A 56,212-nucleotide genomic window follows, 5' to 3' on the forward strand; every position below is an offset into this window, starting at 1 on the left:
CGACTACAACGCCTCGAAGAACATCGGATTGCAGTATCTCCGTCGCAGGCAAAACGCAGGCGACGGAGGCGCACCCGTAGATGTGCGCCTGAATCGCGGGACGCTGAACGTGAGTGGGGAGTACGTATCCCCTGCCCCTATTGAGGCATAGAACGGGAGTCCACGCGAAAGCCTCGGGGCTTGACCCCGAGGCGATTTACAAACGGTGGGGGGCGTGATGAGGGCCGTTCAGAACGTGATTAGAACTTTCGGCCCGTAGTACATTGAGTGCTCTAATGGACTATCTTGGCGAGATTTCCGTCAAGGAACTTCAAGACGCTCTCGACGACGTCCACTCGAGTGGCAGGACAGACCGAAGCAATCTGCGGCGGACAGGTCGAAGTTGTTCTCTCCGCTGGGCGTTCTGTTGAGCGTGTTCTGGACGGCGCAGAGTATCTGATCGCGACGTCACGAAAGACGTACACGCCGCCAGCGAACTACACGTTCGACGACTGGGGTCCGCTCCAATCTGGACGGCTCACGCTTCTGAATGGGCGCCCACAGTTCTCCCCGACGCTGCTCAGACGAGGACTCGAAACCCTCTCACCGAGTTAGAGCTACCATCCCGAGCGGTTCCCGATATTCTATCGCGGCGCCGACGCGCTCTACGTCGAAGGCCCTACCGGGGGAGTCATGATCGCTAAAAGCTCGACCACCGAGCACTAAGGCCTCAACAGAACCGCTGAGACCGACTCCCTATCCAGAAGTACATAGATGTTTAAGTCACCACAGCGGTATTGTGTAGATATGGCCACGGATCTCACCGAGCGGGTACAAGAAATCGCTGAAGCGCGAGGACTACCCGAGTCAGAGATCCTCGAGCTAGCGTTGGAACGCGGTGTGGAAGATCTGTGGGCAGATCTCATCCTCTCACGGTATGTGAACGACGAAATCGACCGAGAGACGGCAATTGATCTTCTCGGGCGAGACCGAGTCAAGCGTGCAGAACGTGAGGTTCAAGCAGTCGAAGATGATGTGCGGTGGGGTCTGAATGCGTGATTGTCGCAGTGGCTGATGCCGGGCCAATCATACACCTCGCCGAAATTGAATCACTTAGTGTCCTCTCTGCGGTTGACCAACTACTGATCCCTCAAACGGTGTATGATGAGCTTGAGGCTGGTACAGTTCCACTTGGGCTTGATGACCTCTTATATGATGTCGTCGAAGCAGACCCTGCTGCCCTCAGTATTGAGTTAGACCCTGGGGAAACAGCCGCTCTGGCGATTGCGACTGATCGGTCGGCGGTACTGTTGACCGATGATCTTGAGGCTAGAGACGCTGCTGTGGATCTCGATATTGAGGTTCATGGATCAATTGGCATCATCGTACTTGCATACACTCGCGATCGAATCAGCAAATCGAGTGCAATCGACTTAATGCGGGCGCTACAGTCTGAGACAAGCCTGTTCATCACGGATGCGGTAGTAGAGCGTGGTGTCGAACTGCTTGAGGACGACGCCTAAGTCTGCTGTGTCCTGATTGAGATTGTCGGACATTCGTCAGAACGGCCTGAGATCCCTCAAGATAGTGTTTTCATCCAGATTTTGTGCACCTCTGGTGGGTGAGGATGTTGCAGAACCAATCACGCCATCGTTGATTCGGTGGAGCACGTCCTGACCACTAGTACGAGATTGTCGAATCAGTCACTGCCGCTGTTCGGGACCAACACTCGTCCGATGGCGATATCGAAGCGCTCGTCCTCGGTGCTGTGGTGAAGCAATCGAACAGCCTAGACACACCGGACATCTTGGAGCTTCGTGCACAGTTGGACGTCGCCGAAGACGTGATATTCGGGCAGGCCCGAACGAAAGAGATGATGACGCCAGCAGAGGTGGTAAACCCCTTCGTGTCCGGCTTTTCCACCCAAGCGAAACATCTCCAGTGTGGCGGTTTACTGTCCGACGGCGGCTACGTCCACACCTATGAGTAAGGATAGCAGTCCGACCCGTGTCGCCATTGCCTGTCAGGGTGGTGGCAGCCATACCGCATTCACAGCAGGCGTTCTCCGAGAGATTCTGGCCCACTGGGACGACGACCGCTACGACCTCGTGGGCATCAGCGGCAGTTCCGGTGGGGCGTTCAACGCACTCGCGATGTGGTACGGCCTGCTGACCGGCGATGCCGACGACGCGGCGGACATCCTCGAGGGCATCTGGTCGGACATGGCCGTCGACGGGCCGAGCGATCGATGGCTCAACACGTGGGTGACCGGTCTCTCTCGGATGGAAAGTGCCGGTTTCGCCATTCCATCGGTGAGTCCTTCACAACTCCCGATGCCAGAACTCGGCAAGCAACGCATACGCACCGTACTGGAGCGCTACATCGACTTCGAAACCATTCCCGAGCTCTGCCAGCGCGACGTACCGGACCTCGTCGTCGGGACAGTCAATATCAACGCCGGCGTGTTCGAGACGTTCACGAACGAGGACGTGTCCGTCGAAGCGGTCCTGGCATCAGCGGCAGTGCCGAACCTCTTCGAGGCCGTCGAAATACACGGCCACTACCACTGGGATGGGCTGTTCTCGCAGAACCCGCCGGTCAGTGACCTGATGGATCAGCCACCCGGCTGCAAGCCCGAGGAACTGTGGGTGATTCAAGTGAATCCACAGACGTTCGAGGGCGAACCGACGACGAGTGAAGTCATCGCCGACAGGCGCAACGAGCTATCAGGGAACATCTCTCTCAATCAGGAACTGAGGTTCATCCAGCGAGTCAACGACTGGGTTGAGGACGGGAAGCTCCCTGACGACGAGTTCACGAAGACCGAGGTTCACCGCATCGAGATGGGGAAACGGTTCCACTGTTCGACCAAGGTGGACCGCGACCCGGTTTTCCTCGAAGAGCTACAGGAATTGGGTCGGGAGCGCGCTCAGGAGTTCCTCGGCCACAGGGACGCAGCGTAAACAGCCTCGGGCGCGGTGGCCCGAGGCTTTTGTTGGTTCCCTCAGCCGTGCGCTAGCACTCCCTGTTCCGCGAGGGAACGGGATGAGGTTGGGCGGCTTCCGCGCCCCGACCCGGACAGACGCACCAACCGAACCTGCGGCTGGGTTTTGTGAGTCCGGTAATTAGTCGTGTTACCGTCGGGTTTCGCCTTCTCGCGCCACGCGATGTTCACCGATGCATTCCGGTCAGCGTGGTCTTGCGCCACGTCACACTCGTCGTTCGTACAGCGGAAACGCCGCCCCTGCCGATCCCCACGCTCACCACAGCACGAACCCGTCTTCGAGTTGTAGTAAGCGTCTACCGTATCCGTAGGAATCTCTCGCCATGTCGCCTTATACCGACCCCAGTGGGTCGGGGAACTCGCCCTCCCAACTAGTTTAGACATAGCCAACGAGGCCAGTGCCATCGTCCTGCCAGCGAGACGCACGCACGCGATCACGATATCGACGTCCTCATCCTTGTCGCTGGCTCTGGTCAGGACGGCGATTCTCTGGCACTATCGGACAAAGCGTCTCTCGCCAGCATGCCGGCGCTAGGGTGGGCCACGTGTGGGGATTCGACGAATGCGAGAGCGTCGTCAAGCCGGACTGTCGTTCGCCGCGGGTCGGCCACGTCCTTCGTAGAACTCGCCGCCCCACTGTCCGATCCAGATGTCCTGGTTCGCGAGGTACAGTGCGCCCGCCGTATCGAACATCCGGTCCGTCACAGACCACTCGCCGGCCCCGGTATCGTACTGGACCGAGGCGTTGTACACGGCGGCCTGTCCGAATTCACCGCCCGCGTCCGCCGGGAGCGGGAGGGGGTACTCGGCGTTCTCGCTCCGGGACTGGGGCCGTTCCGCGCGCTGGAGGCGACCCCGATTGAACGTCTGGTTGAAGTACCGGGCGTATCTGTCCTTGACGTCCATCCCGAGGACTGCGTCGGCCGCGTTGATGCCGCCAGTGACGTCACCGGCGTCCCTCGCCGTGATAGTGTACGTCGAGTCGTCAGTTCCGGAGGCGAACGTCCCGGCGTCGTCGTCCCAGAGTTCGTCGACGAGGTAGCCCAGCACAGACTCGGCCGTCCCGGTGAAGTCGACGCCGTCGATTTCGGACGCCCAGAGGAGCCCTTGGCCCACGACGCCCTGCGTCGCTGCCTGATTCTCCGCACCGTTCTGGACTCTCCCGTCACTCGTCAGGTTGTTTACGACGGCACCTGCGAGACCCTCGGCGTGGGAGGCAGCCTGTGAGGTGAGGTCCTGTGACCCGGCGTGGGTGCCGTACCAGCCGATAGCACCGAGCATCTGACCGAGGTCTCTGGTTGATCCCATGTCGACGATGTTTTGCGGCGAGAACAGCGACATCGTCGTCTTCGCCAGGCCGTCCGTAAGACTCTGAATCTTCTTCGGCGGAATCAACGGCTCCGGGTTCTCGTAGCCGAACCAGCCGCCCTTCGCGAGACTGGTCATGTCCGACATGAACCACAGGAACGCCGAGTGGTGGTTCGGACGTGCCGTCGCGTCGACGACTTCGCCGGCGCCGGGGTTGAACCCGGACACGAGTTCCATACTCTCACCCTTCGTGAGAGCCCCGTTGCCCTCGGGACCGCCCACTATCAACGTCGCATTGATACCGATTTGGGCGAGCGTCGACAACACCATCGACCGGAACTCCGCCGCCAGACTGTCGGGGAGGATTTCGAAGTGATTCTCGAAGTTCTTCGCCCAGGTGACGCCCTTCAGGTGCGTCCACCCCGCCGAGGACGGACTGACCACGCCTGACGCCTTCGATTCGTCCCACGCCAGCGTCGACGCATCGGGACGGTCGTCTTCACCCCTCAAGACCGGTTGTTGGGTAAACGCTGGGTCACCACTCGTGAACGCGGCCATGTTCAGGTTCGCATTCTTCACGGGTGGACGTTCCTGTCCGGCGGCCTCGAGCATCGCGGGGAACCGCTTATCGAACGCCTGTTGTTGCTGTTCGTTGTGCGGGAACAGCACACCGTTACCGCTCATCGAGATGTTGGTACTCATGTTGTACAGCGAGTACCAGTAGGAGTCCCACGTCGCGTCTGTCCAGTCGTACGCCGCCGTCTCATCTCCGTCCGTGTCCTCCCCTTCGGTGTCTTGTCCGGTCTCTGTACTATCACCTGCTGCCTCTGTGTCCGTGGGCGAGGGCGTTCCGCCCTCCTCGTCCTCTGTCCCCGTACAGCCAGCGAGTGACACCAGTGCGGCAGCACTCCCGTACTTTACGACGTCGCGTCTGGTATACCGGTTCATAGAGAGAGATGTCTCGACCAGTCCGATGAATCCTCGCTGTCTGTGTGTGACTCTCTCTCAATTGAGATAGCTATTTATAGGTGATTTGAGAGTTAGCGAGAACTCGTAGGCGGTACCGTATCCCTCCGAAAAGGTGGCTCTCTCGAATCATACGGATACAGCGCGGAAACCCACTCTTCAGGGATGGGAGAAAGCGCATACACTCTGTGAACAGACCGCCAAACAACAGCCCGACCTACTCCCTAGCGCATTTGAATGAGTTCATAAATCCCGATTGTGTCATCAATTGGTCGTATTTAACTCCAGAATAAACGTTTATAGCCACATTCTGAAATTGCGTTCCCATTCTAAATCCGAATACGAATATCTACACCCGATATGTGAAATATGACGACAGATGCGTGAAAAGTACGAAACGGTCCGGACGAAACCGGACCGAATATCCCACGGTAGGTTCGTGACCAAACGGTGGTCGGTAGTTGACGCCCCGTTTCAGTAGTTCCCCGTCGAGACGATAGGTGGTGCGTCGTGAGGACCGTACGGAGCGTCGTCGAGGTACTCACCGGCCGGTTCGAAGTAGTCGGCCAGCGACGCGGCAGCTTCCTTTCGGAGGACCGTCGCCGGGTTCTCGCCCTGAAGGTACTCCAGAGCCTGTCCCGCTGCGTTGAGATTGTACTCGGCAGCTTTCTCCCTGCGTGCGGCGTACAGCTCGACCTCGTCGCGGGCAACGGCGTCGGTCTGGGCACGGTACGCGACGGCGACTGCGGATGCGGCCTCGTCGGCGTCGGCGATACCGGAGTTCATCCCACGTGCGCCGAACGGTGCGAGGAGATGTGCGGCTTCGCCAGCGAGCAATACGCGTCGGTGCTCGTCGACGAACGTGTCGGCCATCACCTGGAGGAATTTGTAACTCGAGACCCACGTCAGGTTGTCTGCGTACTCCTCACCCATCACTGCGGTGACGAACTCGCGCATCTTCTCGTCGGTGACCAGTTCGTCTGGGTCGTCGTCCTCGATGCACTGGATGTCGAGTCGCCACCCACCAGTGAACGGAACGAGCATCACGTTGCGGCCGCCCACGTCAGGGTCGTCGTAGTGGAACAGTCGTTCGAGGGGCCACTGTTCGTCTTCGTCCTCGAGTTCGTCGACGTCGGCGATGATGAAGGAGTTCTTCGACTGGTCACCTTCGAACTCGGCGCCGATTTCGTCTCGGACCGTCGAACCGCCGCCATCGGCACCGACGAGGTACGGCGTCTCCCACTCTTGGCCGTCGGACGTTTCGACGTGGACCCCGTCTGGACTCGACTCGACTGTCTCGACGGCGCAGTCCCAGTGGATGTCGATACCGGCTTCGTCGAGGGCCTCGTGCATGAACTCCTCTGTGCGGACCTGCGGGACGCTGGTGAAGTGTGGGAACTTACCGTCACCTCCGGGGTTGTCGTAGGTCCGCTTGAACACTTCCTTACCTCGCCAGCAGGTTCGTCGGGTCGGCCAGACGAGTCCCTCCTCGACCAGGTTTTCACCGAGTCCCGGATGGACCCGTTCGAGAGTGTGAAGCGTCGTGCCGTGAACGTAAATGGCGCGGCTGCCAGACCGGTCACGGTCCGCAGAGTCCGCTTCCAGAATCGTCGCTGGCACACCGCGTGCGTTCAGTGCGAGCGCTGTCGTCATACCGACTGGGCCCGCACCGGCAATCAACACCGGGCGATCCGCATCAGTGGTGCTCATCGTGTCTGTATGATGCTTGTGACAGGACCCTCATAATTATTGTGGTCGAGAGGGGGTATACGGCCTCGTCAGTCCCTCTAACGTCGAATATCCGCACGGCTATCGACGGGAGAACGTGCTCGAACGGGTCGGCGTTACAGGCCCAGTTGCGTTTCGACCCAGTGGTCGCGCGCGGCGAACACCATCGCTTCCTCGTCTTCGAACGTCGTCGTCTCGGCGACGAACTCGTCCCATGTCCCGTCCGGAACGAGTGCCAGCTCTGCGGCCGAGTCGGCATCTGACGGGCTGGCTACGACCATCTCGTCGAAGTTCTCGAAGTCGGTGTGTTCCTGCACGAACGTCTCGTCGAAGATGTCGGTGATCGGTATCTCCTCGTGTTCACCGACAACGTCGCGCGGGTCTGGGAGGTCATCAGCTTCGGCAGCAGCTTCTGCCAAGTCGCTTTCTCGAACCATACAAACGATGATGACTGATGCCACCTAAACGTTTCTGGTGACCGTTGGTGGACAAGAACGCGCGCTATGAAACCGCCGTCAGATTTGTAAAACGGGGTCGACGGTGTCGTTCTGTAGTCGCCGACGAGAGCCTTACTACGACATTTCGGCGAGTACGGATGCGGCGTAAGCTCCTCGCTCCGGAGTGTCGAACGTCGCGACGCCAAGCTCTTCCATCCGCTCTCGGTCTTCCGTGAGGGCCGCATCCGGTCCGGCGACGGTAAACACGACCGGCTTTTCGATATCGTTCGTGAGTTGTTCGAGTTCTTCGACAGGATACCCCAGCGAGTGCTCGAATATCTCGTAGACGAGGACGATGTCGACGTTGTCGTCTCGGCCGACCGCGTCGATGACCTCGCCGAACTCTGGCATCGGTCGACCCGTGTCGACGGGGTTCTGGTCGTACGTGAACCCGAGGAGGATGTCGTCGAGGCGCGCGCGAGTCTCCTCGGTCAAGGCCGGGAAGTTCACGTTTCGCTCCTGTAAGTAGTCCGCCATCATGATGCCCGGCCCGGCCTGTGCGGTGACGAGACCGACGTTCGGGCCCTCGGGTACCGGGCATTTGGCGAGAACACGACTCGCGTCGAGCAACTCCGTCATCGAGTCGGCCATGATGGCACCTGCGTCGGTAAACTCACGTTCGTAGCGTCCGTACTCCTGGATTGGTGCGGCAGTGTGTGCTTGGACGAACTCCTCCATCCGGTTCCCAGACTTGAGAGCGACGACGGGCGTACTCGCCTCGTGGATAGTCTCGATAGTGGCGTCGATCTCGCTCGTTCCCTCGATGTGTAGCGCTATCGCGTCCGTCTCTGGGTCGGCGTCGAGGACGGGAATGACGTCGTCGAAGTCCGTGTTCACTCGGTTGCCGAGACCGTACATCCCCGCCGTCCCGTAGCCCTCGCGGTCTAGCTGGAACGTAGCGGTCACGCCTACCCCACCGCTCTGGGCGACGATGGCGACGTTACCGGCCTCTATCTCGTCGAATCCCGGTACGAAGGAACTGAAGACGTTTCGGTGTGGCATGATGTGCCCGGCCGTGTTCGGGCCGAGCACAGAGATTCCATACTCCTCTGCTGTGTGATGGATTTGTTCTTGCAGTTGTTTGCCGTCCGAACCGGCTTCGGCGAACCCGCCTGCGAAGACGACTGCGGCGCCGACGCCAGCCTCGCCACACTCTTGCAGGACGTCGGGCGTAGCCGGTGCGGGGACACAGCAGAGTGCGAGGTCTGCGTCGGTCTCGGCCACGGATTCGACGAAGTCGTATCCGTAGACAGACCCCTCACCCGACGGGTTGACGGGATACACGGGGCCATCGAACTCCTTCGCGTTCGCCATCGCGTCGTTACCGAGTTTACCGGGTGTCTTCGACGCGCCGATGACTGCGATGCTGTCCGGGTCGAACAGGTCTGAGAGGCCCATGGGGCCAGTTCTCCGGAGCCTCGAATATAATTTTCGACTGTGTAGTCTAGCGAATCATTCTGGCGAGGCGACGGTGTGGATACGGCACGTTGGATTTTTATTCACTTCCAACATTCACCAGTATATGCGTTTCTACGACGATATCGAGGTCGGCGACGTGCGCCGCTCCGACGAGTACCGAATCTCGAAGTCCGAAATCGTCGAGTTCGCCGAAAAGTACGACCCCCAACCGTTCCACACGGACGAGGCGGCAGCCGAGAACTCCGTCTTCGGCGGCCTCGTCGCTTCGGGCTGGCAAACCGCAGCTATCTGTATGCGCCTCCACGTCGAGAGTAGCGAGGACACGGCGACGCAGGCCGGAGTCGGCGTCGACGACCTCCGGTGGCACCGCCCACTCCGACCGGGTGACTCGCTACGGTTGCGTAACGAGATCGGCGACAAGCGCCCCTCCGAAAGCGACCCGAGCAGAGGGTTCGTGACGACGTACCACGATGGGCTGAATCAGGACGACGAGTTGGTCATCTCCTACGAGGCCACGGCTATGGTCCGGAGACCGAGCGAGGAGTAACCAAGTGATTGGGCGAGAGTCTGGCCGTTACCGGTATGAAATATCTTAACACGGAGATGCTGACAAACTCCATTCATCACGATGCCTGCTACCGATGAGGCGACACTAGGGCCCGAACTATCGGACGATATGGACGAGACTGAGCGCATCCGCGCCGAACGTGACCACTGGCGTCACCTCTTCGATCAACTCGCTGCATGGTTCCCCGAACCCGTTATCGTCGTTGACGACGACGGGAGACTGACACACTGGAACGACGAACAGGCGGAGTTCATCGGAACTCCGGCTGAAGAGGCGCTCGGTAGACCAGCACACGAGGTCGTCGGTACCGACGAAGTGACCGAGACGCTAGCAGAGGAAGTCGCTCGGACCGGCGAACCTGTTCGGGAAACAGATGTCAGGTCGGGCACTCACGACGACGGCAGCGACTGGCACGTCCGGGCGACCGGTGTTCCGTTAGTTTCGACAGAGGGAACTGTGGTAGGCTGCTTCGAATACGTCAGCCGAGTCACCGACCTCGTCGAACAGCGACAGTCGCTGCAACAGGTCCAACGAAAGGTGCAAGAGGAACTGGAGACGTCAGTCACAGATCTCGAATCTGCGGCCGGCCAAGTGGCAGAGAACGCGGCAGAGATTGCCGACATAGCGGAGCAAGAGGCCGACAACGTGGACGACGTCGACGAGGAGATACAGACACTGAGTGCGACGACCGAGGAAGTCGCCTCGAGCGTCGAGACCATCAGTACGCAGAGCGACGAGACGGAGAAACTAGCCGAAGATTCCGAAATCGCCACGCAGGACTTACTGGAGACGGTCGAGGAAGTCTCAGACGCGAGCGAACAGATGGCGACCGACGCGACAGAACTGGCGGACCGGATAGCTGAGATAGACGAGGTAGTCGCTACTATCGACGACCTCGCCGAGCAAATAAACATGTTGGCGCTGAACGCCTCCATCGAGGCCGCCAGGGCGGGTGAGGCCGGTGACGGGTTCGCCGTCGTCGCTGATGAGGTCAAGAACCTCGCCACCGAGTCACAGGACGAGGCCGACCGAATCGAGCAATTGATAGACTCGGTCTCGGAGATAGCGACGGCGACGGTCGATAGCGTCGAGCAGACGACCGAGATGATCGCCGACATTGAGGCGAAGATCCGAGTAGTGAACGACAACCAACAGCAGATACAGGACTCGATTGCAGACATCGCCACGCAACTGAACCAGATAGCCGACGCGACCGACGACCAGGCGACTAGCGCGGAGGAAATCGCGGCACTCTTAGACAGAACTGTCGAGGGTGTCACGCAGGTGGCCGACGAGGTGGGAGAACTCGCGGCCGCGAATCAGCGCCAAACGGCCCAAATCGCGCAGATACGCGCCAGCGTCGAGTCGCTCGAACGGAACCTCGACGAGGCAGTCGATGCGGGCTGAGCGTTACTCGTCCGCGCTCCCACAGACGAGAACCGGGAGGTGAGTCCCGAGAATCACGTCCTGCGTGACGCTCCCGAACAGTGCTTTGCCTGCGGGGGTTCGCTTGCGACCCCCGACACATATCTGGTCGACGTCGTACTCCTCGGCGTGTGCTAGTATCTCGCCAGCTGGGTCGCCACTCGATTCGAGTAGTTCGACAGTGACGCCCACCGCTTCGAGGCGGTCCATCGTCTCTCTCACTGCCTCCACCTGGTGGACGGAGGCTCCTTCTGGATTGTCGTCGAAGACGTGTAGGAGGAACGCTTCCGCGCCGTCCGCTGTCTCGACCATGTCCTCGATGGCGCGTATCTGTGCGTTAGCCTGCGAAAGGTCGTCGTCTAGCGCTACTAGCAGTCGTACCATATCACCCCGTTCGGCACAGTGGCCCTTATATCCACTGCGTATTCTCACCCGTACGTGTTCCCACGACCTGTAAAATAGGTGGAGCAGTTAGTGTGTACCATGGCTCGAGACGACAAGTGGGCATGCGGTGGCTGGGACAACGGGGAGTGCGTGGGGACGCCGTACTGCCCGCCGCGCTGTCCTCGATTCAGCGACCGGGAATCCGTTCAGGGGCTCGTCCGTCCTCACGAGCCCACCGATACAGACGCGCTCGTCGAAATGTACCTCGGGCTCGCCCCTTCGGACAGGACGATGGGTTTGCCGCCGGCAACCGAGAGTAGACTCCGGCGGTGGCTCGGCAGATTCATCGACGAGGGCTGGAGCCTCGTCGCCGAGATAGACTCTACGATCGTCGGGCACACGGGCGCGACGCCGGGTGACGCTGCAGCGCCGCACATGGTCGTCTTCGTCGCTGACGAGGCACAGGGTCGGGGTATCGGGTCGGAACTTGTGCGACATCTCGTTGCTCACGCGTCCGAGCGAAACCACGACGCGCTCACGCTGACCGTCGACGCCGACAACGACGCCGCGGTATCGGTGTACGACAACGTCGGGTTCGATGTCGTCGAACAGATGGACGGCGAGCTCGAAATGCAACTCTCACTCGACCGCCCGCTCGTAGAACGTCTACAGCGGCCGCCAGCGGAGCGGTAACCGCAAGGGAGTAGACGACACACTACCGCACGAGCCGATTTTGTTCGACGACAGCGAACAGTATGTTTTCGGACAGACACCCACGTTTTAGTTACTGCACGGCGGTCGAATCTGTATGCAACGACAATACGAGGGTGCGACCCCACGAATCGCGGACGAAGCGTTCGTCTCGGAGATGGCCTACGCAATCGGCGACGTCGAAGTCGGTTCACGGTCGAGTATCTGGCCCTTCGTCTGTCTGCGCGGCGACGGTAGCCCCGTCACGGTCGGCGAAGAGACCAACGTGCAGGAGTTCACCATGCTTCACGGCGCGACGCTCGGAGACGAGGTGACGGTCGGCCACGGGGCAGTCGTGGACTACGCCGAGGTGCACGACCACTCGTTGGTCGGCATGGGGAGCGCGGTGATGGGTGGCGCGACCGTCGAATCGAACTGTATCGTCGCCGCGAACGCCGTCGTGCGGCAGGGCCAGCGAATACCGGAAGGTCACATGGCCTACGGCGTCCCCGCCGAGACGCGCCCGCTCGGCGACGAGCAGGTGGCCCAGATTGGTGTGACCCACGAGAACTACGTCGAGTTATCGGCCAAATACCGTGGGACGCCGGCGGAAGCGAACCGGAACGGAGACTGACAGATTGAATAACAGGTGTACAGTAGTTAGTTTAACTGCGGGGCCACACCAGAATCTTCATTCGACAACATCGAACGCACGAATTCCTGCATGCACTGACTGGTCGGCCATTCAGCAATGCTTAATTGTGACGTATACGTTATCCACGGTATGGAACGAATCTCGAAAACCGGAAAGGGCATCAAATCCGACGAGACGCTGTTCGCTCTCATCGAAACTCTTCGGGAACTCGACGGTGCAGGCGTGACCGAACTGGCAGATCGGCTCGACGTCGCGAAGAGTACGGTCCACGGCCACTTGACGAGTATGCGTGAACACGGCTTCGTGGTGAAACGTGGGCGGGAGTACCACCTCGGACTGGCGTTCTTCGACTACGGCCAGTACGTCAGGGGGCAGATGGGTATCTTTCGGTCAGGGATGCAGGCCGTCGACGAACTTGAGAAAGCTACCGGTGAGATGGCGTGGCTCATCACCCACGAGAACGGGAAGGCGATGTACATCTACGGCCGCGGCGGACAGAACGACATCGACATCAACACGATTCTCGGGACGTGGGCGTACATGCACTGCAACTCCGGTGGGAAAGCTATCCTCGCGCACCTTCCCGACGAGGAGATACACCAAATCGTCGACGAACACGGCCTGCCGGCTCGGACGGAGAACACTATCACCACGCGCGAGGCCTTGTTCGAGGAACTTGAACAGATTCGAGAGCAGGGGTACGCACTCAATCGCAGTGAAGACCTCAAGGGAGTCCACGCAATCGGTATCCCGTTGATGTTCGAGGGCGAGATACAGGGAGCGCTGAGCATCGCCGGCCCCGCACACCGACTCTCACAGGAACGGTGCGAAGGCGAAGTGCTCGACCAACTCCGAGCCGCTACCGACGAGATAGAGTTGAATCTGGCCTACCGCTGAGGTGCGGACGAGTCTGTTCGCCCACGTCCACCCCGCACAGCGACCCCCACACAACGCGAGGAACAGGGATCCGACGAACACGTAGCTCAGCGCCATCTGTGTCATGACCGCCCACCGGGGCCTTGCGACCAGTGTCGCCACGGCACACCCACCGGCAGCGACGGCCGCGACAGCGGCGAGACGCGGGAAGACACCCACTCCGACGAAGCCGAGGAGAACGAGTGACGAAACGGTGAAACAGCCGACGGCAATTCTCTTGGCGCCGGTCTCCCCCGCGATGACGGGGACGGTCCGTTTCTCGACGGTGCGGTCGAACGCCGCGTCGAGTCGGTCGATGCCCACCTTGATACCAGCCAACAGGATTGCTACGCTGAGGGCTGCCGCGATTACGTCACTCGGGATTCGCCCTGTCTGCGTGGCGAACCCACCAGCGAGCGTGAGAGCGATGCCGACCGGGTAATCGACGGTGACTGGCACCGGATGCTTGTCGAGATACGGGGCGTGCAACAGCGCGAGAGTGAGTAGCGCGAGGACGGACCCGACTGCAAGGACGCCGGCCGTCACCGCCAGTGACGACGCGAGCCCGAGCGTGACGACGACGGCGACGGCCGTCGCCCAACGGTACGTCGACACCGAGAGTGACGGTCGTTCCTCACCGCGCAGGTGGCCGTCCACGAGGCCGTCCCGGAGGTGGGCGACGTACAGCGTCGTTCCGACGGCAGCCGCGTGTTGGGCCCCAAGCCAGATGCTCACGCTCGGGGCTAGTAGTGCCCCGCAGAGCGACGTCGCGACGACGGGCACCATGAACACCGGCCGGACGTGCGCAGCCAGCCCGACGAGCGGTCGTGCCATGGGGTGATTACTCGACGGCCCCCTATAAGCCACACCGTCCCGGTCACGTCGGTGTAACCAGAACTATTAATACTGCAGTTAGTCTGGTACATCGTAACAGAACCACCATGTTACTCAGAGAGGCATTCGCCCGGACAGTTCGGTGTCATCCGGACGTGACGGCCATCATCACGGAGGACGGGCAGTCGTTCACCTACGCGACGCTCGACCGACGGAGCACGCGACTGGCGAACGCACTCCAACAGCGTGTCGGTGACGGGCGGTGTGCCGTCCTCGCCCTCAACGGCCTCCCTGCCGTCGAGTCGATGCTCGCCAACAACAAGCGTGGGGTCGGCAGTGTGCAACTGTCGTACCGGGCGACTGCGGCGGAACTAGAGCGAATGTCGGAGACGGCGTCTGCTCGCGCTCTCGTTTTCGACGACGCCAACGCGGACACGGCGCTGGAATTGCTCGACCGTGGTGGGTTCGAGACGGCGATACACGCCGGCGACAGTGACGTCGACCACGACCTCGTCGAGTCCTACGATGCGGTCATCGACGAGGCGACCCCCGACCTCGACCCCTCGCTCCCGGTGGGTGACGAGTGTGGCGTCCTCTACACCAGTGGGACGACTAGTACGCCGAAGGCAGTCCCCTTCGACCAAGAGCAACTGTGGTACGGGGCCATCCAGGTCGTGATGGAACACGGCATCGACGAGACTGACACGGCCCTGTGCACGACACCGTGGTACCACATGGTGACGACCGACGCGTGGCTGTATCCCCACTTCGTCGCGGGCGCGACGGTCGTCCTCCACACCTCGTTCGACCCCACGGAGGCACTGGAACTCATCGAGGAACACGACGTGAGCGGCCTCCTCGCGGTGCCGACCCAACTCAAGGCGCTCAACGGCGTCCAGCGCGAGGCCGATTTCGACGTCGACGCGCTGGAGTACATCAGGACCGGGGGCTCGATAGTCACGGAAGACCTCGTCGAGGAGACGACGGCGCAACTGACCGACGGCGTCTACAACACCTACGGCATGACCGAGGCTGGACCGGACCTCACGTTCGCCCACCCGAGCGTACAGGACGACCATCCCGGCACCATCGGCAAAGCCTCGTTCTCGTGGGACCTGCGAGTCGTCGAGACGGCACCGCTCGACGAACACCCGGACCCAGAAGCCACCGTCGACGCCGGTGAGCGCGGGGAGATTATCGCGCGCGGTCCGGGGATGTCCGACGGCTACATCGACAACGACGAGGCCGAGTCGAAGACCTACTTCGACGGCTGGCTCCGCACTCGCGACGTGGCGACCGTCGACGAAGACGGCTACCTCTACATCGTCGACCGCGTGGACAACATGATAGTCAGCGGCGGCGAGAACGTCTATCCCGCCGAAGTGGAGGCCACGTTAGAGAGCCACCCCGACATCGAAGAGGTCTGTGTCTTCGGCCTCGACGACGAACAGTGGGGGCAGGTAGTCACCGCAGTCGTCGTCACCGAAAGCGACCTCACGGCCACGGAACTGGACGAGTACTGTCTGGAGACGGAGTCGCTGGCGGACTTCAAGCGACCCCGAGAGTACGCCGTCACCAGCGACCCGCTCGCGCGGACGGACACTGGGACCGTCATCCGGAGCCGACTCGTCGAGGAGCACTTCCCCGACCGATAGTTCAGAACGACAGCGTGAAAATCGCTATCTGGACCGGCACGAGCAAGAGGAGTGTCGCGAGCGAGCAGACGCTCGCCATCTTCGTCAGTTCCATCGAATCGACCACGTCGAGACCGAGAATTGCCACGAGGACCGCCGACTGGTACGGGAAGAAGTAGGCGTTCAGCGCGACGGCCTCTATCATCGCCACTGGAACGAGCGGGATGCCGGCGCTGGTCGCGAAAGAGACCAAGATCGGGGTGAGGACGCTCGCGACGGCGAGGCCCTCCATCACGAGTGTCAGCGCGAGCGCCGCCACGACTACGACGCCGAGTACGAGTGGGAGCGACGGGTCGGCTGGAAGCGTCGACAGGAGGCGGTTCGCGGCAAGGTCCGTGAAGGCCGTCTGTCGGAGTCCCTCGGCGATGGCGAAGATAGCGCCGAGGAAAAAGAGGATGGAGAAATCCGCCTCACCGACGGCTTCGGCCCCGACCACCCCGATTCGCGGAGCGAACGCCAACAGGGTCACCACGACGGCGCCGAACAGCGGGTGCAAGCCGTGGAGGAAGTCCGTCGCCCAGATGGCGACGCCGAGCAGGAGGAAGACTAGCATCCGTCGCTCTCGCGACGTCGTCGAGACGGTGCCGTCCCAGTCTGGTGCGTTCACACCGTCTCGGTCGGATGGCCGATACAGCACGTACGCGATGCCGACGATGAGAGCGACGCGTCCGAGTCCCATCACCGGACCGAGCCACAGCGTCCACTCCGTCCACGTGATGGCCGGACCACCGCTGGACTCGACGAGACCGGTGACGATGATGTTGGCGAGCGACCCGGTGAGGATACCCGACGACCCGTAGAACGTCGCGAACAGCGGGCCGAGGAAGATACCGACCTTCGCCCGTCGCTCGTCGAACAGGTCCCCGAGCGACTGGAGAATCGGCGCGAGGATTAGCACCCGGACCAGCGACGACGGGACCAGTACCGCCAGCGCGAGACTCCCGAACGAGAGGACGACGAGCAGGTACCGATAGGCCGCGACGGCGTCAGTCGCCACGGCCGCAGGCATCCGGTGGAGGGCCAGTCGCTCGACGAGGTCGGCCAGTCCGCTCTGTCGGGCGGCCTCGCCGATGAGGATACCCACGACGACTAGCCACGTCGCCGGCGACTGGAACCCCGTCAGCGCGAGGTCGGTCGAGAAGGCGACGCCGATGAGGCCTACGCCGAGCAGTGCAGTGAACCACGGTTTGACCGGTGCCCCAACCCACAGTGCGATGCAAAAGAGCGTGATGCCGAGCATCCGGGCCGCTCCGGCAGAGAGTGGGGCGAACCGGAGGACGGCGCCCGCCGCGAGCATCCCGACCGGCACGGAGAGCCACGCCGGATCGACACCACGGAGGACGGCCGCGCGACTCGCAGTTTCGTCCGACATTCTGGGTACCGAGTGACACACCACCGACCACTATCAGACTATCGGTGCCGAAAGAGGCTTGCGGGTGCCGGTCCAGTTGTCGAGTGGTATGCCGACAGCAATCGTACCGGACGTGTACGACATCACCGTCAAGACTGCCCCGGACGCCCGCTATAGGGTCTTCCTGTTCGACGGCGAGACGCCGACACTCGTCGACGCCGGGTTCGAAGACACCGTCGACGTCGTCGCCGACGCACTCGACGACCTCGGAATCGTGCCAGAGCGCGTCGTTATCACCCACGGTGACCCCGACCACGTCGGCGGCCTCGCGGGCCTGGTCGAACGCTACGGTCTCGAAACGTGGGTCCCCGAGGGCGTCGAGACGGAGGGCGCTGTCGACCACCGGTACGGCGACGGCGACAGTGTCGGACCGTTCACCGCCGTCCACGTCCCCGGTCACACACCGTCACACCACGCCCTCGTCGACGAAGCACGTGGTATCGCGGTGTTGGGCGACGCCCTGTTCGGGTCCGACGCTCGGGGCCTCCCGCCGGGATACTTCGTTCTCCCGACGGCGTTCTTCTCGATGGACGTGGCCACCGCCGACGAGAACCTCGAACGGTTGGTCGACTACGAGTTCGACGTGGGACTGGTGTATCACGGGTCCAGCGTCACCGAGAACGCGAGTGAGAAGATACAGTCGTTCGTCGACTTCGCCGGGAAGCCCTCGTAAGGGTCAGTGCCGTCAGTCGCCGGTGACGGCGTTCGAGAGGTCCTCGTTGGCGTGTTCGCCGAGGTACGCCTCGATGACCTCGTCGTCGTTCTGTATCTCGTCGGGTGTTCCCTCGGCGATGAGACGGCCGTTGTTCAGCACCATCACTCGCTCGCTGACGGTCATCAGCGCGCGCATCACGTGGTCGATGAGGAAGACGGTCTTCCCCTCGTTCTTGATGTCGCCGATGAGGTCGACGATGTCCTCCGTCTCCTCGGGGTCGAGACCACCAGCCACCTCGTCGAAGAGGACGAGTTCGGGGTCGGTCGCCAGAACCCGAGCGATTTCGAGTCGCTTCAGCTGACCGACACTCAGTTCGTCCGGCTCGCTGTACTGGACGTCGGCGAGGTCCACGAACTCCAGCATCTCGCGGGCCCGCCCGCGCACGTCGTCGAACTCCCGACCGCCGAACTCCGCGCCGACGGCGACGTTCTCCAGCAGCGTCATGCTCTCGAACGGTCGGACAATCTGATGGGTCTTCGCGAGGCCGCGGTGGCAGATTTCGTGCGGAGACTGGCCCGTTATCTCCTCGCCGTCGAAGAAGACTCGGCCTTCGGTCGGTTCGTGGACTCCGGTCACCGTCCGGAACAGTGTCGACTTCCCCGCGCCGTTCGGGCCGATGAGTCCGACGGCTTCGCCACGCTCGACGGAGAAGGAGACGTCGTCGATGGCGACGACGCCGCCGAACTTCTTCGTGAGGTTCTGCCCTTCGAGTAGCGCCATTGCGAGTTCGTACCTTATCCACTCAGATAAACCTACCCCTGTCACTTCGTGGCGAGGGAAAACGCTTTCAGCCAGTTGCGAGAAGGAGGAGGCGTGACTCTGAGACAGATGTTCGACCCGTCGGCCGTGGCCGTTGTCGGCGCCTCGACCACAGAGGGCAAGATTGGCTACGAGGCGATGGCGAACGCCACCGAGTTCGACGGACCGGTGTATCCGGTCAATCCGTCCAGCGACGGACGTCTGTTCGGTGAGGCGTTCGTCGCCTCGGTGACCGACATCGACGACGACGTAGACCTCGCGCTCTGCTGTGTCCCCGCACCGGCTACGCCCGACGTCCTGCAAGAGTGTGGCGAGGCCGGCGTCGGTGCGGCGGTCATCTACGCCGGCGGGTTCGCAGAGGCGGGCGAGGAGGGCGAGCGGTTACAAGCAGCCGTCGTCGAGACGGCCGACCAGTACGACATCTCGTTGCTCGGTCCGAACACGAGCGGGTTCGTCGTCCCCGAGACGGATCTCCTGTGTTCGTTCGCCAGCGGCGCCGAGAAGCTTCCGCCGGGGAACACTGCGGTCGTAGCCCAGAGTGGTGGCGTCGCACACGCACTGGCCTTTCAGTCCCGTAGGCAGGGACGCGGCGTCTCCGCGATGGTCGGCCTCGGAAACCGCGCGAACGTCGGGTTCACCGAGACTATCGAGTACTTCGACGGCGACGAACGGACCGACGCCATCGTCCTCCACGTCGAGGGGACTGATGACGGACGGGCCCTACTAGAGGCCTGTCGTGCCAGCGACACGCCGGTCGTCGCCTACAAGGTTGGCCAGTCGGACGTGGGCGAGTTCGCCGAGTCCCACACTGGCGCGCTCACCGGGGACCACGAACTGTACACCGCCGGGTTCGCTCAGTACGGCGTGCCGACGGTCGACGCGACGGACGCGCTACTGGACGCGGCCGCGGCGCTGGGGAACTCGCCAGCGCCGGACGGTCCGAACGTCGGCGTCGTCACCGCACAAGCCGGCCCAGGCATCATCATCACCGACCGCATCCAGCGCGCCGGCGGATTCCTCCCTGAATTGACCCCCGAGACCAGGGACCGGGTGGACGATATCTTACCGGGGGTCACCTACACCAGCAACCCGGTCGACACCGGCCGTCCGATGCCGGCGTTCGGCGATGTCGTCACGGCCGTCGCCGAGGACGACGCCGTCGACATCGTGTTGGTCTACGAACTGTACGAACAGGCGATGGGCTTCCCCGTCGAGTCGCTGGACGGCCTCGCTGAACGCGTCGACAAGCCGGTCCTGTTCGCCACCGACGGCATCGAGGAGGACATGGCCGAGGACGAATCGGCGCTGGCCGACGTGGGTGTCCCAGTGTTCGAGACGCCTGAGCGGGCCGCCGACGCAGCGGCCGTCCTCGCTCGCTACGCGAGGATGCAGGGCTCTGCCGAGGGCACGGAGGTGGTCGCCGATGACTGATAGACCCATCGCGGCCGCTCGAGCGGACGGGCGACGGACTCTGACCGAGGCCGAGGGAAAACAGCTACTCGCGGACGCGGGCGTGGAGACACCATCATTCGCGGTGTGTGCGACTGTGGACGAGGCCGTCGAGGCGGCCGAAGGCATGGGGTATCCAGTCGTCGTGAAGGTGTCCTCGCCGTCGGTCACCCACAAGAGCGAGTGGGCCTCGGGTGCGGGGGTCACGGTCGGTATCGCCTCCGAAGAGGGTGTACGCACCGCTTCAGAACGCATCTTCGAAGCGGCCACCGAGCAGAACGTCCACGCGGACGTCCTCGTCGAGGAAGCGATGGACGTCGAGGCCGGCACAGAAGTCATCGTCGGCGGACTGCGAGACCCCTCGTTCGGTCCGGTCGTACTGACAGGACTCGGCGGCGTATTCACCGAAGTGTTCGAAGACACGAGCCATCGCATCGCCCCTATCGGCCGAGCCGAGGCACGAGCGGCCATCGAGGAACTGCAAGCCGCGGAACTACTGGAGGGGTATCGGGGGAGCGAACCGGCCGACGTGGACGCACTCGCCGACGTCGTGGCAATCGTGGGCGACCTCGTGACCGAGCACCCGATCGCGGAACTCGATGTCAACCCGGTACTCGCGTCGGCAGACGGTGCCGTAGCGCTTGACGCCCTCGTCGTCCTCGACCCCGAGACCGCTGTGGATCCGGCGAGTGGGACTGAGGCGGGGGTGGACCGATGAGCTACGAACGAACGTGGACGGTGCGGTTCTCCGATGCGGACCCGTTCGGTATCGCTCACTATCCCCGCATCGTCGACGCATTGCACGAGACGTCGGACATGTTCATGGAAGAAATCGAGTATCCGTTCTGGGAGATATCACAGGATCACGGCTTCGGCCTGCCGCTCGTCGAGATAGACTTCGAGTTCGAGTCGCCCGTCGAAGCCGGCGACGAGGTGACAATCGCGCTGACTCCCGACGTGGGGACCCGGAGTGTCAGATTCGACTACACGGCGACCTGTGACGGAACGGTGGCCTTCGAGGGGTACGAACAGCGGGTGTGTGCCGAACACGGCGGCGGTGGTGCCATCGACGTGCCCGAAGGCCTGCGGGAAGCGATGTTGGCCTACGCCGAGCAGTGACCGACGCGGTCGAAAGTATGGTTTCGAGGTAACGAAGCGTTTTTACCGATTCCACAACGTTGTATCGATATGGCGGAATTCGAGAATCCCTACGCGGAGGAAGACCCGTTCGTAGAAGCGCACTTCGACTGCCTGGACTGCGGCGGGAAACTCTGGGAGTACGCCATTCAGAGACAGATGGTCTGCGAGGACTGCCGGTCGGTGTTCGCTTCTGACGACGTCTTCGAGGTGCAGGTGTAGCCTCCGACCCGAGCGACGTGGTTGTGACCGTGACGACTCACCTACGGCCAGAGATAGCTTTGCGGCCCGAAATGCCGTTCTAAGCCATCTCAAGCCCGCTCAGTGGTGTTTGTCCAGTACACTTATGATGGTGGTGTGCTAACGTGTTGGTACACTATGGCCCAGACAGAGCCAGAGGACCAGGAGCTAGAGGAGCAACTCGAGCTGAGCTCCGACACACGGAGCATCCTCGAGAAGCACAACCTCCGCCCGCTGTGGGAGGTGGAGGACGACTTCGGGAACACCATCGACGACTTGGAGGCGGACATCTGGAAGTGGGACGACATCCAGGCGGCCATCGACGGCGTCGAAGACGACGTTCCTATCGCAGACCTGCCGCCGGGCTTCCAGCGACGGGTGGCGGTACCCATCAACGCCTCTTTCGGGAACGCAATCTCGAACACGATATACGTCGGTGTCCAGACAGTCTCGCCCGGTGAGACCGCGCCCTCCCATCGGCACGGTGCGAACGCGCTTCGCTTCACAATCGACGGTAGTGAGGACATGAAGACCGTCGTCGCGGGCGAGGAGTTCCCGATGAAGGACAACGACCTCGTCACGACGCCCCAGTGGGAGTGGCACGACCACGTAAACGACTCCGACGAGACGGCGGCGTGGCTCGACGTCCTCGACCTCCCGCTCGTGCTGGACTCGCTGAACGCCCGCAACACGTTCGAGAACCACGAGCTCGAACGTCAACCAGTCACCAAAACGCAAGGGTACTGGGACTCCCAGTACGGTCGCGGCCGCCCGGAAGACGAGACCAAGGACGGCAGCATCCCTGGCCCGTTCGAGGGCATCCGCGAGGCGACGCCGCCGTACCGCTTCAAGTGGTCCGAGATGGTCCAGTCGCTGCACCAGCGGGCCGAGAACGACGAGCCGGACCCGTACGACGGATACAGCCTCTCGTACGTCAATCCCGCGACCGGGTCGCCACCACTATTCCCGACGATGTCGTTCCGCGCCCAACTGTTGCAGGAGGCGACTGACGCTCACTTCCACAACGCGACGGAAGTCTACTTCGTCGTCGAAGGAGCGGGTGCGACCCACGTCGACGGCGAGGCACTCGAGTGGAGCGAGCGGGACATCTTCGTGGTCCCGCCGGACGCGACCCATCATCACGAACCCGACGACGGGGAGGCCATCCTGCTCGGGATGACCGACCGACCGGTGTTCGAGGCGATGAACTTCTACGCCGAGGCCAGCCCCTCGTCGTAACGCCAGTACCTGTCGACCGGCTGGTCTCCGGACCCGCTCGTACCATCTCCCGGTGTGACACTACCCTCGCAATAACGGGTATCTTTATAATCTATCATCTATATCAGCCTATACGGTATGGTCAACGACGATAGCCCAGTCACACGTCGGTCGTATCTCAAAGGAACTGCCGGTGCTGCTGCGATGGCCGGTCTCGCCGGATGTGCGTTCGGCGGCGGGGGTGGCGGCGGCGACGACACGCTGACGATAGCCGGAACGATTCCCGAGACGGGAGCGTTCTCCTCGCTCGGACAGGACCTCCGGCGCGGGTACGAACTCGGGCAGGCAAGGATGAACGAACAACTCGACCGCGACGTCGAACTCATCCTGCAGGACGACGAGAGTGACGCCCAGACGCTCCGCCAAAACCTGCAGCAGATGACCAGCAACAACGACGTCGACATGATCTGGGGGAGCTTCTCCAGTCTGCTGGTCACCGCGGGGAGCGCCTTCGCCGAGAACCAGAACCTCCCGTTCCTCGGAATCGCCTTCGCGTACGAGGCGCCCCACCGAAACGACAACTACGAGTGGACGTACGCACCCTTCCCGAAGTCCCGTGACGTCGCTCGCTCGACGCTCGGGACACTCGAACTTATCCCGGAGGGCAACCGACCGAACCGGGTCGGCATCTGGGAACCGAACTCAGGGTGGGGCAAAGAGCAGGCCGACTACTGGGAGAACCGACTGGGTGACGCCGGGTACGATATCGTCCTGCGTGAGACGTTCGAAATCGGCTCGCAGGACTTCTCGACACTCATCAGTCAGTCTCAGAGCGCTGACGTCGAAGTCTTGCTGTCGAATCCGACGCCGGGCGGCGGTATCACGGCGGTCAACCAGATGCAGTCGAACAACTGGTCGCCGAAGATGCTCAAGTTCGTCCGCGGGGCCGACCCGTCGGCGTGGTGGTCGGCGCTCAGCGACGCGGGTGCGTACGCGCTGATGTGTCCGGGGTGGGTACCCGGCCTGACGGGCAACGGCAACCAACGCCTTCGCGAGTCCTACATGAGCGAGTACGACACCGAGAGTCAGTACATGCCGGTCAACGTCGGTGGCTCCTACAACCTCACGCAGGTCGCTCTGCAGGCAGTGCAGGCCGCGGGGTCGACCGAGGCCGACGCCATCCAGAGCGCGCTCCGTAGCGAGACGTTCCAGACGGTCATCGGCGAGTTCGGCTTCGAGGACAACGGGCTCCCGGCCGAGGGCGACCTGACCGCACCGACCGGGCAGTGGTGGGACGGTGCGCAGCGACTGGCTTACCCGAACACTGGCTCCCAGCGTGCCCTCGAGTTCAAATACCCCATCCCATCGTGGAGCGAGCGCTGAACCACCAATGGTAGCTGGGGAACTCGTCTCACAGTCGATTGTCAACGGGATACTGCTCGGGGGCATCTACGCCGTCGCAGCGCTTGGCCTGTCGCTCGTGTTCGGTATCATGGACATCGTGAATCTCGCCCACGGCCACATGCTGATGGTGGGTGCCTACGTCGCCATCCTCGTGTTCGCTGCGACTGGCATCACGCCACTCGTGGGGATGTTCATCGCGATGGGGTTGCTGTTCGTCCTCGGAATCGTCCTCCAGAAGGTGCTGTTGAAACACGTCGTCGGCGAGGGCATCGAACAGCCCATCATCGTGTTGTTCGGTCTCGCGCTGATACTCCAGAATATCGGCCAGCTAGTCCTCGGCGGTGATGCGCGGACTGCCGACCTCGGAATCCCCGGCGACGGCATCAACCTCGGGTTCGCCTTCCTCTCCCTACCTCGGACGGTGACGTTCGTCGTCGCCGTCGTCCTCATCGGTGCGACGTGGGCGTTCCTGCAGTACACCAAGACGGGACAGGCAATCCGTGCGACGGCACAGAACCGGACCGCGGCCCGATACATGGGTATCGACACCGACCGTATCTACATCATCACGCTCGGCATCGGGACGGCGCTGGCCGGCGCGGCCGGCGCGCTGCTGTCGATGCTGTTCCCCATCAACCCCTTCGTCGGATGGTCGTACCTACTGAAGGCGTTCGCGGTCGTGGTACTGGGTGGCGTCGGGAGCATCCTCGGGACGCTCGTCGGCGGCGTCATCCTCGGCGTCTCCGAGAACCTCGGGGCGCTGTACCTCGGCGGCGGCTACCGCAACGTGGTGAGCCTGCTCATCTTCCTCGGCGTGTTGCTCCTCAAACCCGAGGGGCTGTTCGGCACCGGAGGTGGTGGTGAGTGAGCTTCCTCGAACGGCATCCCGAGAAACCACTGCTCGCGAACCGTCGCCTCCGAGCCGTCATCGGCGTGGTGGTGCTGGCACTACTGGCGGTACCGTTCGTGACGACGGACGCGCTGACTGGCCTCATCCTCACCGGACTCGTGTTCGTGATGCTCGGCGTCTCGTGGAACCTGCTCGCGGGGTACGCGGGACAGATTTCGCTGGGACACGCCGCGTTCTTCGGCATGGGCGCGTTCGTCGCCGCTTGGCTGACTACACCCTCTGCGGCGGGGTTCCCGGCGTCGATACAGCTACCGATACTGGTCGCGGTGGTCGTCGGCGGTGTGGCCGCCGCGCTCATCGCGCTGATTATCGGCCCCATCATCTTCCGACTGAGTGGTCACTACTTCGCCATCGGGACGCTCGCACTGGCGGCGGTCATCGAACTGGTGATGCTGGACCAGCGTTCGCTCACCGGCGGGTCGACCGGCTACTACGTGCAGGGCGACCTGGCCATCAACGACTTCGTGGGTCACGGGGACGTGATGTTCCTGTTGACGCTCGTCGCGACGGTACTCACTATCGCGGTGACCTACCGTATCGTCCGTGGTGCAGGTGGTCTGGGCATGAAGGCCATCCACGACGACGAGGAGGCCGCAAGTAGCCTCGGCGTCAACCCGCTGAAGTACAAGATGTACGCCTTCGTCGTCTCGTCGTTCTTCGCCGGACTCGCCGGCGGACTCTACGGCCACTACACGCTGTACATCAACCCCGAATCGACGCTCGCGGTGACGTGGACCATCGACTCGCTCGTCATCGTCATCCTCGGTGGGATGGGCACGTTCGCCGGTCCGATACTCGGATCGGCGCTGTTCCTCCTGCTGGACACCGGTCTGGCAGCTATCGTCGGGAGCGTCGCGACCACTATCGAGGGCACACTCATCATCCTGTTCATCATCTTCCTCCCGCAGGGCCTGTACGGTCTCGCGGAGGACTACCTCATTACCGACGTCGGCAGAGGTGGCGCGTCGGCGGCCCCGAAGTCCAGTGACGCGACGCCGGGCACGGACCCGGACGTAGTTTCCGACGAGGACTGACCGACTGCTCGCCCTCTTTAGGTTGCGACACGGCTCAAAAACGAATTGCCGTTCTGTGCTGACTCGGATTCAGGCCCCGAGGTACGATTCTTCGACCCGCTCGTCCTGTGCGAGTTCCGCGGCCGTTCCGGAGAGCGTCATTCGTCCCGTCTTAATGACGTAGCCGCGGTCCGCCACCCGGAGCGCGTTGTAGATGTCTTGTTCGACCAGTAAGACGGTCGTCCCTTGCTCGTTGATGCGCTCGATGGCCTCGAACACGTCGTCAACGAGGACCGGTGCGAGGCCGAGACTCGCCTCGTCGAGTAGGAGCAAGTCGGGGTCGCTCATCAGGCCACGCCCGATGGCGAGCATCTGCTGTTCGCCGCCCGAGAGCGTACCGGCGCGCTGGTCGGCCCGTTCCTCTAGTCGGGGGAAGATATCGTACACTGTCTCCAGCCGTTCGTCCATCTTACTGCGGTCGACGTACGCACCGAGTTCGAGATTCTCACGGATACTGCTGTCCGTGAATATCTCTCGGCCCTCGGGGACGTGTGCGATCCCCTCTTTGACGACGTCTTCGAAGGGCATCGCTCCGATGTCCTCGCCTCGGAACCGGACCTCGCCGGCTGTCGGCGTCAGGTCGCCACAGATGGTCTTGAGCGTAGTCGTCTTGCCCGCGCCGTTCGCACCGAGCAGTGCGACCGTCTCGCCTTTCTCTACGGAGAGACTTACGTCCCACAGCACCTGCACGTTCCCGTACGACACGTCTATCGAGTCGACTTCGAGGAGTGCCATCGATTATCAGCCCTTCGCTGTCCGTTTTCTTAAGCCTACCCCTCTCCATTCTGGGTCGCGGTCAGCAGCACCGCTACGTGAGACTCGGAACCGCGAAGAAGTGGTATGAGCCGACCGCGGTCGTTCGTCTCGGTTACTCCTGGCCGCCCTTCTGGACGTCGGCCTCTGCGTAGCTCACGTCGCGTTCGGTGACGTCGACGGTCATCGAACCGACGGACTCGATTTCGGCCTCGATGGTGTCGCCGTCGGAGAGTTCGCTGACGCCCTCGGGCGTGCCCGTGGTAATCACGTCACCGGTCTCCAGCGTGGCCCCGAGCGAGGCGTACTGCACGACGTCGGCGCAGGTGTACACCATGTCGCCGGTGTTCTCGTACTGGCGGCGTTCGCCGTTGAGTTGCAGTTCCATCTGGAGGTCCTGCGGGTCGTCGATCTCGTCGGCGGTGGTCACGCACGGGCCGATTACCGTGAACGTGTCGTAGGACTTCCGGTTCGAGCGGTCCTGGTCGCCCCGGAGCGAGATGTCGAGCAGGATGGTGTATCCGAAGATGTGGTCCCACGCCTCCTCGGCGGGCACGTCCTTGATGTCGCCCTCCATGACGAATGCCAGTTCTACCTCGTGGTCCGTCCGCCTGTCCGTGAAGGGCAGTTCGATGCCGTGGTCCGGGCCGACGACGCTGGAGGGGGCCTTCAGGAAGTAGCCCTTGTCCTTGATGGAGAACCACTCTTCGGTGGTGATGTCGCGGTCCGACAACGCCTCCTCGATGTGGTTCTCGTAGTTCAGCGGCGCAGCGATGACCTTTCCGGGCCGACCCACGGGTGAGCCGATATCTACGTCGGTGACGGCGTGGTCGGCGTCGGCGTCTTCGTACTCACTGGCGTCGTAGTCGCCCTCGATGTACTCGACGAGAGGTTCGTCGCCGTCGAGGCCGAGGCGGTCGCTCAGTGCGATGACTCCGGTACCGTCGTCTGTGAGCAAGCCTAACTGGTCGTCGTCGTAGCGGACGAATCGCATAGACGAGATATCGACGGAAACCGTGATAAAAGATGCCCTTCTGGCCGACCGATTCCGTGGCGAAGGCGGGGACGTCGCACACTCAAAAGTGCGCGTCCGTCCGGGTCAGGTCGCAGTCCTCGGCCACGTCCTCGCGGAAGTGGTCGGCCAGCGAGTCGACCGTCCAACCGTCCGGCTTGACGCCGACGGCTTCCATGGCCGGGTCCGAGAAGACGCCCACGCGGTCGCCGCCAGCGTAGAGCGTACACCCTGTCACGTCTTCAGCCGCCTCGCTGGCGAGGTACGCGACCATCGGTGCCACTTTCTCGGGCGGCATCTCCTCGCGGGTGTATGGGCGGTGTTCCTCGGGGACCGTCTCGGTCATCCGCGTGTAGCCGTTCGGGACGAGCGCGTTGACACGTACGTCCGAGCGGTGCATCTCCGTCGACACCGAGCGTACCATCCCGAGCACGCCCGCTTTCGCGGCGGCGTAGTTGGCCTGTCCGAGGTTCCCGCGGGCGGCCCCGGCGCTGACAGCCAGGTACGAGCGCTGGCGGTCGAAGCCGTCCTCGCCAGTTTCTCGCCAGTGGCCACACGCTGCACGGAGCGGTGCGAACTGGCCGGTGAGGTTAGTCTCGACGACGGCCGTCCAGTCCTCGGGGTCGAGTTTGTAGCTCATCCCGTCCCGGAGGATGCCAGCGAAGTTCGCGACGAAGTCGAGTCGACCGTGTTCGGCGACCGTCTCCTCGACGAGGCGGTCCGCGTACTCGAAATCGCTCACGTCGCCGTGGTGGGCCGTCGCCTCACCGCCAGCCTCGCGGATGTCGACCGCGACCCGTTCGGCGACGGCCGCGTCGCTCCCCTCACCCGAGACAGAGGTCCCACGGTCGTTCACCACGACGGTCGCGCCGTGGTCGGCGAGTTCGTGGGCCGCCGCCTCGCCGAGGCCGTTCCCCCCGCCGGCGACGATACAGACCGTCTCGTCCAACATCTCAGAACGGGAACTCGCGGTCCTCGTGCTGGAGCGATATCCACTTCTTCTCGGTCGCCTCGTCGAGGAAGTCGTCGGTGTTGTAGCCGCCGACGCCGGACGCGCCGGTCCCGCTGAACGGCACGTGGGCCTCGTCGTTTATCGGTTGGTCGTTGACGTGGACCATGCCGGTCTCCATCCGCTGGGCGATGCGCTTGCCCGCGCCCACGTCGCCGGCGTGAACCGACCCGGAGAGACCGAACTCGGTATCGTTGGCGAGTTCGACCGCCTCGTCGACGTCCGAGAACGGGATGACTGGAACCACCGGGCCGAAGTGCTCGTTGCATGCGGCGGCCATGTCGTTGGTCACGTCCGACAGCACGGTCGGTTCGACGACCAGCGAGTCCTCGACGCCGTCGAGTTCGACCGTCTCGCCGCCGGTCTCGAGCGTCGCTCCGGCGTCGACGGTCCGTTCGACGTAGTCCAGAATCTCGTCTCGCTGTGACTCGTCGATGATGGGGCCGACGACGACGTGGTCGTGGGCGCTCCCGGCCGGCAGGTTCTCTGCTCGCTCGGCTATCTTCTCGACGTACTCGTCGTAGACGTCCTCGTGGACGAGATGGCGGTTGATTGAGATACAGACCTGTCCCTGATGGGCGAACGACCCGAAGACACCGGCGTTTACGGCCTGTTCGAGGTCGGCGTCGTCGGTGACGATGTGAGCGTTGTTGCCGCCGAGTTCCATCGCGGCCTCGGCGAGGTTCTCGCCGGCCGCTGCGGCGACGCGCCGACCGACTTCGGTCGACCCAGTGAACGCGACTACGTCGCTCTGGTCGTGACTGGCGACGGCGTCGCCGATTTCCGACCCGCGGCCGGTGACGACGTTGATGACCCCCTCGGGGAAGCCCGCGTCCTCGAACAGTCGAGCGAACAGGAGACCACCCACGACCGGCGTGTTAGTCGCCGGCTTGACGACGACGGTGTTTCCTGCGGCGACGGCCGGGACGATGGCTCGCGCCGAGAGGTTCAGTGGGAAGTTCCACGGAGAGATGACCGTCACGACGCCCTGTGGCTCTCGCTGGACGACGTTCTCTTTGCCGGGGATGTTCGAGGCGGCGTGTTCACCTTTCATCCGCCGGGGTAGTGTCGCGGCCTCGGCTATCTGGTCCTCGGCGAGGTGGACGGACGTCTCGCCCATCCCCTCTATCTGACCGGCCTCCGTCGCCAGCAGGTCGACGATTTCTTCGCTGTGTTCGTCCATCGTCTGCAGGAGGTTCTGGACGAGTTCTTCGCGGCGTGCCGGCGGCGTCTGTTCCCACTCAGTCTGGGCCTCGGCGGCCGCCTCGTAGGCCGCGTCCACATCGGCGTCGTTGCCACGGGGAACCTCTGTGACCGTCTCACGTGTGGACGGGTCGGTCACGGCTATCGTATCCCCGCTGTCGCTCGCGCGCCACTCCCCACCGATGTAGAGCGAACTCCAGTCGGCGTCGATACTGTACCGGGATAGGCTGTCCTGCGCCATACGCTCACATACGTCGAACAGAGTATGAAGGTTTGGTAACATCGATGTCAGTGGCCGACACTGGCCTCGCCGGTCGGCAGGGACGATCCGTTACTCGAACGGGCGAGGCAGGATGTCGGCTTACCGACCAGCGCCAGATAGTGCTGCGTCTATCGCTTCGATGGGCGTCGGTGGTTCGTCCCGGTCGACCCCGGCGAACGTCCCGTCCGTGTCGACGTCGAGGTCCGCGAGTTGTGTTCGACAGGACGCCCCGGGCGCGACGACGGCTCCCGCCTCGCTGTCACTCACCTGGCCTTCGAGCGTGTCACCGATAGCCATGCTCATCGCGTGGTGTTCGGCCTCGTAGCCGAAACTGCCGGCCATGCCACAGCAGCCCGAATCGAGCGGGTCGACTTCGTAGCCCGCCCGCCGCAGGACACCCACGGCGTGGTGGTCCTTCTTCGTCGCTTTCTGGTGACAATGCCCGTGGTAGGCCATCGAGCGCCCCGGGGCATCGAGCGACAGGTTATCGTCCAGTCGGAAGATATCGAGGTACTCACAGACCCCGTAGCTGTTGACTGCGAGTGTCTCGACGTCCTCGCCCGAGAGCAGATCCAGATAGTCCGACTGGAGCATCACCGCGTCGCTGGGTTCGACCACGACGATGTCCCATCCGTTCGCGACGCGAGGGGTCAGCGCGTCGACAGCCTCGCGTGCCGTCTCGCGGGTGGCGTCGACGAACCCTTTGGAGTACGCCGGCCGCCCGCTGTCGGTCACGTCGGCCAAGTCGACGTGAACGCCGGCCGCTTCGAGGACCCGAACTGCGGCTTTCCCTACTTCGGGGTGGCTGAAGTTCGTGTACGTGTCGGGGAACAACACGGCCTTCCGGTCGGCTTCGGTCTCTGTGACCTGTGGCCCACGGGACTCGAACCAGTCTTGCAAGCTCTCACGTTCGAACGTCGGGAGCGAGCGCTCACGAGCGATACCTAGCGTCTTTTCCATCAACGCCCGTGCACCCGGAAGCTTCGGGCCGAGGTTCGAGAGCGGGGCGAGCGTACTCCCGAGGCGGGCCAACGTGTCGACGTTGGCGAACACCCGTTCGCGGAGGCCCGCACCATGTTCTTGATGATGGGCGTGTTCGACCTCGACTTTCAGTTTTGCCATGTCCACCTCGCTCGGACAATCGTGGGCACACCCCTTACAGCCGATACAGAGGTCCATGACCTCGGAGACGAACTCGTCGTCGGTCGGGTCGTCCGGCAGGTCGCCGCTCATCGCCTGCCGGAGCATGTTGGCTCTGCCCCGGGTCGACGTGACTTCTTCGTCTGCCGCCCGGAAGGTCGGACACATCACGCCCCCCTCGGACTGCTGGGTGCGACAGCCGCCACAGCCGTGACACAGTTCGACCATCCCCTGCATACCGTTCTCGTTGTCCCACTCCAGCGCCGAGTCGAACCCGGCGTCGAACTCGTACTCGGGGTCGAAGCGTAGATTCTCGGTCAGCGAGACGTCGCCACAGACCTGGCCGGGGTTGAGGAGCCAGTCGGGATCGAACGCCGTCTTCAGGTCGCGGAACGCCTCCCAGAGCCGTTCGCCGTACAGTTTTCGGTTCCACTGCGTGCGGGCGCGGCCGTCACCGTGCTCGCCGGAGACGGACCCGCCGAACTCCACCACGAGGTCGGTGACGGCCTCGCCGATGTTCTCCATCGCGTCGAGGTCGGTCTGAGATTTCGTGTTCACGAGCGGCCGGACGTGTAACACGCCCGGGCCCGCGTGGGCGTAGAACGAGGCGAACGTGTCGTTCGCTTCGAGAACGTCCTGAAACTCGCTGACGAACTCTGGGAGGTGTTCCGGCGGGATAGCACAGTCTTCGAGGAAGCTGATGTGCTTGGCGTCGCTCGTCCGCCCGAGCAGGATTGGGAGTCCGGACTTTCGGAGCTTCCAAATCTCTTTGCGCTCGTCGGCGTCGTAGGCCTCCAGAGCGTCGAACGCGTACCGGTCGACCTCGGTGGCTGTTTCGTCACTATCGTCGTCCGGCACCCGATCGGCCAGCAGGTCCGCCACCTGGTCGCGGCCGTGTTCGTCGTCGTCGGCGTAGAACTCCACCAGCAGGGCGGCCCGCGTCCGGTCGGGGAGTTTCGCCGCCACGTCGGCGAACTCCGTCGTGTCGGACGCGAGGTCGATGAGTACGTCGTCGATGAGTTCGACCGCCGCCGGGTCGTGGTCGAGCACGTGTCGGACGTCACTGACCGCCTCGACGACGCTGTCGTAAGTCAACAGGGCGACCGATTTCGTCTCTGGGAGTGGTTCGAGCGAGACGGTCGCCTCGGTGACGACGGCGAGGGTTCCCTCGCTGCCGGCGAGCAGACGGGCGAGGTTGACGGTCCCTGCCTCCCCGTACTCGCCTTCGTACTCGGCGACCAGGCGGTCGAGGTTGTATCCCGAGACGTTACGCTTGAGTTCGGGATAGCGTTCGTCTATCTCGTCGGCGTGGTCGTCGAGTAGCGACAGGACGCCGGCGGCGATACGTGCTTCGAGGTCCTCACCGTCGGGGTCCGCACGGTCTCGGAGGTCTTCGACCGCCACCTCGCCGAACGTGGTGACAGTGCCGTCCGCGAGAACCACCTCGCACTCCTCGACGTAGTGATCGGTCTTCTCGTAGACGAGCGAGTGCGCGCCCGTCGAGTTGTTACCGATGGCGCCACCGATGGCGCTCCGGTTGCCCGCAGCGGGGTCTGGTCCGAAGGTCAGCCCGTACTCGGCCGCCCTGTCGTTGAGGTCGGCGAGTACTGTCCCGGCCTGCACGCGGGCCTGACGGGTATCGGGGTCCATCGATATCACGCCGTCCATGTGTCGTGTGAAGTCCAGTACGACCGCCTCGTTCACGGTCTGGCCCGCGAGACTCGTCCCTCCGCCCCGGGGAAGGACGGGTATGTCACGCTCGGCGCAGTAGGAGACGACGCTGGCCGCCTCCGCCGTCGAGGTAGGGAAGACGACACCGATAGGTGTCACCTCGTAGGCGCTGGCATCTGTCGCGTAGAGTTGCCGAGTGTAGGTGTCGAACCGAACCTCGCCGTCGACTCTCGTTTCGAGGTCGGAGACGAGACCCGGCCGCTCGACAGACCCGCCGACGTAGTCGTAGTCCGCTCGCTCGTCGCTCGCCGTTGGGGCGAGTTGGATACCACCGTCTGTGGCGGCGTCGCTATCGTCGTCGCGCATGTACGTCGAACTGTGAGAACCAGTCACTTAATCCCCCCGTTGTCGCTGTACCGACGACCGCGGCAGTACAGTTTTTACCACGCCCCTCGTCGTACGATATCGTGACTGAGAGAGAGACGACCCCTTCTGACGAGCGGTTACAGACTCTGGTGAATCGCCTTCTCGAGCGAGATGCCGACGCCCACGCTGATGCCGTTGAGGCACTTGGGGACGTGGGTGACCAGCGTGTAGTCCCACATCTCTTCGAAGTCCTCGTCATCGACGCGATAGCGAACGACTGGGCCGAGTTCGGGTTCCCCGCTGCCCTCAGAGAACGCGACCCACCGCGGTACCTCGACCTCCCTGAAGTCCGTTGGCCCGGTGTCCGCGACGCGCTGGCGGCGTTGACGGATCCGGACTTCGACTCCGACCACGCGTGGGTCGAGTGGGAGTCGTGGTACTCCCAACAGGACATCGACCCGTTGGTAGGCTTCGAGGACTGGAAACTCAGGCTCTACCGTTCGTATCTCCCACCGGTTGGCGGACTGCTGGACTGTGGGCCACGAGATTTCGACGTGCAGGACATTCGGTGGGGGAACTGCGACCGGTCGTTCCTCGCTGCGCTGAACGCACCGGACTTCGTCCCGGGCGAGGCCGTCGACGCTACGGGGAGCGGCGGCGATCAGGACAGATATCTGGAAGCGGAAGACACGGTCTTCGGCTTCGAACTCGACGGAACCGCCTATGCCGTACCTCGGTGGGTACTCTTCCCCCACGAACTCCTGAACGCTACTCTGTCCGGCGTCCCGGTCAGTCTCACCTACTGCACACTGTGCAACGCCCCTATCCTCTACGACCGGCGCATCGGAGAGGAGACGCTGACATTCGGAAGTTCCGGTATGTTGCTGTCGGGCAACAAGGTGATGTACGACGAGGAGACCGAGACGCTATGGGACCAGCACAGCGGCACCCCCATCGGAGGCCATTATTTGGAACGTGATTCTGGTCTCTTCCTCGACCAGTTCGCGGTCACGCAAACCACCTGGGCCGACTGGCGGGCCGAGTACCCCGACACCCTCGCGCTAGATATCGACACCGGCTACGACTACGACTACTCTTTCTACGACGGCAACGTCGGCTTCTTCGAACACTATTGGAACAGAGAGGAAATCGTCCAACCGGGCGTCCAGAGAGCCGACGACCGTCTCCCAGAGAAGGCCTCCGTCTACGGCATCACCGGGAGTGATCCGGATGCGGTGTGGGTCGTCTCAGTCGAGGACCTCGACGCTGACGACGTCGTGTCGGGGACCGTCGGCGGGCAGGAGGTGGTCGCGTTCCTCGACGCCACCGGCGACGTGGCCGTCTACGAATCCCCACCGACCCCCGTCGAGCGAACCGCAGACGGCCTCGTCGACGGCGAGGGGACAGAGTGGCTCGTCGAACGGAACGCCCTCCGGGCCGACGGCGCGACCAGAGACCGAATCGCCGGCCGCCACGGTCTGTGGTTCGCGTTCCGGACACACTACGAGACCGCGCACGTCCTCGACTGAGACGCATTCGTGACGCGTATCCCGCTTCCGAATGGCCATCTCACACTTTGGCGACCATAATATCGTGTATATATTTCAAACTACGCCATCTATTTTATAGAGTTCTATTTTCAGTACAAGCAGTGCCTAAATAGTAGTATACGATATCGTAATTTGGAACTTGTCTTTATATGACGGAATATAGGCAGATTTGGTAACAGAGGGTGGTATATGAATCCGAATAATGCCTCAATTTCGAATATGCCATCCTTCAAACCTGAATAATCCAGAAAACTCTCTAAGGCGGGTCGAAATCACGACTACTGACTCTATCTGTGACTGAATTCGGATGTACACACCTATCCATCCACATTCTGGGTCTGATATCTGCTCGGCTAGCGAACGGTTGCCCCCACGAGGAACCAACGGCGTCGCCTGAAGGAGCTTCCAGTATCAACTGATTTGTCACGACGCCTCGTCTTCCAAACAATGGGAACTGACTCGGACGTCGGCAGGCAATCGAAGGTCGAACGGCTGCTAGACGAGTACGATTTGGAGCCGCTCGGCGCGGAACTCGAAGCGGCGTGGCTCGGCGAGGGCCAGGAGCGCCAGAGTCTTCGCTCGCTCGCCGACCGGTTCAATCGGGCGCTCCTCGTCGCCGCGATTCGTGACGCCGGGATGGACGTCGTCGACGGAGAGCCGGCCAATTTTTATCGTCTGTTGACCGACGACGACGACGTCAGCGCTGGTCAACGCGTGGAAGCACGCAACCGCCTCGAACGCGGCGGTGTCGACGTCGCCAGTCTGGAAGACGACTTCGTCACTTATCAGGCGATTCGGCACTATCTCACGAACGTTCGCGGTGCGAGCTACCAGAACGAAAACACGGAACAGGTACAGCGAGAACGCGACAGTATCGACCGATTGCAGTCCAGGGTAGAAACCGTGGTCCGAGACACCGTCGACCGATTGCGCAACAACGAACGGCTAGCCGTCGGTGAGTATCGCGTGTTCGTCAGCGTCGAAATCCTGTGTCAGGACTGCGGTGGGCAGTTCAGCGTCGGTGACCTCCTCCGTCGCGGCGGCTGTCGCTGTGAGCAGGACTAGCCGATGTCGGTCACTCGATGGTAGTCGTCCGGGAGCGCCTCTGCATCTTCGGGGAGTAACGCGACGACGAGGTACGTCGGATACGAGGCGAAGTACTCTACGAGCGCCGCGATGCGCTCTGCGTCGATTGCCTCCAACGAGTCGAGTAACATGAACGGGACTTCCTGATGGACGTCGTGAACGAGGTAGCCGGCGAGGGCGAACACGAGTCCGGTGACCTCACGCTCGCTCTCGCTGAGGTGGGCGATCGTGTCCTCGTAGACGGTCCCGCCTTCGGAACTCCTGACGACGTGTAGTTCGAACGTCGACCCTTCGATGACGTCTTCCGCCGCTATCTGGTCGACGGCGTCGGTGGGCTGGTCGGTCCGTTCCAGCCATATCCGTTCGAGGTTTTCGTACCCGAGGATGTCGAGCAGATCGTCCATCCGCTCGTTGAACTGCTCAGTCGCCTCACTCTCTATCTGGTCGATTCGGGTCCGCAAGTCGATGAGTTCGGCGACGGTATCCTGTCGCTGCGAGACCAACGATTCCTCACGCCTGATTTCGGCCTCTATCTCTTCTATTTCCTCGTTCAACTCGTCGAGTTCCGATTCGAGGCGGTCGAGCTCGAACTCCAGTTCGTTGGCCTCGGTATGTAGGTCGAGTACTTCGTCGAACTCCTCGGAACGTAACGATGACACGCGGTCTTCGAGTTCGGCGACTCGGTTGGATAGATTGTCACGACGCTCCCGAAGGTCGGTGACCGTCGACTGTCGCCGTTCGATTTCGGCGTCGATGTCCGATATCGTCTCGTTCAGGTTCGCGCGTCGTTCGACCGCCGACTCGATGTCGTCACGTTCCTCTCTCAGTTCACCGAGGTCCGCCTCGATATCGTCTATTTCGGAGAGGGTCTCCTCGCGGTGGTTACGCATCGTCTCGAGCGTCGACTCGATTCGTTCGCGCTTCACCCGCGACCCGCAGGTCCAACAGGTCGTCTTCGACCCGCGGTAGAGTTGGTCTGTAATGTCGCCAACGGTCTCCGGTTTCGCGGCTATCGCCTCCGTGATCTGTGTGTGTTCACCTGCGAGCAACTCCTCGTTGAACCTGATGACGTTTTGCAATCTGGTCGTGTACTCGGAGAGGTCGCGTTTGCGCTCGCGAAGCGCGGTAAGTTCGGCTTTCGTCTCTTCGAGCCGTTCTTCCGGCGCGTCCGTCAGACTACTTCGCTCCGCTGCGAGGCTCCCTCGCTCGTCGCGTAAGGCGCTGATACTCTCCTGTTCGGTCTGTATCTCTTCCCGGACGTGTCTGAGTTCGGACCGTGTCGCCTGTAGTTCGTCGAGTGCCGTCTCCAGTTCGTTCTTGTTTTGACGAGTTATTTCGGGGTCCAGCGTCCGGTCGTCGATGTCGGCCTCGACCGACTGAAGTTCGTCCCGAACGTCATCGATTTCCGCCCTGAGTGTCGACCGCCGCTGTTCGAGGTCGGGGAGGTCTTGCTTCAGCGACGCCACCTCGTCGAGTTCGTCGTCGATAGCCGCCTTACGCTGTTCGGCATTCCGAATCTCCCGGCGCAGTTCCGCGAGGTCGACCGGTCGCATGAGTATCTCACGTAAGTCGTCGTCACGTACGACTGCTTGGCGCGCATCGTTGTCCTCGAGGAGGAACGCGAAGAGGTTCGCGAGCGTCGAGTCCGAGAGTACTCCGGAACCGGACCCCACGACGCCGCTCTCCGTTTTGGTAACCGTCCGCGCGTACCTCTCGCCGCCCAGCGACAGTTCGACGCGACCGCGGTCCGCGCTCCCTTTGACGGTCGTCCAGTCGCTCCCGTGGGCAGCCATTATCGCCTGCAGGAACGAGGTTCGGTTCGTCGCGTTCCGGCCCGCCAGTATCGTCACCCCCGGTGATATCTCGACTGTCGCCGATTCGATACCACCGATGTGCTCGACGTCGAACCGTGCGGGGTCACCGGTGGTCTCGGTCGATTTCATGCGCGTACGTGGGCGAGTGAGACGGTTAAAGACCCGGGGCGCGCGGCGAGCGAGGTCCGACCGACGGACCGTCGCTTCAGACAAAGACTAACACCCATATGTGTGTTATTTTGCACTCCCCACATCTTCCGAACCAGTCATAATCGGTCACTGGAACTATTGTGTCGGTCAGACACTCTCACAAACAATCACTAACGCGAATATTTATGTACAACTATTGACGACGCCTGCGATGTAGTTCGCAATGTCCGATAGCAACCAAATCGAAAGCGCGCTCCGCGCTCACGTGACCTCCGTCAAGGAGGACTTGATGACCGGCGTGTCGTTCATGATTCCCTTCGTCACCATCGGAGGCATCTTCCTCGCCGTCGCCTACGCGGTCGGTGACACACAGGCCGTCTTCGAGAACACCGGCTCCGCCGGATGGTTCCTCGCCCAGATCGGCGTCGCAGGCCTGACCATCATGGTGCCCATCCTGGGGGCGTACATCGCGTACGCTATCGCCGACCGCCCCGGGCTGGCGCCCGGGTTCCTGCTGGCGTACATCCTCCAGCAGGGGACGGTCATCGAACAAGCGGCCGGCGTCATCGGCCTCTCGGGCGGCGGTGCGGGGGCCGGCTACCTCGGTGCCATCGTCGCTGGTCTGCTGGCCGGGTACGTCGCACGGTGGTTCAAACAGCTCGACGTACCGGGATTCATTCAGCCGATGATGCCAGTGTTGGTCATTCCGGTCGCGACGATGGCCGTCCTCACACCCATCATGCTCTTCGTGCTGGGCGTACCCGTCGCCCTCGCGAATCAGGGCCTCACCGGGTTCTTAGAGTCGATGCAGGGCGGGCAGGCCGTCGTCGTCGGTCTCATCCTCGGTGGGATGATGGCGTTCGACATGGGCGGCCCCGTCAACAAGGTGGCCTACGTCTTCTCTACGGGCCTCATCACCGAAGGTATCTACGCGCCGATGGCCGCCGTGATGATCGGCGGGATGGTGCCACCTATCGGGTTGGCCGTCTCCAACTTCATCGCCCCGCACAAGTACGCGGCCGAGATGTACGAGAACGCCAAGAGCGGCGTCGTGTTGGGTTCGTCGTTCATCACCGAGGGCGCGATTCCCTACGCGGCGGCCGACCCGCTCCGCGTCATCCCCTCGGTCGTCGCCGGGAGTGCGGTCGGCGGCGCCGCGTCGATGGCGATGGGCGTGACGATGCCCGCCCCGCACGGCGGCATCTTCGTCGTGTTGCTGTCGAACAAGCCCCTGATGTTCCTCGGGTGCATCCTGCTTGGCTCGCTGGTCACCGCGACCATCGCCACGCTCGTCAAACCCGACTTCGAGGACCGAATCGAGGCCGAACAGGAAGCGGCGAACGCGACGCCGAGCGACGACTGAGAACGTACGAACGGTAGCGCGCGGATAGCTGACCCCCCACGAGAGACACAATGACAGACGCAATTCAACAGGACGACATCGACGAACTGCTCCCGGCGAGCCACGTCTCGCTGGCCGAACCACCTGCGCAGAAGGAAGCCTGTATCGAACACCTGCTAGACCTGCTGGTTGACGCCGGCCGTGTCGAGGACCGACAGACGGCCCTCGATGCCCTGCTGGCCCGCGAGGAACAGACGACCACCGGCGTCGGCATGGGTATCGGTATCCCGCACGCGAAGACAGACGCCGTCTCGCGACCCTCGCTGGCGTTCACCCGCTCTGAGGAGGGCGTAGACTTCGGCTCGATGGACGGTGAGCCCGCGACGCTCGTCTTCCTCATCCTCGTCCCGGAGGAAGGCGGCGAGGACCACCTCAGCATCCTCAGTTCGCTCTCGCGCTCTCTGATGCACGACGACGTGCGCGAGCGACTCCACGAGGCCGACGACGAGGCCGCAGTACGAGACACGCTCCGGGAGGCACTCGCATGAGTGTCGAACGCACCGTCACCATCGTTCCCGAGGCGGGACTCCACGCCCGTCCGGCGGCGGCGTTCGTCGAGGCCGTCAACGACTACGAGGCGGAGGTAACTGCTGGGCAACCGGGCGACGACCTCGTGCAGGCGGGGAGTATGATTGCCGTCACCAGTCTCGGCGTCGGCGAGGGTGACGAACTCCGCCTCGTCGCCGACGGTCCCGACGCGGAGGCCGTGCTCGACGAACTCGAAGACATACTGACCACACCCGAGGAGGAGTTGAGCGCCTGACGATGGCAGACCGAACCTTCCACGGAACCGGGGCCACACCGCGCTCCGGCCTCGGTACAGTCGTCTGGTACGACCCAGAAGTCACGCTTCCCGACCCCGAGGACGTGACCGTCGACGGCGACACCGAGAGCGAGCAGTTCGCGGCCGCCGTCGAGACGGCCCGCGCCGAACTCGAAGCCGAACGCGCGGCGACCGCCGACCGCGTCGGCGAGGACGAGGCCGCCGTCTTCGACGCGCACATCCAGTTCCTCGAAGACCCGACGATAGAGGACGCCGTCGAGACGGGCATCGCTGACGGCCTGCCCGCCGCGAACGCCGTCGACGACGCCTTCGGCGAACACATCGAGCAGTTCGAGGGCATGGACGGCCGGATGGCCGAGCGGGCGGACGACCTCCGGGACGTCCGTGACCGACTGCTCCGTGTGTTGACCGACGGCGAGCGGGTCAACCTCGGACAGGTCCCCGAGGGCAGTGTCGTCCTCGCCGAACGACTGACGCCCAGCGACACGGCGCAACTAGACCCCGACACTGTCGCCGGATTCGCGACCGTGACCGGTGGCCGGACCTCCCACGCGGCCATCTTCGCCGGGTCGCTGGCACTGCCGGCCGTCGTCGGCGTCGGTGATGCACTCGACGACGTCGCGGAGGGGACCGAAGTCGTCGTCGACGGTGACGACGGCACGTTACTGGTGGGCCCCGACGAGGACGAGCGCGAGGCTGCCGCCGCGGATACCGGTGTTGCAGTCGTCGACGAAGCCGTCGAGACGACCGACGGGCACCACGTGGAAGTCGCGGCGAACGTCGGTCGACCCGAGGAGTTGTCGGCCGCTGCCGACCGCGGGGCAGACGGCGTCGGCCTGTTCCGAACCGAGTTCCTCTTCCTCGACAGAGAGTCGCCCCCATCGGAAGACGAGCAGTACGAGGCCGTCTGCGAGGCGCTGGACACGTTCTCTGACGGCCGCGTCGTCGTACGGACTCTCGACATCGGCGGCGACAAGCGCATCCCCTACCTCGACCTCCCGGAGGAGGAGAACCCCTTCCTCGGCGAACGGGGCATCCGTCGCTCGCTGGACCCGGACTCGGACCTGTTTGCGACCCAACTCCGGGCGCTCATGCGGGCGGCGGCCGACGGCGCTGGCGAACTGAACGTCATGTTCCCGCTCGTCGCCACCGTCGAGGAGTTGGAGGCGGCGCTCGACGCCGTCGACTCGGCGGCCGCTGATCTCGACGACAGAGGCGTCGCCTACGAGACACCGTCGCTGGGCGTGATGATAGAGACGCCAAGCGCCGTGTTCGTGGCCGACGAACTCGCGGCGCGGGTCGACTTCCTCTCTATCGGGACGAACGACCTCACGCAGTACGTGATGGCGGCCGACCGGGAGAACGAACGGGTCGGGGACTTGCACGACCCCGTCCACCCGGGCGTCCTGCGGGCGATTCGCCACACGGTCGAACGGGCACACGCCGAGGACGCGTGGGTCGGGATGTGTGGTGAGATGGCCGGCGACCCCGATCTGACGGAACTGCTGGTCGGCCTCGGTCTCGACGAACTCAGCATGAGCGCCGTCACTACCCCGGAAGTGAAGACTGAGGTCAGCCAGACCGAGTACAGTACCGCGAGCGAGCGCGCCGACCGCGCTCGCCACGCCGCAACACGCAGTGCAGCGCAGTCAACTATCCGAGACACATGAAATTCGTCGCAGTAACCGCTTGTCCGACAGGCATCGCACACAGCCAGATGGCCGCAGAGAACTTAGAACAGACCGCTGCCGAGCAGGGCCACGATATCGACGTCGAGATACAGGGCGCGATGGGCGCGGAAAACGAACTCTCCGCGGCCGACATCGAGGCGGCCGACGCCGCAATCATCGCGGCCGACACGTCCGTCAGTCGTGACCGGTTCGAGGACGCGGACGTCCCCGTCGTCAAGGGGACGGTCAAGGACGCCGTCAACGACGTCGAAGGCCTGCTAGCCGAGGCAGTCGAGACCGCCGGCGGTGACGCCGAGGTCGACACGTCCGAGACGAGCAAGGCTGACGACACCACCGCGGCCGATGACAGCGAGTCACAGCGTCGCCGCGGTGGCGACCGTTCGAAGAGCCTCGCTAACCGACTGAAGCGACTGTTCACGTAGTCCTCCAACCCGAATGCGGCCAACGCGAGGGCACACAGCCGTGGGCCTACCTCTGCCGAACGGACAGACGGTCCAGAAACGGCCTCAGGCGGCCGCTGTAGCCACTCTCAGCCCCTTATAGACGTGCTGGCTCGCGACCCACACACCGAGGTCGGTGGTATTCGATGCCGACCCGGAGACAGCCTATTGGTTGAGGACTGGTGCTTTCAGCTCCGCGACTTCGGAGAGAATCTGTTCGACCGCCGCGTCGTCGACGCCGTTGGCTCGTAACGCCGACTCAAGATGTTCGGCCACCGCCCGGAAATCACGCTCGTCGAGGTCCAGATGAGCGTGTGCGTCCCGCATATCGTCGCCGGTGTACTCGACCGGGCCGCCAGTAACCGAACTGATGAACTGGATCTGGTGGGCACGTAGCTCCGCCATGTCTTGGTCCTCGAAGTATTCGACGAGCCGTTCGTCGTCGAGTACTGCGTCGTAGAAGTCCGAAACGACCGCTTCGACCGCTTCGCGGCCGCCTATCTCGTCGTATATTGTTCCATCCATTGTCGCGGTGAGGACTTCCGCGAGGAGCGGAAAAAAGCCAGTTCCGAACACGTTCGTTTGCTTTGTGTCAACGCCTCCCATTACAGCCAGTGGGTCACGGTGAGTCTAACGGGCCCTAGCTCAACCCTCAGAATCCTCTCTCGCATCTCGGTAGGCGGTCGCTCATCTCAGTGGAGCACCCACAGTCAACCGAGTTCGAGCGTCTCGAAGTAGTCGAGACAGGTCACCAATGCCGGATTCGGTTCGTAGTAGACGTTCTGGTCGGTTCGGTCGAACTCTACGACGCCGGCATCGCTCAAGCGGGGCAGATGATTGTGGACGAGCGTCTTCCTGAGTTGGTCTCGGGGAGGTACGTCTCGGCCCGGGACTGCCGTCGCCCGCCTGTGCACTTCGTCGACCAACGTGTCGAGTGGAATCGTCCCTGCCTCTCGGTCTTTGAGGTGGTACAGTACCGTTCTCCGTACGGGTGCCGACAGGAGCGCTAGCACCGTGTCGAAGGAGTACCGTAGCGACACGGCGTCGGACTGGTCGGCCGCCACGCCCGTCCGCTCCGCTGGCGGTGTCGGCGTCTGGCGGAACGTCGGCCGCTCGTCGGCGTCCGTCCCATCCGCGACTATCCACCCCTCACCGTCGTACTCCACTACCGCGTCGACCAGCGGCCGCAACGTCGTCAGCGTTGCCTCGTCGCAGGTTGCCGTGTCGAGGTGGTAGTGGATGCCGGCGTCGAGGTCGGCAGCGAGTTCGTTCAGTCCTGTGACGAGCGTGACGACGTCGTGCGTATCGAACTGCTCCAGCAACGCTGTCACCGAGTGGACACAGACTTGTGTCGGTTGGTCGGTCTGTTCCCAAGCACCGAGGTACCTGGCGATGGTCAATCCCACGTCCAGTATGTCAGCTTCGGCGGCCAGCATCTCGACGTCGACCGTCGACGTTGACGCGACCGAACTCGACTGTGGTACTGTCGAGACACCCGGCCGGGCGTCTACGATGGTCGCTCGTTTCGGATCGCCTTCGTCGGCGTGCTGGTGCCAGACAGACAGGCGTTCCTCGGGTGTCGCTTCGGTCGTCACACTCAGCACGTTCGTCTCTGCCGGCGGCGTCGCAGTCAGTAGGTCGATACACGCTTCGTCGTCGGGGTCACTGTCTGCGGGTGCGAGAAGGAGTACCGATGTCGCGTCAGTGAGATACTGTGCGAGTCCTTCTCGGTCGAACGTCATTGGTTCGTGTTATTTGTCTAATCCTAAAAGCATTTCCACGGAGACTGTCACGATTCGGGAGGCGATGTCGTAGAATCAGCGAAGATTCGACCGATAGGCGCAAGATATGAACAGTGCGATCATCACATCCGGTCCGTCCCGAAGTGCCTACTGCCCCCCTATACGGCGCTTAACTAACGGCGTCTCTCCCGATGTACCGACCGAGCAATGACCACGACAGCCGAAAGGGGCGAAGAGCCACTCACCGAGAAACAGCGACGGATTCTCGACTACCTGAAATCGAACGCCGAGACGGAGACGTACTTCAAATCACGCCTCATCGGCCGAGAACTCGGGTTGTCTGCGAAAGAGGTCGGAACGAACATGGCTGTCATCGAAGCGGGTGAGTACGACGTCGCTGTCGAGAAGTGGGGGTACTCGTCGTCGACGACGTGGCAAGTCGAACTCTGATGACGATGTCCCGCCTCCCCCGACGCTCCCACCTGAAAGAGTGGGACGTAGCCGAGGACCTCGTCGGGACGCTTCCGTCGCTTCCGCCCGGTCAGGACGGAACTTGGTGGTCGTGTCGACGTCCGACGGGCCCCCGCCGGCAGTGGTACGATACTATATTACCAGCTATCTATCAAGAAGTAACGAATGGTGCCCTCCGGAGCTAATCAACGTGGTCTCTCACGGCGGACCGTGCTGCGTTCGACGGCCGGTTTCGCGGCCGGTCTCGCGTCCGTAGGGACCGGTTCGGCCCAGTCGTTGACCGTGGCTTCACCGACCGTCCTGACGTGGAACGTCTCCCTCGGCGTCGACCTGACGCGGCTCTTTCGAGCGGAGTCGCTCGCCGACGTCGAGCGCATCGCGGGACGCCTTCTCGCCGATGTCGACCCCCCGGCGTACGAGGCCCGGGCCGAAGCGATCGCAGGAGAGATTGCCGCGACCGACGCGGACGTGGTCGCTCTGCAGGAGGCAGCGGTGTTTCGGACCCAGGAGTCGAGTGATTACGGCGCAGAGAGCGAGACGCCGGCCAAGGCGGTTCTCGTCGATATCCTGTCGGAGATAACGACGGCGCTCTCGGCGCGCGGCCTCGACTACAGCGTCGCCGCTGAGACGGTCACGACCGACTTCGAGGTCCCCGCAGCCACCGACGGGGGGACCGTCGACGTCCGCATCACCGACAGGGACGTGTTGCTCGTCCGTAGCGACGTCGCAGTCGAGCCTGCGGTGGCCGACACCTTCGACGCTGCGCTCGAACTCACAGTGCCGGAAAGTGACGAGAAGGTCGTCCTCCGGCGCGGATTCTGCTCTGCGACAGTGCGTCTGGACGGCGGCCGGTTCACTGCTGTCTCGACCCACCTTGAGTCGGTAACACAACTGTTCCGCCTCTCACAGGCCAGAGAGCTACTCGCCCGTCTCCCGTCGGACCGACCAGTCGTACTCTGTGGAGACTTCAATAGCGGTCCCGGCGGGCCGACACAGACCTACGACCACCTCACTGCGTCGTTCGACGACGCCTACGCCGTTCGCCGATCCGATACGGACGGTAACACCTGCTGTCAGGCGACGGACCTCCGCAACGAAGAGTCACAGTTGACTCGCCGAATCGATGCCGCTCTCTACCGAGGTGGGCTTCGGCCCACGGCAGTCCGACGAGTCGGCCACGAACCGACCGCGCGCGTCGAAGTACAACACGACGGTGAGACCGTCAGCGTGTGGCCCTCGGACCACGCTGGCGTGGTCGCGACGTTCGAACTGACCGCGACGACGCCGACTGGAACGCCCGAACCGACAACAAAGACGCCTGCGTCGGCCACGGAGAGTGAGTCGACGGTCACCGGTACGCCGTCCCCGACCGGTGGGTCACCGGAGACGACAGCGGGTGCGTCTGGACCGGGGATGGGGCTCGCTGGGGCTATCGTCGGGCTAGTGGTAGGCGTCCTCTCATGGTCGCGCCGGGAGTGAAATACGCCTCGATACCTGTACAGCCCACGGCGGATTCAACGAGTACGTATCGGCTCCGAACTGCCGAATACTGTCCGAGCGCTACGAGCGTAGGTTTCGAAGGGGCCCTGTTGGTATAGCTGACTAGCTAAGCTAGCTGGCTATACTATTATCGGATGTGCAAACGAACTATCTCTATCACCTTCGATGTCGAAATATCACCATCTCTGAACAGATTTCGCCTAGTCGGCGCTAGAGCCCAGCTAACTATTCTCCTCTTAGTTAATCACGTCTCAAATGTGAAGATACTGCGCAGCTCTCGCTCAATATTATCGGTAAATTCGGTGAGTACGGTTTCGAACGTCGCTTCGTCGCCCGGCAGTGACGCCGCACGCTCGTCGACGTCCTCGGGCAGTCTGACACTGAACTCGCCGTCGCCTTCGTACACCGGTTCGCTCTCGCTGAGAACCTGCCGGTCGATAGCCCGAAGCACCTCGGAGTCATACTGTCCGTGCAACGTCTGATAGGCGTTCGAGTACGCCGTCTCTAACTCCTCGAAGTAGTGGACGTACTTCTCTTCGAACTTCTCAGGGTCGAAATCGGTCATTGTTGAGTATTTTCGTGACGAGATTTAAGCATTCTGCGACTATATATCGACAATACACGTCAGCGGCCTCGTCGTCAGTGCCAGTTATCGTGCTCGTATTCGAGACACCAAAGATATGAGACAATCCGATTCGGAGTCTCGAATATCATTCGAGAACATTCGTATTACTAAATATGAAGACAAATTTCGATATTCTGTATCTGTATCTCTCAGAATAAATTATATACGTAAAATATATGGTCATACTACGAATTTTGTGTGAGGATGGGCGCATTCTGTATGTATTTGGGGTGGGCCAACACAAGCAAACAGCAGCGTCGCTACTATGGCGTCGGTTCAGTTCCTCATCCCCGAGAATCGCTGGCTTTCGGGCGGTAGTTCATTGCCGCAGGTCTGTCCAGCAATGGTTTTAATATATCATCACACACAGCTCTATCCGTCATGCAAGTAGGCGTATTAACCGTCCCGTTAGCCAGTGAACCACTTACAGATTCTCTGTCGTATCTGGACGGCATCGGCGTTGACGCCGTGGAGTTGGGCTGTGGCGGCTATCCGGGCGACGACCACCTCCCGCGCGAGGAGTATCTGGACGACGATGCGGCACAGACCGCGCTCCACGACCTACTGGACGAGTACGAGATGGAGGTAAGCGCGCTGGCGACCCACAACAACCCGCTCCACCCCGACGAGGGCCGGGCGGCCGAGGCGGACACGGAACTCCGCGAGGCCATCGAACTCGCCGACCAGCTCGGCGTCGACGCGGTCACCTGTTTCTCCGGGCTCCCGGCCGGCGGGCCCAACGACGAAGTGCCCAACTGGGTGACCGCGCCGTGGCCCAGCGAACACGCCGACGCCCACGACTACCAGTGGGACGTCGCCGTCGAGTACTGGGCCGACCTCGCCGACCACGCCGCCGCCCACGACGTCGACGTCGCCATCGAGATGCACCCGAACATGCTCGTCTACGAGCCACACGGGCTGTTGAAACTCCGCGAGGCCACGAACGAACGCGTCGGCGCGAACTTCGACCCCTCGCACCTCTACTGGCAGGGCATCGACGTGACCGCGGCCATCCGCCTGCTGGGCGACCACGACGCCATCCACCACTTCCACGCCAAAGACACCAAAGTCTACGACGAGAACGCTCGGGAGAAGGGCGTCCTCGACACGACCGGATATACGGAGGAAGCGGACCGCTCGTGGCTGTTCCGCTCCATCGGTTACGGCCACGGCGAACAGCACTGGAAAGACGTCGTCTCCACACTGCGGATGGTCGGCTACGACGGCGCCCTCTCTATCGAACACGAGGACTCGCTCACCAGCGCCCGCGAGGGACTGGAGAAGGCCGTCGACGTCCTCGACCGCGCCGTCTTCGAAACCCAACCCGGCGACGCCTACTGGGCGGAGTAACTGCCGAGATACTCACAATGACTACGAAACCACTCGATATCGGCGTTCTGGGGTATCGCTCCACGGCCACCTTTTTCCGCCTCGGGTCGCCTGCGGCGACCACTCGGCGCAAAAACGTGGGCGAAAAAGGCCGCTCGCTCACGCTGTTCGCTCGCGGCACGGGAGAGACGAGCGCATGACCACAGAACCACTCGACATCGGCGTTCTGGGGTACCGCTTCATGGGCAAAGCGCACGCAAATGCGTTCGCGCGCTTGCCCATGTTCTTCGAGGACGCGCCCGAACTCAACCGCGACGTACTGGTCGGGCGCGACGAAGACGCGCTGGCAGACGCCGCCGACCAACTCGGGTTCGCGCGGACGGCGACCGACTGGCGCGACGTGATAGACGACGTGGACGTGTTCTACAACCTCGGGCCGAACCACGTCCACGCCGAGCCGTCCATCGCGGCGCTGGAAGCCGGGACGCCGGTCTTCTGCGAAAAACCACTGGCGCCGACGCTGGAGACGGCCGAACAGATGGCCGAAGCCGCCGCCGACGCGGCAGTGCCGGCGGGCATCGCGTTCAACTACCGGTTCATCCCGGCCATCCAGTACGCGAAGAACCTCATCGACGCCGGGGAGTTGGGAGAGATTCGCCACTTCCGCGGGCGGTACTTACAGGACTGGCTGACCGACCCCGAAGCGCCGTGGTCGTGGCGCAACGACGCGGAGATGGCCGGCAGCGGCGCGCTCGGGGACTTGGGCGCGCACACGATTGATTTGGCGCGGTTCCTCGTCGGGGGCATCGCGGAACTGAGCGGGCACCTGCGGACGTTCGTCGACGAGCGACCGATCGAAGACGGAAGCGAGACGCGGCCGGTCACGGTCGACGACGCGTACTCGGCACAGGTCGCCTTCGAGAACGGCGTGATGGGAACCTTGGAGGCCTCGCGGTTCGCCAACGGCCACAAGAACGACCATACGGTAGAGATAGAAGGCTCGGAGGGAAGCCTGCGGTTCTCGCTGGAGCGGCTGAACGAACTGGAACTGCTACGCGAGGACGGGCGGGGCTTCGAGACGATACTGATGACAGAGGCCGAGGATCCGTACGTCGAGCACTGGTGGCCGCCGGGCCACGTCATCGGGTGGGAACACACGTTCGTCCACGAGAACTACGAGTTCCTCTCGGCCGTCGCCGACGACGCCGCCTACGAACCCAGCTTCGCCGACGGACTGGCCGTCCAGCGGGTACTGGACGCTGTCGAACGGAGCGATGCCAACGGCGAGTGGGTCGACGTCGCGTAGGCGAAAAAGGACTGTTAGAAAATTTTTAATAGTTGGAGGCGAGATCCAAAAGTGGATACTCAGAACGAGTGTCCACGGTGACGATACCTCTGACTCGTCAGTCATGGGTCCGGTGCTGTCAGTCCACCGTCCGTCACCACCCCCAATCCACCCCACCACTTCCCCACCGTTTTCATCGAGTTACGGCACGAGCGACTGCTATCTGTTTCGAAGCCGACCGGGGGCGATATCGTATCGGCGGACCGCCGCAACGGACGCGTCAGAGAAGCGGTGATACGGTGCGAGTTAGCTGACAGAGGTACCGAATCGACTACCGTGGGAAGTCACTCTTTGACTGCTCCTTTGGTCAATCCGGAGATGATGTACCGTTGAGTCACCAGCAGGAACACCGCCACGGGTGCGATGGTAATGACAATCCCGGCCGAAAGTTCGTTCCACGCGATGTTGTACTGGCCGACGAACTCGGTAGTGGCGACGGGCAGTGTCTTCGCCTCCGTCCGGGTCAGGACGAGCGCGAAAAAGTACTCGTTCCAAGTCAGGATGAAGCTGATGATGGCGGCGGCGCCGATACCTGGTTTGATGAGCGGGAGGTAGATGTGATAGAACGTCTGGAGGTGGGTCGCACCGTCGACCTCGGCGGCTTCACCGAGGCTGTCGGGGATGTCGTCGATGAACCCACGAGTGAACCAGACGATGAGCGGAAGCGTAAACACGGCGTACACGAGACCGAGCCAGAGACTGCTGTCCAGCGACCCCAGTGCGCGGAAGATATTGAAGTACGGGATGGTCGCGACGATGGGCGGGAGCATGAAGATGGAGAGGAAGAAAAAGCCCAGATGGTGGTCGAGGTTCAGTCCAAAATCGTACCGGACGATGACGTACGTCGCGGGAATGCCCAGTACCAACCCGACGACGACGGCGATGAGCGTCGCGACGAGACTGTTGACGACGTAGTCGAAGTACGCGCCCTGAATCAGGATGGACTCGTACGCGTCGAGCGTGACCGTTTCCGGAATCCAGATGGGTGGCAGTCGGAACGAGGCGCGTGTCGTCATCACCGACCGGGTGAGTATCCAGTAGATGGGGAACAACGCCACGAGCGTAGCGAGTGCGACGAATAGCGTTCCGGTTCTATCGAGCAGTGCGTCTGTATCGAGTGGGGATGTCGTACTCATGATTATCTCGCCTCGTTGACTCGTGAGAGTGCGGCGATGAACACGTTGCTCACGAGGATGATGAACACCAGGAACAGGAACGACATCGCGGCCGCGCTCGCGGTGTTGAGGAACGAGAAGGCGTTCTCGTAGATGAGCATCGTGAGCGTCTTGGTCGACCCACCGGGGCCACCGCCGGTCATCGCGAATATCTTGTCACCGCCCTTGAACGCCATGATGAGGCGGATGAGCGCGGTCACGAGCAACACGGGGTATAACTGCGGAAGGATGATGTATCGGAATCGCTGGAGGCGGGTCGCCCCGTCTATCTTGGCCGCCTCGATGAGGCTCTCCGGAATCGTCTGGAGGCCGGCGTAGACCAGCACAAACACGAACGGCGTCCACTGCCAGACGTCCGCGGCGACGACGGTCACCATCGCCAGTTGCGGGTCACTGAGCCACACCGGTTCCGGGAGACCGATAGTGCCGAACAAGTAGTTGACGATACCGAGGTTCGAACTGAAGAACCACCGGAACATCAGCCCGACAGCGAAGGTACTCAGCACCATCGGTAACAGAAGGATGGTCTGGACCGACCGCTCGAACCGGTTGACAGAGTTGTATGCCATCGCGAGCGCCGTCCCGAAGAGGAGTTCGAGGCCGACCGACGGCACCGCGAACAGCAGCGTCGCGACGACGGCCTCGTGGAACGAGGGGCTGAGAATCACGTCGACGTAGTTCTCTAGACCGACGAATGCGCCGCCGACGCCCTCCGAGAGACTCAATCTGAGGAGGAACACCATCGGGTAAACGATCCACGCGACGGCGTAGAGGAACGCCGGTAAGACCATCCCGTACTTGAATACGGTCCGACGGTCGACAGATTGCCACGTGACCCCGTCGAGTGACGGGAGTGTGCGTGTCGCCATTGGCCTCAGTAGCCCTGTTCTTCCAGGAGCTGACGGGTCTCGTCAGCGGCGTTGGACAGGGCTTTTTGCGGATCCATGCCCTGGGTGATCGACCGGGTCAACCACTTCTGCATCGTGCTGGACCACTCGAAATAGCCCTTGATTTTCGGTCGGCCGATGCCGTACTCCGTGAGGCCCTCGTACAGTGCTTGGAAGAACGCGGGCGAGGTCTGGAACACCTCGTTGCCCGACTGGGTGAGGTGGTCGTACGCGGACTGACGACTCGGCTGAGCACCGTAGCGAGCGCGCTCTATCTGCACGTCCGTACTGGAGAGCCACTCGATGAACCGCCACGCGGCGCGTTTCTTCTGTGAGTTCTTCGGGATAGCGAGCGACCACGTGCCGTAGTGTGGGCGTCGGAGCATGGTTCCGGAGACGTCGGACCCTGGGTACGGTGCGTACCCAACTTTGCCAGCGACTTCTGACTGTTCGGGGTCGTTCGCGACACGGGCCGTGCTGGAGAACGCTTGGCCGGTGGCGAGGCGTCCCTGAATGAAGTTCTGCGTGACGTCCGTCCAGTCCCAACTCGTGACGCCATCGGGCGTGTAGTCCGCTTCGACTAGTTCTTTGTAGTACTTCAGCGTATCTACGGCGGTCTGGTTGTCGAAGACGGGGTTCCACGACTCGCTGATACCGAAGGGTGCCTCCTCGATGGTCTCACCCTCGAAGAAGCGCCCGCCGCGGGCGTACAGCATGCTCTTCCACTCGACGAGAAGGGATTCGTGCTCTTTGGCCATCATCGCCATGCCGTAGCGGTTCTGGTCGTGGTCGGTCAATTCTCGTGCGACCCGCTGGTAGTCTGCGAGGGTCTGGGGCGGCGAGAGTCCGGCCTCGTCGTACAGGTCTTTCCGGTAGTACAGCGTGAGGACGTTGGGCTGATACGGGATGCCCATTATGTTGCCAGCGTCGAGGTTCAGGTAGTCGTCCGGGGCTCCCCAGACGACGGTGTCGTCCCAGACGCGCTGGAGAAAGTCCGACTGGGGCAAGTCACTCTGAGCGAGGCGGTCGTTCAGCGGCTGTATCCAGTCGTTACTGACGAACGCGGGCCAGTACGGGACGTCGACGTCGATGACGTCGTAGCTCCCGGAGGAGCCTTCGAGCGACGTGAACTGTTTGGAGATGAGGTCTCCGTAGGGCGCCGTCTCTAAGTTGACTGTTATGCCCGTCTCCTCCTCGAACTGCGGGAGTACCTGCCGGGTCGCCTCCGCCTGCGCGGCGGCGTATTCCAGCATGTTGATGGTCGTCCCAGAGAGGTCGTCGTCGCCGCCCTCGGTCACGGTTCCACCCGTCTCCGTCCCTCCACCGCCGCCACCGCTCCCACCGTCGCCCCAACCGATACACCCCGAGAGGAGTGCGGCCGCGCCGGCGGCACCGCCTTTCAGGAACGTCCGGCGGTGGCTGGCGGTAGTCCTCGTCGTACTCTCTACTGCGTGGTGGCTGTCACTGCTACGCATACCTGTATGGTGCCAATAATAGTATATAATTGTTTGGGTGGAACCCGGTCCGTTGGCAAATATTTAAATACGATGAGTCAGCATCTCATACGTGCGATGGTTCGACTAGGCATCAACACTTGGCTGTACGCTAGTTTTCCAGTGTGGACTCCGAGTTACACGTTGGAAGACGCTATCGACCACGTCGACGACGCGGGATTCGACTCTATCGAGTTCGGCGCCGCGTCGCCGCACGCGTGGCCACAGTACATGGATGAAGAACGACAAGCATCGATTCAAGAACGACTGGACGCGAGTGACATGACGGTTTCGAGCATCTGCCCGGCATTAGGCGGTGGGCCTGGCCCCAACCCAGCCAGCCCGCTTGAAGAAGAACGGGAGGCGGCCCGCGAACACTACATGGGATGTCTCGATGTCGCCGAGATGTTCGACAGCGACATCGTCATCTGGGTCGGTGGGTGGCGGTTACAGGGTCAGCGCTTCGAGGACGCGTGGGCTAACCAACGGGCTATACTCGAGGACGTCCTCGACACCGCCGAGGATAGGGACAAGACGGTCGTTATCGAGGCCAACGCCGCCGACGTCAACCTCATCGAGACGACTCAACAGCAGTTGCGACTGCTGGAGGAGGTCGATTCATCCAGTGCGGCGGCGATGATGGACACCGCACACGCCGCCCACCGCGGGGAGTCCCCGGCTGCGTACGTCGAGGAACTGGGCGCGAACCTCGCTCACTTGCACCTCGCCGACACCGACCGGCTCCCGCCGGGGGAGGGTGACCTCTCCTTCCGCGCGATGTTCGACAAGTTGGACGACATCGGCTACGACGGTCACTACACCGCAGAGATATTTGGTGGCCATCTCGACCCCGACGAGGCGGCACTGACCACTCGCGAGAACCTCTCCGCGATGCTGGAGTGACCCATGGCGTCTGTCACTGTCGACCGGATGACGAAGGTGTACGACGACGACGGTGCAGACATCGTCGCCGTCTCTGACCTCGATATCGAGGTACGCGACGGCGAGTTCCTCGTCCTCGTCGGCCCCTCCGGGTGTGGAAAGTCGACGACCCTGCGGTGTATCGCCGGCCTCGAATCGGTGAGTGAGGGAACCATCGCTATCGGTGACGACGTGGTCACGGGGAAGAGCCCCCGTGAGCGTAACATCGCGATGGTGTTCCAGAACTACGCGCTGTACCCCCACATGACCGCTCGGGAGAACATGTCCTTCGGGCTGAAGATGTCCGGTGAGTACACCGACCGAGAAATCGCAGACCGCGTCGAGTCCGCGGCCGAGTTGATGGGCATCGAACCGTTGCTGGAGAAGCGGCCGGGAGAACTCTCCGGTGGCCAGCAACAACGGGTCGCGCTCGGACGGGCTATCGTCCGCGACCCGGCGGTGTTCCTGATGGACGAGCCGCTGTCGAATCTGGACGCGAAGCTCCGGACGCAGATGCGGACCGAACTCCAAAGCCTCCAGTCGGAACTGGGGACGACGACGATCTACGTGACCCACGACCAGACAGAGGCGATGACGATGGCGGACCGAATAGCTATCCTCAACGACGGCGAGCTACAGCAGATAGGGTCACCGCTGGAGTGTTACTACGCGCCAGCGAACCGATTCGTCGCGGGGTTCATCGGGTCGCCGTCCATGAACTTCCTCGACGTGACCGTCGACGGCGAGGTGCTCCGACACGATTCGCTCACCCTCCCGGTCACGCCGTCGCTCAGCGACACGGTCGGTGGGATGGAGTCAGTCACGCTCGGTATCAGACCCGAAGACATCACGCTGGAGTCGGGGCCGACCCAGGACGCCGACGCTATCGAAGCGACAGTCGACGTCGTGGAACCGATGGGTGACCTCTCGTACGTCTATCTAACTGTCGGTGGGACAGAGATTACTGCGACGGTCGAGGGTGAGCGGGTGTTCACTGCGGGAGAGACTGTCACGATGCGGTTCCCCGACGACCGGCTCCACCTCTTCGAGACGGAGACGGGCGAGGCGGTGCGGACACGGGTCGTCCCTGAGGACAGGTCGGTTCAGGGCGGCGGAATCGCAGGCTGACCCACGTCGTCTTTTGTGGCCCGTAATCCGAAGCGACGCAAGTTCCCAGCACCTGTGCAGTTCTAATGGACCACACGAGGAACGCGACCCTAGCTACCCTTAGGACGGAACAATCGGATCGTAGGACCTGATAGAGCAGGGGTTCGCGAGCAGCGAATGGCTGTCAGCGGCCACACAGCCACAGGAAAACGTGATACGACAGGAGGCCAGCGTAATAGTACATCGGCCCGGTGAAACTATGCCTCAACGAACCATGCTAGTCGTTTCCTAGCAGAGAACGCTGTCGTGTCGTTCGCACCGAGAGGAAGGTGGTCAGTCGGAGGACCGGTAAGTGTCGCTACCGTCTCAGAAGTTCTGAATAACGGGAGTACATATGTTAGTGATGTTGCGAACCCCACTCGAAAACCGATAACGGACGTACCAACGTTACGAGGACGGGTGGGAAGTGGCGTTCGCTGGGAGGAAAAACGGTGGCAGAAAGCTCCAGAGTGGCGTTACTGGTCGAAATAGGCCGCGATGTCTTCTGGGGGGTCGGTCTGGAAGTAGGTCGGATACAGGTCGAGGAGGTTCCCGCGATGAATCGGGAGGACGCCCGAAGCGATGAACGGAGGGGTACTGTTCGCCAGCAGCGAATTGGCTATCATGTCCGCTTCGATTCGGCCCTGCTGATAGGGGAACTGGGCACCAGTCGCTTTGATTGGACCGTCCATGGCGATGTTGGCCGCCGTGTCGGTACTGAGCCCCGTCGTGGTGATGACGAGATCCTCCATACCCCTGTCGAGTGCGGCGTCGGCCGCCTGAGTACCGGGCGGGTCGCCCCAACTGACGAAGAGGCCGTCGAGGTCCGGGTTCGTCGTGAGGAGGTCGCTTGCGAGGTCGTA

53 protein-coding genes and 3 pseudogenes (1 of these 56 cut by a window edge) are annotated in these 56,212 nt (G+C 62.6%); 34 read left to right on the forward strand and 22 right to left on the reverse strand.

Annotated features, from left to right (window positions below):
- The 5 genes and pseudogenes from EGH21_RS24215 to EGH21_RS20620 all read left to right on the forward strand — a co-directional run.
- Window positions 1-151: pseudogene (locus EGH21_RS24215) on the forward strand (RNA-guided endonuclease TnpB family protein); the annotation flags it as partial.
- Window positions 152-786: 635 nt separating this feature from the next.
- A complete protein-coding gene (locus EGH21_RS20605; protein ID WP_166975607.1) occupies window positions 787-1,038 on the forward strand; it encodes a hypothetical protein in 252 nt (83 codons plus the stop codon).
- Entirely contained in the window at window positions 1,035-1,502 is a 468-nt protein-coding gene (locus tag EGH21_RS20610; protein ID WP_220620298.1) for a PIN domain-containing protein, read from the forward strand. The genes EGH21_RS20605 and EGH21_RS20610 overlap by 4 nt, the downstream gene beginning before the upstream one ends.
- 308 nt (window positions 1,503-1,810) lie before the next feature.
- Window positions 1,811-1,969 (forward strand): annotated as a pseudogene (locus tag EGH21_RS20615) (D-beta-hydroxybutyrate dehydrogenase); the annotation flags it as partial.
- On the forward strand, window positions 1,962-2,942 hold the full coding sequence (locus tag EGH21_RS20620) for a patatin-like phospholipase family protein (protein ID WP_220620300.1): 981 nt from the start codon (window positions 1,962-1,964) through the stop codon (window positions 2,940-2,942). The pseudogene EGH21_RS20615 and the gene EGH21_RS20620, both read left to right, overlap by 8 nt.
- Before the next feature lie 41 nt (window positions 2,943-2,983).
- On the opposite strand, the pseudogene EGH21_RS20625 reads toward EGH21_RS20620, so the two are convergent.
- The 5 genes and pseudogenes from EGH21_RS20625 to EGH21_RS20645 all read right to left on the reverse strand — a co-directional run.
- Window positions 2,984-3,319, reverse strand: a pseudogene (locus tag EGH21_RS20625) (zinc ribbon domain-containing protein); the annotation flags it as partial.
- Window positions 3,320-3,559: 240 nt separating this feature from the next.
- On the reverse strand, window positions 3,560-5,239 hold the full coding sequence (locus EGH21_RS20630) for a plasmid stabilization protein (RefSeq protein WP_220620301.1): 1,680 nt from the start codon (window positions 5,237-5,239) through the stop codon (window positions 3,560-3,562).
- A gap of 492 nt (window positions 5,240-5,731) precedes the next feature.
- The gene (locus tag EGH21_RS20635) at window positions 5,732-6,967 is read right to left on the reverse strand and encodes an FAD-dependent monooxygenase (protein ID WP_268899094.1); all 1,236 of its coding nucleotides are present in this window, start codon (window positions 6,965-6,967) and stop codon (window positions 5,732-5,734) included.
- A 134-nt stretch (window positions 6,968-7,101) separates the two neighbouring features.
- The gene (locus tag EGH21_RS20640) at window positions 7,102-7,422 is read right to left on the reverse strand and encodes a hypothetical protein (RefSeq protein WP_220620303.1); all 321 of its coding nucleotides are present in this window, start codon (window positions 7,420-7,422) and stop codon (window positions 7,102-7,104) included.
- 135 nt (window positions 7,423-7,557) lie between these two features.
- Window positions 7,558-8,880 carry a CoA-binding protein gene (locus tag EGH21_RS20645; protein WP_220620304.1) on the reverse strand — a complete coding sequence of 441 codons (1,323 nt, stop codon included), beginning with the start codon at window positions 8,878-8,880 and terminating at the stop codon, window positions 7,558-7,560.
- Between the two features lie 124 nt (window positions 8,881-9,004).
- Here EGH21_RS20645 and EGH21_RS20650 point away from each other — a divergent pair, with 124 nt between their 5' ends.
- Both EGH21_RS20650 and EGH21_RS20655 read left to right on the forward strand, forming a co-directional pair.
- The gene (locus EGH21_RS20650; RefSeq protein ID WP_220620305.1) at window positions 9,005-9,448 is read left to right on the forward strand and encodes a MaoC family dehydratase; all 444 of its coding nucleotides are present in this window, start codon (window positions 9,005-9,007) and stop codon (window positions 9,446-9,448) included.
- Window positions 9,449-9,577: 129 nt separating this feature from the next.
- Window positions 9,578-10,876, forward strand: coding sequence for a methyl-accepting chemotaxis protein (locus EGH21_RS20655; RefSeq protein ID WP_220620306.1), 1,299 nt, complete (start codon window positions 9,578-9,580; stop codon window positions 10,874-10,876).
- A 3-nt stretch (window positions 10,877-10,879) separates the two neighbouring features.
- Here the strand turns inward: EGH21_RS20655 and EGH21_RS20660 are convergent, their stop codons facing one another.
- Window positions 10,880-11,278, reverse strand: a complete 399-nt coding sequence (locus tag EGH21_RS20660) for a universal stress protein (RefSeq protein WP_220620307.1) — start codon at window positions 11,276-11,278, stop codon at window positions 10,880-10,882.
- Between the two features lie 99 nt (window positions 11,279-11,377).
- Between EGH21_RS20660 and EGH21_RS20665 the strand changes: the two genes are divergently transcribed.
- The 3 genes from EGH21_RS20665 (at window position 11,378) to EGH21_RS20675 (ending at window position 13,520) form a co-directional block, all read left to right on the forward strand.
- Window positions 11,378-11,971, forward strand: coding sequence for a GNAT family N-acetyltransferase (locus EGH21_RS20665; RefSeq protein WP_220620308.1), 594 nt, complete (start codon window positions 11,378-11,380; stop codon window positions 11,969-11,971).
- Between the two features lie 115 nt (window positions 11,972-12,086).
- Window positions 12,087-12,602: a gamma carbonic anhydrase family protein gene (locus EGH21_RS20670; RefSeq protein WP_220620309.1), complete on the forward strand. Its 516-nt coding sequence runs from the start codon at window positions 12,087-12,089 to the stop codon at window positions 12,600-12,602.
- A gap of 150 nt (window positions 12,603-12,752) precedes the next feature.
- A complete protein-coding gene (locus EGH21_RS20675) occupies window positions 12,753-13,520 on the forward strand; it encodes an IclR family transcriptional regulator (RefSeq protein ID WP_220620310.1) in 768 nt (255 codons plus the stop codon).
- Here EGH21_RS20675 and EGH21_RS20680 read toward each other — a convergent pair.
- Entirely contained in the window at window positions 13,437-14,372 is a 936-nt protein-coding gene (locus EGH21_RS20680; RefSeq protein ID WP_220620311.1) for a UbiA prenyltransferase family protein, read from the reverse strand. The genes EGH21_RS20675 and EGH21_RS20680 overlap by 84 nt on opposite strands.
- A 107-nt stretch (window positions 14,373-14,479) precedes the next feature.
- Between EGH21_RS20680 and EGH21_RS20685 the strand changes: the two genes are divergently transcribed.
- Complete coding sequence (locus EGH21_RS20685; protein WP_220620312.1) at window positions 14,480-16,027, forward strand: class I adenylate-forming enzyme family protein; 1,548 nt, start codon at window positions 14,480-14,482, stop codon at window positions 16,025-16,027.
- 1 nt (window position 16,028) lies between these two features.
- Here EGH21_RS20685 and EGH21_RS20690 read toward each other — a convergent pair whose 3' ends face one another.
- A complete protein-coding gene (locus EGH21_RS20690) occupies window positions 16,029-17,438 on the reverse strand; it encodes an SLC13 family permease (protein ID WP_220620313.1) in 1,410 nt (469 codons plus the stop codon).
- 88 nt (window positions 17,439-17,526) lie between these two features.
- Between EGH21_RS20690 and EGH21_RS20695 the strand changes: the two genes are divergently transcribed.
- On the forward strand, window positions 17,527-18,150 hold the full coding sequence (locus EGH21_RS20695; RefSeq protein ID WP_220620314.1) for an MBL fold metallo-hydrolase: 624 nt from the start codon (window positions 17,527-17,529) through the stop codon (window positions 18,148-18,150).
- Between the two features lie 12 nt (window positions 18,151-18,162).
- Here the strand turns inward: EGH21_RS20695 and EGH21_RS20700 are convergent, their stop codons facing one another.
- Complete coding sequence (locus tag EGH21_RS20700; RefSeq protein ID WP_220620315.1) at window positions 18,163-18,912, reverse strand: ABC transporter ATP-binding protein; 750 nt, start codon at window positions 18,910-18,912, stop codon at window positions 18,163-18,165.
- Window positions 18,913-19,005: 93 nt separating this feature from the next.
- On the opposite strand from EGH21_RS20700, the gene EGH21_RS20705 reads away from it, so the two are divergent.
- The 8 genes from EGH21_RS20705 to EGH21_RS20740 all read left to right on the forward strand — a co-directional run bounded on the left by EGH21_RS20705 (window position 19,006) and on the right by EGH21_RS20740 (window position 26,343).
- Window positions 19,006-20,382: a CoA-binding protein gene (locus EGH21_RS20705; RefSeq protein WP_220620316.1), complete on the forward strand. Its 1,377-nt coding sequence runs from the start codon at window positions 19,006-19,008 to the stop codon at window positions 20,380-20,382.
- On the forward strand, window positions 20,375-21,118 hold the full coding sequence (locus tag EGH21_RS20710; RefSeq protein WP_220620317.1) for an acetate--CoA ligase family protein: 744 nt from the start codon (window positions 20,375-20,377) through the stop codon (window positions 21,116-21,118). Before EGH21_RS20705 ends, EGH21_RS20710 begins: the two co-directional genes overlap by 8 nt.
- On the forward strand, window positions 21,115-21,519 hold the full coding sequence (locus EGH21_RS20715) for an acyl-CoA thioesterase (RefSeq protein WP_220620318.1): 405 nt from the start codon (window positions 21,115-21,117) through the stop codon (window positions 21,517-21,519). The genes EGH21_RS20710 and EGH21_RS20715 overlap by 4 nt, the downstream gene beginning before the upstream one ends.
- A gap of 69 nt (window positions 21,520-21,588) precedes the next feature.
- Complete coding sequence (locus EGH21_RS20720) at window positions 21,589-21,759, forward strand: hypothetical protein (protein ID WP_220620319.1); 171 nt, start codon at window positions 21,589-21,591, stop codon at window positions 21,757-21,759.
- A gap of 156 nt (window positions 21,760-21,915) precedes the next feature.
- Window positions 21,916-23,016 carry a cupin domain-containing protein gene (locus EGH21_RS20725; protein WP_236035725.1) on the forward strand — a complete coding sequence of 367 codons (1,101 nt, stop codon included), beginning with the start codon at window positions 21,916-21,918 and terminating at the stop codon, window positions 23,014-23,016.
- Window positions 23,017-23,133: 117 nt separating this feature from the next.
- Window positions 23,134-24,378, forward strand: coding sequence for an amino acid ABC transporter substrate-binding protein (locus EGH21_RS20730; RefSeq protein WP_220620320.1), 1,245 nt, complete (start codon window positions 23,134-23,136; stop codon window positions 24,376-24,378).
- Between the two features lie 7 nt (window positions 24,379-24,385).
- A complete protein-coding gene (locus EGH21_RS20735) occupies window positions 24,386-25,267 on the forward strand; it encodes a branched-chain amino acid ABC transporter permease (protein ID WP_220620321.1) in 882 nt (293 codons plus the stop codon).
- Entirely contained in the window at window positions 25,264-26,343 is a 1,080-nt protein-coding gene (locus EGH21_RS20740) for a branched-chain amino acid ABC transporter permease (RefSeq protein WP_220620322.1), read from the forward strand. The genes EGH21_RS20735 and EGH21_RS20740 overlap by 4 nt, the downstream gene beginning before the upstream one ends.
- A 69-nt stretch (window positions 26,344-26,412) precedes the next feature.
- On the opposite strand, the gene EGH21_RS20745 is transcribed toward EGH21_RS20740, so the two are convergent.
- The 5 genes from EGH21_RS20745 to EGH21_RS20765 form a co-directional block, all read right to left on the reverse strand.
- Window positions 26,413-27,117 carry an ABC transporter ATP-binding protein gene (locus EGH21_RS20745; RefSeq protein WP_220620323.1) on the reverse strand — a complete coding sequence of 235 codons (705 nt, stop codon included), beginning with the start codon at window positions 27,115-27,117 and terminating at the stop codon, window positions 26,413-26,415.
- A gap of 133 nt (window positions 27,118-27,250) precedes the next feature.
- Complete coding sequence (locus EGH21_RS20750; protein ID WP_220620324.1) at window positions 27,251-28,129, reverse strand: fumarylacetoacetate hydrolase family protein; 879 nt, start codon at window positions 28,127-28,129, stop codon at window positions 27,251-27,253.
- 82 nt (window positions 28,130-28,211) lie between these two features.
- A complete protein-coding gene (locus EGH21_RS20755; protein ID WP_220620325.1) occupies window positions 28,212-29,099 on the reverse strand; it encodes an SDR family oxidoreductase in 888 nt (295 codons plus the stop codon).
- A 1-nt stretch (window position 29,100) separates the two neighbouring features.
- On the reverse strand, window positions 29,101-30,600 hold the full coding sequence (locus EGH21_RS20760; RefSeq protein WP_220620326.1) for an aldehyde dehydrogenase family protein: 1,500 nt from the start codon (window positions 30,598-30,600) through the stop codon (window positions 29,101-29,103).
- A 120-nt stretch (window positions 30,601-30,720) separates the two neighbouring features.
- On the reverse strand, window positions 30,721-33,798 hold the full coding sequence (locus EGH21_RS20765; protein ID WP_220620327.1) for an FAD-binding and (Fe-S)-binding domain-containing protein: 3,078 nt from the start codon (window positions 33,796-33,798) through the stop codon (window positions 30,721-30,723).
- A 101-nt stretch (window positions 33,799-33,899) separates the two neighbouring features.
- On the opposite strand from EGH21_RS20765, the gene EGH21_RS20770 reads away from it, so the two are divergent.
- Window positions 33,900-35,327, forward strand: coding sequence for a DUF3179 domain-containing (seleno)protein (locus tag EGH21_RS20770; protein WP_220620328.1), 1,428 nt, complete (start codon window positions 33,900-33,902; stop codon window positions 35,325-35,327).
- Window positions 35,328-35,795: 468 nt separating this feature from the next.
- The gene (gene rdfA, locus EGH21_RS20775) at window positions 35,796-36,413 is read left to right on the forward strand and encodes a rod-determining factor RdfA (RefSeq protein WP_220620329.1); all 618 of its coding nucleotides are present in this window, start codon (window positions 35,796-35,798) and stop codon (window positions 36,411-36,413) included.
- Here rdfA and EGH21_RS20780 read toward each other — a convergent pair.
- Window positions 36,410-38,377 carry an archaea-specific SMC-related protein gene (locus tag EGH21_RS20780; protein WP_220620330.1) on the reverse strand — a complete coding sequence of 656 codons (1,968 nt, stop codon included), beginning with the start codon at window positions 38,375-38,377 and terminating at the stop codon, window positions 36,410-36,412. The two genes, rdfA and EGH21_RS20780, sit on opposite strands and share 4 nt — an antisense overlap.
- A gap of 244 nt (window positions 38,378-38,621) precedes the next feature.
- Between EGH21_RS20780 and EGH21_RS20785 the strand changes: the two genes are divergently transcribed.
- The 5 genes from EGH21_RS20785 to EGH21_RS20805 are packed head-to-tail and all read left to right on the forward strand — an operon-like array spanning window position 38,622 to window position 42,697.
- A complete protein-coding gene (locus EGH21_RS20785) occupies window positions 38,622-39,761 on the forward strand; it encodes a PTS fructose transporter subunit IIC (RefSeq protein ID WP_220620331.1) in 1,140 nt (379 codons plus the stop codon).
- A gap of 50 nt (window positions 39,762-39,811) precedes the next feature.
- Window positions 39,812-40,288 carry a PTS sugar transporter subunit IIA gene (locus EGH21_RS20790; protein WP_220620332.1) on the forward strand — a complete coding sequence of 159 codons (477 nt, stop codon included), beginning with the start codon at window positions 39,812-39,814 and terminating at the stop codon, window positions 40,286-40,288.
- Window positions 40,285-40,563 (forward strand): HPr family phosphocarrier protein, encoded by a 279-nt coding sequence (locus tag EGH21_RS20795; protein ID WP_220620333.1) that lies wholly within the window; start codon window positions 40,285-40,287, stop codon window positions 40,561-40,563. Before EGH21_RS20790 ends, EGH21_RS20795 begins: the two co-directional genes overlap by 4 nt.
- Window positions 40,564-40,565: 2 nt before the next feature.
- Window positions 40,566-42,254 carry a phosphoenolpyruvate--protein phosphotransferase gene (ptsP, locus tag EGH21_RS20800; protein WP_220620334.1) on the forward strand — a complete coding sequence of 563 codons (1,689 nt, stop codon included), beginning with the start codon at window positions 40,566-40,568 and terminating at the stop codon, window positions 42,252-42,254.
- A complete protein-coding gene (locus EGH21_RS20805) occupies window positions 42,251-42,697 on the forward strand; it encodes a PTS fructose transporter subunit IIB (protein ID WP_220620335.1) in 447 nt (148 codons plus the stop codon). The genes ptsP and EGH21_RS20805 overlap by 4 nt, the downstream gene beginning before the upstream one ends.
- A gap of 183 nt (window positions 42,698-42,880) precedes the next feature.
- Here the strand turns inward: EGH21_RS20805 and EGH21_RS20810 are convergent, their stop codons facing one another.
- Window positions 42,881-43,240, reverse strand: coding sequence for a group I truncated hemoglobin (locus EGH21_RS20810; protein ID WP_220620336.1), 360 nt, complete (start codon window positions 43,238-43,240; stop codon window positions 42,881-42,883).
- A 185-nt stretch (window positions 43,241-43,425) separates the two neighbouring features.
- Window positions 43,426-44,457, reverse strand: coding sequence for a DUF7504 family protein (locus EGH21_RS20815; RefSeq protein ID WP_220620337.1), 1,032 nt, complete (start codon window positions 44,455-44,457; stop codon window positions 43,426-43,428).
- 207 nt (window positions 44,458-44,664) lie between these two features.
- On the opposite strand from EGH21_RS20815, the gene EGH21_RS20820 reads away from it, so the two are divergent.
- Together EGH21_RS20820 and EGH21_RS20825 are read left to right on the forward strand one after the other, a co-directional pair.
- A complete protein-coding gene (locus tag EGH21_RS20820) occupies window positions 44,665-44,907 on the forward strand; it encodes a DUF7123 family protein (RefSeq protein WP_220620338.1) in 243 nt (80 codons plus the stop codon).
- A gap of 303 nt (window positions 44,908-45,210) precedes the next feature.
- Complete coding sequence (locus EGH21_RS20825; RefSeq protein WP_220620339.1) at window positions 45,211-46,407, forward strand: endonuclease/exonuclease/phosphatase family protein; 1,197 nt, start codon at window positions 45,211-45,213, stop codon at window positions 46,405-46,407.
- A gap of 265 nt (window positions 46,408-46,672) precedes the next feature.
- On the opposite strand, the gene EGH21_RS20830 is transcribed toward EGH21_RS20825, so the two are convergent.
- Window positions 46,673-46,993, reverse strand: coding sequence for a DUF5783 family protein (locus EGH21_RS20830; protein WP_220620340.1), 321 nt, complete (start codon window positions 46,991-46,993; stop codon window positions 46,673-46,675).
- A gap of 441 nt (window positions 46,994-47,434) precedes the next feature.
- On the opposite strand from EGH21_RS20830, the gene EGH21_RS20835 reads away from it, so the two are divergent.
- The 3 genes from EGH21_RS20835 to EGH21_RS20845 are packed head-to-tail and all read left to right on the forward strand — an operon-like array spanning window position 47,435 to window position 49,688.
- Window positions 47,435-48,403 carry a sugar phosphate isomerase/epimerase family protein gene (locus tag EGH21_RS20835; RefSeq protein ID WP_220620341.1) on the forward strand — a complete coding sequence of 323 codons (969 nt, stop codon included), beginning with the start codon at window positions 47,435-47,437 and terminating at the stop codon, window positions 48,401-48,403.
- Between the two features lie 17 nt (window positions 48,404-48,420).
- The gene (locus EGH21_RS20840; protein ID WP_220620342.1) at window positions 48,421-48,582 is read left to right on the forward strand and encodes a hypothetical protein; all 162 of its coding nucleotides are present in this window, start codon (window positions 48,421-48,423) and stop codon (window positions 48,580-48,582) included.
- Window positions 48,579-49,688: a Gfo/Idh/MocA family protein gene (locus tag EGH21_RS20845; protein WP_220620343.1), complete on the forward strand. Its 1,110-nt coding sequence runs from the start codon at window positions 48,579-48,581 to the stop codon at window positions 49,686-49,688. The genes EGH21_RS20840 and EGH21_RS20845 overlap by 4 nt, the downstream gene beginning before the upstream one ends.
- Before the next feature lie 323 nt (window positions 49,689-50,011).
- Here the strand turns inward: EGH21_RS20845 and EGH21_RS20850 are convergent, their stop codons facing one another.
- Genes EGH21_RS20850 through EGH21_RS20860 form a run of 3 tightly spaced genes read right to left on the reverse strand, consistent with a single transcriptional unit; the run spans window position 50,012 to window position 53,264 of the window.
- Window positions 50,012-50,863, reverse strand: a complete 852-nt coding sequence (locus tag EGH21_RS20850) for a carbohydrate ABC transporter permease (protein WP_220620344.1) — start codon at window positions 50,861-50,863, stop codon at window positions 50,012-50,014.
- Between the two features lie 2 nt (window positions 50,864-50,865).
- Window positions 50,866-51,771, reverse strand: coding sequence for a carbohydrate ABC transporter permease (locus EGH21_RS20855; protein ID WP_220620345.1), 906 nt, complete (start codon window positions 51,769-51,771; stop codon window positions 50,866-50,868).
- A 5-nt stretch (window positions 51,772-51,776) separates the two neighbouring features.
- Window positions 51,777-53,264 carry an ABC transporter substrate-binding protein gene (locus EGH21_RS20860; RefSeq protein WP_220620346.1) on the reverse strand — a complete coding sequence of 496 codons (1,488 nt, stop codon included), beginning with the start codon at window positions 53,262-53,264 and terminating at the stop codon, window positions 51,777-51,779.
- 162 nt (window positions 53,265-53,426) lie between these two features.
- Between EGH21_RS20860 and EGH21_RS20865 the strand changes: the two genes are divergently transcribed.
- The gene (locus EGH21_RS20865; RefSeq protein WP_220620347.1) at window positions 53,427-54,185 is read left to right on the forward strand and encodes a sugar phosphate isomerase/epimerase family protein; all 759 of its coding nucleotides are present in this window, start codon (window positions 53,427-53,429) and stop codon (window positions 54,183-54,185) included.
- Between the two features lie 3 nt (window positions 54,186-54,188).
- Window positions 54,189-55,331, forward strand: coding sequence for an ABC transporter ATP-binding protein (locus EGH21_RS20870; RefSeq protein WP_220620348.1), 1,143 nt, complete (start codon window positions 54,189-54,191; stop codon window positions 55,329-55,331).
- Between the two features lie 494 nt (window positions 55,332-55,825).
- On the opposite strand, the gene EGH21_RS20875 is transcribed toward EGH21_RS20870, so the two are convergent.
- Window positions 55,826-56,212, reverse strand: partial view of a substrate-binding domain-containing protein gene (locus tag EGH21_RS20875; protein ID WP_220620349.1) — the end only. 633 nt of this gene lie beyond the right edge of the window; the window shows 387 of its 1,020 coding nt (coding positions 634-1,020); its start codon lies beyond the right edge, outside the window — the gene reads right to left on this strand; its stop codon occupies window positions 55,826-55,828.

Origin of the sequence: Haloarcula rubra (assembly GCF_019599465.1) — an archaeon.
Taxonomy (GTDB): domain Archaea; phylum Halobacteriota; class Halobacteria; order Halobacteriales; family Haloarculaceae; genus Haloarcula; species Haloarcula rubra.

What these genes read in the sequence shown, in the direction of transcription:
- EGH21_RS20605 (WP_166975607.1), top strand. Translation starts at nt 787, where the DNA reads ATGGCCACGGATCTCACCGAGCGGGTACAAGAAATCGCTGAAGCGCGA.
- EGH21_RS20620 (WP_220620300.1), top strand. Translation starts at nt 1,962, where the DNA reads ATGAGTAAGGATAGCAGTCCGACCCGTGTCGCCATTGCCTGTCAGGGT.
- EGH21_RS20630 (WP_220620301.1), bottom strand. Translation starts at nt 5,239, where the DNA reads ATGAACCGGTATACCAGACGCGACGTCGTAAAGTACGGGAGTGCTGCC.
- EGH21_RS20635 (WP_268899094.1), bottom strand. Translation starts at nt 6,967, where the DNA reads ATGAGCACCACTGATGCGGATCGCCCGGTGTTGATTGCCGGTGCGGGC.
- EGH21_RS20640 (WP_220620303.1), bottom strand. Translation starts at nt 7,422, where the DNA reads ATGGTTCGAGAAAGCGACTTGGCAGAAGCTGCTGCCGAAGCTGATGAC.
- EGH21_RS20645 (WP_220620304.1), bottom strand. Translation starts at nt 8,880, where the DNA reads ATGGGCCTCTCAGACCTGTTCGACCCGGACAGCATCGCAGTCATCGGC.
- EGH21_RS20650 (WP_220620305.1), top strand. Translation starts at nt 9,005, where the DNA reads ATGCGTTTCTACGACGATATCGAGGTCGGCGACGTGCGCCGCTCCGAC.
- EGH21_RS20655 (WP_220620306.1), top strand. Translation starts at nt 9,578, where the DNA reads ATGGACGAGACTGAGCGCATCCGCGCCGAACGTGACCACTGGCGTCAC.
- EGH21_RS20660 (WP_220620307.1), bottom strand. Translation starts at nt 11,278, where the DNA reads ATGGTACGACTGCTAGTAGCGCTAGACGACGACCTTTCGCAGGCTAAC.
- EGH21_RS20665 (WP_220620308.1), top strand. Translation starts at nt 11,378, where the DNA reads ATGGCTCGAGACGACAAGTGGGCATGCGGTGGCTGGGACAACGGGGAG.
- EGH21_RS20670 (WP_220620309.1), top strand. Translation starts at nt 12,087, where the DNA reads ATGCAACGACAATACGAGGGTGCGACCCCACGAATCGCGGACGAAGCG.
- EGH21_RS20675 (WP_220620310.1), top strand. Translation starts at nt 12,753, where the DNA reads ATGGAACGAATCTCGAAAACCGGAAAGGGCATCAAATCCGACGAGACG.
- EGH21_RS20680 (WP_220620311.1), bottom strand. Translation starts at nt 14,372, where the DNA reads ATGGCACGACCGCTCGTCGGGCTGGCTGCGCACGTCCGGCCGGTGTTC.
- EGH21_RS20685 (WP_220620312.1), top strand. Translation starts at nt 14,480, where the DNA reads ATGTTACTCAGAGAGGCATTCGCCCGGACAGTTCGGTGTCATCCGGAC.
- EGH21_RS20690 (WP_220620313.1), bottom strand. Translation starts at nt 17,438, where the DNA reads ATGTCGGACGAAACTGCGAGTCGCGCGGCCGTCCTCCGTGGTGTCGAT.
- EGH21_RS20695 (WP_220620314.1), top strand. Translation starts at nt 17,527, where the DNA reads ATGCCGACAGCAATCGTACCGGACGTGTACGACATCACCGTCAAGACT.
- EGH21_RS20700 (WP_220620315.1), bottom strand. Translation starts at nt 18,912, where the DNA reads ATGGCGCTACTCGAAGGGCAGAACCTCACGAAGAAGTTCGGCGGCGTC.
- EGH21_RS20710 (WP_220620317.1), top strand. Translation starts at nt 20,375, where the DNA reads ATGACTGATAGACCCATCGCGGCCGCTCGAGCGGACGGGCGACGGACT.
- EGH21_RS20715 (WP_220620318.1), top strand. Translation starts at nt 21,115, where the DNA reads ATGAGCTACGAACGAACGTGGACGGTGCGGTTCTCCGATGCGGACCCG.
- EGH21_RS20720 (WP_220620319.1), top strand. Translation starts at nt 21,589, where the DNA reads ATGGCGGAATTCGAGAATCCCTACGCGGAGGAAGACCCGTTCGTAGAA.
- EGH21_RS20725 (WP_236035725.1), top strand. Translation starts at nt 21,916, where the DNA reads ATGGCCCAGACAGAGCCAGAGGACCAGGAGCTAGAGGAGCAACTCGAG.
- EGH21_RS20730 (WP_220620320.1), top strand. Translation starts at nt 23,134, where the DNA reads ATGGTCAACGACGATAGCCCAGTCACACGTCGGTCGTATCTCAAAGGA.
- EGH21_RS20735 (WP_220620321.1), top strand. Translation starts at nt 24,386, where the DNA reads ATGGTAGCTGGGGAACTCGTCTCACAGTCGATTGTCAACGGGATACTG.
- EGH21_RS20745 (WP_220620323.1), bottom strand. Translation starts at nt 27,117, where the DNA reads ATGGCACTCCTCGAAGTCGACTCGATAGACGTGTCGTACGGGAACGTG.
- EGH21_RS20750 (WP_220620324.1), bottom strand. Translation starts at nt 28,129, where the DNA reads ATGCGATTCGTCCGCTACGACGACGACCAGTTAGGCTTGCTCACAGAC.
- EGH21_RS20755 (WP_220620325.1), bottom strand. Translation starts at nt 29,099, where the DNA reads ATGTTGGACGAGACGGTCTGTATCGTCGCCGGCGGGGGGAACGGCCTC.
- EGH21_RS20760 (WP_220620326.1), bottom strand. Translation starts at nt 30,600, where the DNA reads ATGGCGCAGGACAGCCTATCCCGGTACAGTATCGACGCCGACTGGAGT.
- EGH21_RS20765 (WP_220620327.1), bottom strand. Translation starts at nt 33,798, where the DNA reads ATGCGCGACGACGATAGCGACGCCGCCACAGACGGTGGTATCCAACTC.
- rdfA (WP_220620329.1), top strand. Translation starts at nt 35,796, where the DNA reads ATGGGAACTGACTCGGACGTCGGCAGGCAATCGAAGGTCGAACGGCTG.
- EGH21_RS20780 (WP_220620330.1), bottom strand. Translation starts at nt 38,377, where the DNA reads ATGAAATCGACCGAGACCACCGGTGACCCCGCACGGTTCGACGTCGAG.
- EGH21_RS20785 (WP_220620331.1), top strand. Translation starts at nt 38,622, where the DNA reads ATGTCCGATAGCAACCAAATCGAAAGCGCGCTCCGCGCTCACGTGACC.
- EGH21_RS20790 (WP_220620332.1), top strand. Translation starts at nt 39,812, where the DNA reads ATGACAGACGCAATTCAACAGGACGACATCGACGAACTGCTCCCGGCG.
- EGH21_RS20795 (WP_220620333.1), top strand. Translation starts at nt 40,285, where the DNA reads ATGAGTGTCGAACGCACCGTCACCATCGTTCCCGAGGCGGGACTCCAC.
- ptsP (WP_220620334.1), top strand. Translation starts at nt 40,566, where the DNA reads ATGGCAGACCGAACCTTCCACGGAACCGGGGCCACACCGCGCTCCGGC.
- EGH21_RS20805 (WP_220620335.1), top strand. Translation starts at nt 42,251, where the DNA reads ATGAAATTCGTCGCAGTAACCGCTTGTCCGACAGGCATCGCACACAGC.
- EGH21_RS20810 (WP_220620336.1), bottom strand. Translation starts at nt 43,240, where the DNA reads ATGGATGGAACAATATACGACGAGATAGGCGGCCGCGAAGCGGTCGAA.
- EGH21_RS20815 (WP_220620337.1), bottom strand. Translation starts at nt 44,457, where the DNA reads ATGACGTTCGACCGAGAAGGACTCGCACAGTATCTCACTGACGCGACA.
- EGH21_RS20820 (WP_220620338.1), top strand. Translation starts at nt 44,665, where the DNA reads ATGACCACGACAGCCGAAAGGGGCGAAGAGCCACTCACCGAGAAACAG.
- EGH21_RS20830 (WP_220620340.1), bottom strand. Translation starts at nt 46,993, where the DNA reads ATGACCGATTTCGACCCTGAGAAGTTCGAAGAGAAGTACGTCCACTAC.
- EGH21_RS20835 (WP_220620341.1), top strand. Translation starts at nt 47,435, where the DNA reads ATGCAAGTAGGCGTATTAACCGTCCCGTTAGCCAGTGAACCACTTACA.
- EGH21_RS20840 (WP_220620342.1), top strand. Translation starts at nt 48,421, where the DNA reads ATGACTACGAAACCACTCGATATCGGCGTTCTGGGGTATCGCTCCACG.
- EGH21_RS20845 (WP_220620343.1), top strand. Translation starts at nt 48,579, where the DNA reads ATGACCACAGAACCACTCGACATCGGCGTTCTGGGGTACCGCTTCATG.
- EGH21_RS20850 (WP_220620344.1), bottom strand. Translation starts at nt 50,863, where the DNA reads ATGAGTACGACATCCCCACTCGATACAGACGCACTGCTCGATAGAACC.
- EGH21_RS20855 (WP_220620345.1), bottom strand. Translation starts at nt 51,771, where the DNA reads ATGGCGACACGCACACTCCCGTCACTCGACGGGGTCACGTGGCAATCT.
- EGH21_RS20860 (WP_220620346.1), bottom strand. Translation starts at nt 53,264, where the DNA reads ATGCGTAGCAGTGACAGCCACCACGCAGTAGAGAGTACGACGAGGACT.
- EGH21_RS20870 (WP_220620348.1), top strand. Translation starts at nt 54,189, where the DNA reads ATGGCGTCTGTCACTGTCGACCGGATGACGAAGGTGTACGACGACGAC.